Genomic DNA, 54,518 nt, shown 5'->3' on the forward strand with positions numbered 1-54,518 from the left:
TGCCCTAATTATCTGCGACATAGATAATTTTAAAAAAGTAAACGACACCTACGGACACAATGTGGGCGACATCGTCCTCGTACACGTCTCAAACGCTCTAAAAAGCGCCTTTAGGCAGGAGGATTTTCTATGTCGCTGGGGTGGAGAGGAGTTTTTAATCCTAATAAACAACACCACAAAAGACCAAGCCTATCGCATGGTCGAGCATGCTCGTAGCATAATCCATTCAAATAAAGTCAAACAAGACGAGCTAAGCCTAACGGTATCTATGACTTTTGGCATGGTATTTTGCGATGAAAGCGTCTCTCCAGACATGGATTTAATAGTAAAACAAGCCGATATTTTACTCTATGAGGGCAAGCAAAACGGCAAAAACTGCATAGTCATGGATGAATTTGGCAAAAGGCGAAACGCCTCTCGTCAAATGGGGGGGGGGGGAGCAAGCCCCTTACGAAAAAGAATCTTTAAAAAATGAGGCTTAGGCTAGGGATTTTGTCGCGCTCTTAAGCCTCGATAGCTTTAATCTTATAATAAATTTAAGGCGCACACCTCCATTTACTGTAGATTTTGTAGTGTATTATAAATTTATTCTATTTTATTGCCATAAATTTCGCATATTTTAGGAATTTTAAAGGGCAAGCTTTGTGCTAAACCGTTCGTATTATGCGACGGTGCTTACTTAAAGCACAGAAAGCATACAAGCCAAATAATAACTTAGTGGAGCAACTGACTGCTATGCGTACATAAAGCAAGGCATTGCCATAATTTAAAAACATTTGCTTTATTAAAAAGCTTTACTTTCTAAATTATTCAATGATACAAACTAGCCTAACTTAGGCAGAGCAAAACTAGACGCAAGCAAGTATATCGCTTACATTGTGGACTATAAAAAACCAGCGGTCTTACTAAGACGAAATTACAAAGCAATAGTGGCAATAAAAAACCTCTGACATTAATTAGTGGCATTAAGCTTGTGTTGTGGTTTAAGGTAAATGCTATTTTTTAAATTTACCATTGATGAAAACAAATCCTAGACACGTAAACATTTTTATAAACGCTTTTTGGCTTTCTAACTCTAAAATCCGAGCGGTTTTGTCTATAAAATCGGCTTAAATTTAATCGTCCTATTCGCCAAATTACAGGTATAAGAGTTTTATCCAATTTTAGAGTTTGCTGATAAAGATAACTCAAGTAGCTTTTGCGGATTTTATCCATAAGAAATCACGCCACTAAAAATTTTAATGACGCAAAACCAAAGCCTTAAATCTACGCCTTAAGCCTATACCAGCCATATCTATCCTCCTCTAGCCTGTCCTCATAAATGGGGATAAGATTTAAATCAAGGCTTAAATTTTTGCCATTTTTAAACTCACTACTTTGATAAATAAGCACCATATCCACGCCTAGCGCACCGCTACAAAGAAGCTCAAAAAGTCCCTGTGCACCCTCAAACATTATAAATTTTTCGCTAAACTCAAGCTCACTCTGCACACGCACATCGCGCCCCTTAACAAAAAAGCAAGGCGCACTAATGACACTGCTACCCCTTGAAAAAATAGCCACATTAGGCGCATTGCCTTTTACAAGCCTAGCATCAAGCCTAGGCATATCAGCCCTAATCGTACCACCGCCAACTGCAAGCAGCTCAAGTCTAGTACGAAGCGCATGCATGTGCATACGGCTTAAAGTGCTAGAAATAGCCCCACCGCTTACTACGCCGTTTATGCTAATGGCAAGCTTTGCAAATTTAAAGCCACTCCCAAGCTGCCAATGTTTAAAAGGCTCTAAAAGCTCCCTAGCCTCACTTTCGCAGGCATAGCTTATGCTAACTCCAGCAGCCTTTAGTATACTCGTTCCACCACTTGCTATATCATGTGTATCATTTGCTCCTATTACCACGCGCGCTAGCCCCAAAGCCGCTAAAAGCGACGCACAAGGCGGAGTACGTCCGGTATGACTACAAGGCTCAAGGCTTACATAAGCGCACCCTCCGCTAAGCCCTAGCCTGCCAGCACGAGATATAAGCGCAGGATAAAGAAGTGTAGGCAAAGAGAGTATAAAGTTATGACAAAGCACTAAAAAATCCGAACCCAAAAATGCGCTATCAGCAGCAATCTTGCATTTTGAATAAATTTCAAAAAGCCTCTTTAGTCCAGCTTTTTCCCTAAGCTCATCCTCGCCGTAAATATAAAGACTCTGACCAAGGCTAGGTAACTCATAGCTAGAATAGGCGCTTAAAATAGCCTCTATTAACTCATCTATCTGCTGGGGCTTAAATTTATCCACCTCAAGCAAAGCAGCAAAAACCTCAGCCAGCACCTCCCTAGCCACGCCACTACCGCCACTACCACGCGCTACTGCACTCCATAGCGCACTAAGCTCAGCGTGAGCGTAGCCTACCTTTTTATGAGCCTCGATGGCCAAAAGCCTGCCATTTGCGTCTAAAAGTGCACAGCCAACAGCTGGATTTGGGTAGGTTAGCCCCTGATACTGCCACGCTGTTTTAATAGCAAGGCGCATATAAAAATCATCATTCACACCTAATCCTTTAGCGGTTGCCAAACTTGCACAAAAAGCTCACTCAGCCACTTCGTGCGAGCCATGATATGCCCGCTACTCCATCTAGGAAGCTCTAAAATACTCTCATTTAAAAGCATAGGCTCCCTGTCTAGACGCATTATCGTGCGCTTTTGCAGCCAGCCTAGGTTGCTTATGGCGACGTTTAGCTCATCTTGCAAAAGCGTCATATTGCCTATTTGATAGATTAAAGCCTCAACTGCGCTTTCGTCCTTTATATTCCAGTGCGTACGATATGCTTGAGGTAGGATATGCTCTAGCGTATACTGCATCGCTAGACCTCGTCCACGCCATTTTTTATGCTCTTTTCTTAAATAAAGCTCAAGCCAGTAAAGCACATACCTAGCATAAAAATTATCTCTCATATTTTTTAAAGCTTCTAAGACTTCGGCTTTTTTAGGTACGCTTACAAACCTATCCTCAAAAAGCCGCTTTTTAAGCTCGCCTATGGCATTTTGACATCTATTTAGCTTTAAATTTTCAAAAATATTCCAAAAAAACAGCCCCAAATCCTCATTTCGCCCACACAGTAAACGAAATAGATAAAACCGCTCAATAAGCCCAGCACAAGAGCGAAAATCAGAGCGCGGAGTATGTCTAAAAAGCAAAAGCACAAGCGGAGTAAAAACCCTCTGATCGCTTCTGTGAGTTACGTTAAAAAGGCGCTTTGAAAAGCTATCAAATGTATAAAGCTTACTGTCATTTATATAAGCTAGCTTGTGATAATCCTGCGCTAAATTACAAAGCCTAGTGGTAAATTTCTTTAGCGCCTTTGTATCAAGTAAGCTTATGTGATTAGTATAAATTCCCTCAAGCTCCTCAAAGCGCATAAGCCTATAATCATAAAGCCCCTCAATCATAGCAAAAGCAGATAAAAATATCTCCGCACGTGTGCTACCACTTAGACTTTTTAGCCAAAATTTCTCATTTTCCTTAAACACAAGCGTATAATGCTGCTTTTTAAATTCTTTGCCAAAACGCTTTGGATTAAGACAGTAAAGCTTTTTAAAGACTGACTTTATCACGCCCATACCCCAGCCTAGTTTAGGCTTTTTAGCTGACTTTGCTCTGTTTGTTTTGGCTGGTTCTTGGCTAGATTTTTTAACATTTTTGCTAGCTGCAACAAAGCTAGCCTCATCATATCCGCTATCTATCGCACGTCCGCCAAAAAGCTCCTGCCAGTCATTTAGGATATTTTGATGATAAAGGGCTGCTTTTTGCCTTGGGGTTTGTTTTGCTTCGTTTTGCTCTTTGGGTTTGGTTACGGATGGCTTTATCTCGCTCTCTTTTATCTTTACTATCTGCGGCAGCACAGGCTTTTGCTCGCTTTTTGCTACTATGTCGGCCGGGTGAAGCTCTGGGGCTTTGTGAGCTAGCTCGCCCCAGTCTAAGAGGGTGTTGTTTTTATCAGTTTTTACTTTTTGGGTTTGGCTATCGTCATCTTGTTTTATTTGCCATATGTTTAAATTTATTAAAAATAGAGCAAACTCCTCTCTAGCTTCAGGCTCAATGCCTTTTATTATAGCTGCTTTAAATTCCTCAAAAGCCTCGATAAAATCGCCCTTTAAAGTAGGCGAAAAGCTAGAGACTATGGAGTTAAAGGCTCTGGCTTCACGCTTAAAAAACGGCACCAATCTAACGCCATTTGCCCCTACAAAATACTCCCTAAACTTCGCCCTAAATCCACGCTTTAAATCCGCCACACTAGCTGCTAAAAGCAGAGAAAAGCCAAATATCTCCCTCGTACCAGAGGCTATTTTATCGCCATTTATTTGCACGCATATGGCGTCATTTGTGCTAGAGTTGGCTCTAAAACTAGCGATAAATTTATCTGCCCACTCTCTAGCCCAGAGTGGATCTATCCTAGTCTCATCGCTAGCTCGCAGCCTATCAAACTCAAATATAAAATCAAACTGTCTAATCACCCACTCCTTTACGCAAGTCCGCTAATATGTCCGCTATCATCCACTCTCATATCAAGCGCAGCTGGGTGCTTTGAAAGCCCTGGCAAAAGCATCATCGCTCCACAAATTGCGACTATAAAGCCAGCCCCAGCACGGATTTGCAGATCTCTTACAAAAAGCTTAAAATCGTGCGGTCTGCCAAGCGCCTTTGCGTCATCGCTAAGCGAATACTGCGTCTTTGCAACGCACACTCTAAGCCCATCAAAACCGAGATTTTCGATACTTTCTAACGCCCTAAGGGCTTGCTCGCTATACTCCACATCGCTTGCACCATAAACCCTAGTGGCTATTTTTAAAATTTTATCACGCACGCTATCGTTTGCGTCATAGCAAGGCTTTAACTCGCTTGGACTTTCGCAAGCTTTTAAAACCTCTCTAGCAAGCTCCACTGCCCCAGCAGAGCCTTTTGTAAACGCCTCGCACACAGCAAACCTAGCGCCCAAATCCTCACAAAGATTTTTAATAAATTCTATCTCATCGTCTGTATCAGAGCTAAATTTATTCAAAGATACGACTGGGTTTAGCCCAAAAGCACGGATATTTTCTATATGGGCTATTAAATTTTCACTGCCTTTTTTAAGCGCTAAAAGCGGATCTTTTAGCACCTCATCATCACTTAGAGCGCTATTAAATTTAATCGAGCGAATTGTCGTTACCAGCACTACCGCATCTGGCTTTAGTCCGCCCTCTACGCATTTTATATCGATAAATTTCTCAAGCCCCAAATCAGAGCCAAACCCAGCCTCAGTGACAACATAATCAGCAAGCCCAAGTGCTGTGCGAGTGGCTATTAGGGAGTTGCAGCCGTGCGCAATATTAGCAAATGGTCCACCGTGAACTATGGCTGGGGTGCGCTCTAGGGACTGGATTAAATTTGGCTTAATCGCATCAAGCAACAAAATTACCGCCGCATCAGTACAGCCTATATCTCCCACGCTTACAGGTCTGCCTTCGTAGGTATAAGCCACGATAGCCCTACAAATGCGTGCTTTTAAATCAGCAACGCTATCGCAAAGGCAAAGTATCGCCATAATCTCGCTCGCTGCGGTAATGACAAAGCCAGCCTCTCTTTTTTGCCCTTTTGCACACTCTAGCCCTATACTGCGTAGCGCACGGTCATTCATGTCTATGGCGCGCTTCCAAAGGACGCGGTCTGGGTCGATATTTAGGGGGTTGCCGCTAAAAATGCTATTATCAACCATTGCCGCGATTAAATTATTCGCCGCTGCAATCGCTGCAAAATCACCAGTAAAGTGTAAATTTAAATCCACCATAGGCACAAGCTGAGCGCATCCGCCCCCTGCCGCTCCGCCTTTTATGCCAAACACTGGCCCAAGGCTTGGCTCACGCAGCGCTAAGCAGACACTTTTATCAAGCCTAGCTATGCCATCAGCTAGCCCCACTGAAGTAGTCGTCTTGCCCTCGCCATAAGGGGTTGGGCTGGTTGCGCTTACTAAGATTAGCTTTGAACCTTTTTTTGGGCTTAGAGGCTTTAGCTTTGCTTTAAATTTACCGTATGGTTCATACTCGCTAATACCTAGCTTTTGGGCTATTTTGGATATGTCTAAAATCTCTGCTTCGCTTGCTATTTCTATGTCGCTTTTCACTGCGTCCTCCCCATGCTTTAAAAAGCTTTATTTTATCTAAATATACTTTATAGCTTCATTATGCTGCCATATTATTTTTTTGCCAAATCCTAGGGTATTTGAGGTAAATTTAACCCAAAAAAGCTCAAGCTGCCAAAGCATAGGCGACATAGCCCTAGCGTAGGCAAATCGCTTAAAATAGCACTCATCACTGCTAGCTCGCCTTATGTGCGCTCTAAACTGCACGCCCTGTATACGTCCCACGACTAAGGTATCAAGCGCAATTGTCCCAGCCACGATGCCTTGATTTAGTGCCTGCTTTATATGTGTGCTATTTTCATCACTTGCTATATAAAGCATGCTATGTTCTGGACAAAAAGCGTAAAAGCAACTTGCCGCATAAGGCAGCCCATCATCATCAACGCAGCAAAATCCGAGTAAATGACGCGAGCTTATGAATTTTGAAATCTTATCAGGAAGCATTTAAAAGCACTCCAAAAAACTGCGTTAAAAAATTAAATTTTAAAAGCACAAAAATCGCCATAAACAGCCAAAAAAACGCTATAGAATACTCTATAATGCTAAATTTATCACACCCTAGCCTACCGCTAAACCCCAAAGCAAGCAAAGCGCCAAACACCCCTCCTATCGCACTAAAATAATGCACCGCAGCTGGCTTTACAAAAGCAGGCAATGCCCCACGTACAAAAAGCCAAAATATAAAAAATGATATGGTTGAAACTAAAAGTAGATAATACCCAATTACTGGGATATTTGGATAAATTCTATGCAGAATAAAACTAAGAAGTGTCGAAAATATCAGCGCAAAAACACGCACACCAAAACAGCACATAAATAAGCCTTTTTTGCAAATTTTACACCCTAGGGGCTAAAAAAAACGTAAAAACTGCCGATATAGTCCTGGCAATAAATTCTAAGGAGAGAATAAATGCAAACTTTTTCTAAGTGTAATACGCAAAATCTAGTATCACTACAAGCACAAAAGCATACTCTATCAAGCTACTATGGATATGGCTTTGAGTATGATAGGCTTAGCCTAAAAAGCGCAGACATTACTGAAGTAGAGCTAGGGCTGCTTAGGGTAGCAGTAAGCATAGATGAGTTTTTAAAAATAGCGCACCTAGACGCAAGCGAAAGCATGACAAAAGAGCTAGCTGTAAAGATAAAATCAATGCTACCAGTATCAAAATGTGCAGAACATCAAAAGATGATTTTTAGCAAGGTTTTGGCGCTTTTTGATAGACTAATAAGCCAAAATGGTATAAGCCCACTAGCACTAAAAGGGGCGAATATACTCTTTCGTAAGTTTATAAATTTGCAAAACCGATTTGCTTTTTGCGCATAAAAAGCAAATGTGATAAAAAAATCACGAAAAATAGCTGAGCAAAAAGTGCTACAAAAGGTATAAGACAAAGCAGATAAAACACCAAAGCACTCGTGATAAATGGCGTGTCTTTACTGTCGTTATACTGGGTGTTAAAATCCGTCTCATTTAAGCACGATGAGGCCACATCAATAAGCATAAGCTTGTAATAAAGATAAAAAAATGGGATATTAAAAGCTATCCAGCCAATAACTGGTACAAGCAAAAGTGGCAAACAAATAAGTAATAAAAGTATAAATTTAAAAGTACAAACCATGCTAAGCCAAATACTACGAGATGTGCTAATGCTGGGTTGTAGCGTGTAGCCATAATGGCGCGCATTTATCTCTTTTGCCACAACTGGAGTTAAAAAAGAGGTAACAAAAAGAGCCATAAGAATGCTAAAAATAGGCAGAGCGTAAGCTCCCAAAACTACAACAATAGAGCTTACTAGCCACTTTATAATCGCAAACTGCAACACCCACGCAAGCGCACCATCGCCATCGATACCACCCTCACTAAGCGTATCAAAAAACCCAAACACACTAACCCCACCAAATATCACAAGCAAGGCTATAAAAAGCCCACTAAAAAGCAGCGGAGCTGTGGCTAAAAATAGGAACTTCGGAGTTAAAAAATCCTTTAACGCCGCGCTAAAAATTCTATAAAATTTAACCGCACCCATAGCCTTTTAGCGCTCCTTGCGAGAGATAAAGGCTGCAAAAATAGCCCCTGAAATATTGTGCCAAATGCTAAAAATCGCCCCTGGAATCGCCGCTAGCGAATAAGAAGCAAAGTGAAGCTTTGCTAGGCTTATGGCTAGCCCTGAGTTTTGCATGCCTACTTCAATAGCGATAGTTCTAGCTATGCGAGAGCTAAAGCCAAAGGCGCGTGCGATGAAATAGCCAGACGCTAACCCGAGCCCGTTGTGAGCGATAACGGCTACAAATACAACTGCCGCGCTTGAGGCTATTTTACTAGCGTTTAGAGCAATTATTATGGCGATTAATGAGATTATGCCAACCATTGAGATTACAGGCAGGATAAACTCAATGCGCTTTACAAAAGATGGCGCTAGGGTATTTACAAGTACGCCTATGATTATGGGGGCTAGGGTAATTTCGGCTAGGCTTTTTAGCATTCCTATTGCGTCCACACGGATGCTCTCTCCTATGTAAAGAAGCGTCAAAAGTGGCATCATAACAACGCTAAGAAGCGTGGAAAGAAGCGTCATGCTAACGCTTAAACTTAAATCACCCTTAGCTAGATATGTCATCACGTTTGATGCAGTCCCGCCAGCTGTAGTCCCCACTAGCATCATGCCTATTGTAAGAGCATCATCTAGCCCAAGAAATAGCGAAATAATCCACGCAAGAAATGGCATAACGCTAAATTGAAGCACCGCTCCAAGGACTAGTGCGCCCTTTTTCTGCATAAAAAGCTCACAAAAATCCCTAGTACTAAGGCTAAGCCCCATGCTAAGCATAATGATTATTAAGGTATACTTAATAATAGGCGTAACAAATTGCGCTGGAGGGGTAAAGACACTGGGAAAATTATAAGCCCCAAGGGCAAAAGCTATGGCTAAGACTGGGAAAATAAGTGGTTTCACGCTTTATCCTTGATAAATTTAATCCGTAATTTTAGTATTTTTTGCTTAAATCTAAGCCAAAACGCCTACTCTATTCTCTCGCCGTGGCAGACTAGATCAAGCCCCTGGCGTTCTTCATCAGCGCCCACTCTAAGGCTCATAAAACGCGACATCACCCAAAGAATCGCCGCTGAGACCACTCCGCTATAAATAACGGTAATTAGCACGCTTTCTACCTGCACCCAAACTATATCGCCCACTATCTCGCCAGCTACTATAGGGCTTACAAAAATCCCAGTCAGCACAGCACCAGCTATCCCACCTACAGCATGAATTCCAAACGCATCAAGCGAGTCATCATAGCCTAGGCGGTATTTTAGCTTTGTTACCGCAAAGTAGCAAATAACGCTAGTAATCGCACCTATAAAAACTGCACTTTGAGGCTCTATAAAGCCAGCTACTGGGGTTATACCCACAAGTCCAGCCACCACACCTGACGCAAGCCCCAAGGCTGAGGGCTTTTGCCTGCTAAAAATTTCACACAAAAGCCACACAAGCGCACCCACACTCGCTGAAATCTGAGTCGTAGCGAGCGCTAAAGTAGCCCGTCCGCTAGCCTCTAGTGCAGAGCCTGCGTTAAAACCAAACCACCCCACCCAAAGCAGCGCACAGCCAACAAGCGTGAGCGTCAGGTTAAAAGGCGCCATCATATCCCTGCCGTAGCCTAGACGCTTGCCCACAAATAGCGCTGCCACAAGCCCAGCCATACCAGCATTTATGTGTATAACCGTACCGCCAGCATAATCAAGCACTCCATCCTCAGCCAGCCAGCCGCCCTCAGCCCAGAGCCAGTGAGCCGTAGGCACATAGACCAAAAGTGTCCAAAACCCAACAAACACAAGCGCAACGGAAAATTTAATCCTCTCTGCAAAAGATCCAGTGATAATAGCGCCTGTAATTATGCCAAATGCCATCTAAAAGAGCATAAAAACCGCCTCTAGGATAGTCTTAGCCCTGGATAAATACTAAGAGTAGCGTCTGCGCTAAAGACCCCAAGCCCTGATAAAAACAGCCTATCAAAGCCGCCTATAAAGCCATTTGCAAGCGTAAAAGCTAGACTATAGCCGCACACAAACCATATCACGCACACGAGGCAGCAAACAGCAAAGCTTTGCACCATTGTAAAGAGGATATTTTCTTTCTTACCATGCCAGCGTAAAAGAGCGCAAGCCCAGGGATAGTCATAAAAAGCACAAAAATAGCGCTAAACATCACCCACGCCGTATCTCCTGCACTTAAAAACGCAGGGCAGGATTATGGTTGGTTTAATGGACATTTTTGCTCCTTTGTCATGATTTTTACGCCAAAATAGCCAAAAATACGGCATTTAACATGGGTTGATTTATACTAGTTTGATTTGGTGCAGTTACCCAAAGGGCTTAAATTTAGCCTGCTTGAGATGGTTAATCAAGGCTTTAAAAATCCAAAACCTCGCTGAATTTTACTAACATTTGCCTTAGTATTTAAATTTAACTCAGCTACTCATAAATCGTAGCTACAAAGCATTTTAAAATTAAAGCCAGTCATAATAACAAAAACACCTAATCCAACTAAACCTAGCCCACCCATCACGCAACGTTGCTATGCCTAGATTGCCAAACAGACCAAAACGTAAAATTAAGCTTCATTGCTTAAGCAAATTTACCACCAAATAGCGATAGCTTCGGGCATAAATTTAAAGCCTAAAGTGCCTCCTCACCTCGCTCAACCGTACGTATACGCACAACCTCATCAAGCGGCGTGATAAATATCTTGCCGTCTCCGACCTCCCCTGTATACGCAGCACTTAAAATAGTGCGCACAACCTCATCAACAGCACCATCAGCCACGGCTATTTCTACCTTTATCTTTGGCACAAAATCGACCTCATACTCACTGCCACGATAATTTTCAGTATGTCCCTTTTGCCTACCAAAGCCCTTAACCTCGCTAACCGTAATACTCCGTACTCCAAGCTTCATGAGTGCCTCTCGCACGGCGTCTAGCTTAAATGGCTGAAAAATCGCGCTTATTAGCTTCATCTATTCTCCTTTTTCCTACCATTTGTTTGAAATAGTAGTAAATTCAAAATCGATTTTAACTAAATTTAAATTTATAATAAAATTAAACAAAAAGTAAAATTTAGCGTAATACTTCAATGATAAAAATTTAAAAAGCTTTTAAAAAAACGAGTAAATAATGAGATAACACTAAGACGAACCTAGAATAAAAACTGGGCTTTAAAAAAGCAAGCTAGCTTTTAATACCGCTATAAAGCCAAATATGGGGAGGGGATAAAGCTATCAAATTTATAAAATAAACACTGCAAAAAAGTCGGCATAGTCAGTCAAAACCCAACTAAACATCTCTAAAGCCAACCAACCAAAAATAGCTAACTTTAAATTGGCTCTGTTTTAAAAAGTATTTTTTAAAGCTTAATTTGGTTTTGGTAAACCAGTAGTGCGTATATGAGTGGCTTAGCAGGGCAACTGCTTGCTGTGCGTGGATAAAGCGAAAGCAAAGCTTCTTTAGAAAACGAGCGAAGCGAAGTTTCTAAGCTAGCGAAGCGGAACTGGATGTTGGCGAGTATATCGCAAAGCGATACGAGCCGCAAAAAGTAGTCGTCGTCCTAAGTCCTACGGACTTAAGGGCCCTTCACAGATTTTTGCGCTGAGTTTTTATGAAGTGCTAAAAATCGTGCCAACCTTGTATAACAAGGGCGGTAATGCCAAAAGCCACTAGCACGAATTAGGGGTGCTGTGCTTGCTTTAGTGTCTACTAAGGAGAAATACTTTTTTAAAACAGAGCTTTTAAATTTAATCACTACAAAACATAGCAAAATAGCACTATGAAAACAAAATTAACCCACAAAAGATAGAGTTAAAGCTAACCACCTAGGGGCAATCCGCCCCCAAGCGTGAGCCAGCAGGTGCTAGCAGTGGGGGCTTAGCCCCCATACATCAGGCTAGGTAGCCAGAGTGAGATCTCTGGGACGTAGGTGATTAGGATTAGTCCTATGCCTAGAGTTACCGCCCACGGCAGGGTGTAAAAGATTATCTTTTTAAGCTCGATGCCAGTTAGCCCGCTAGCGACGAATAAATTTAGCCCAACAGGCGGCGTAACCATACCTATTTCCATATTTACCATCATAATGATACCAAAGTGTATCGGATCTACGCCTAGGCTCGTAGCTATCGGCAGCAGCAGTGGCACCATTATCATTATCACACTGCTTGGCTCCATAAACTGCCCCATTATAAAAAGCAGGATATTTACGCAGATTAAAAAGCCGATTTTGCCGATGTCAAGGTCTAGTAAAAACGACGAAATCTGCTGCGGAATCTGCTCGCTCGTAAGCAAGTAGGCAAACACAACGGCGTTTGCGATGATGAAAAATATCATAGCCGTGGTAAGAGCTGAGTCAAGGCAGATAGCATAAAGGTCTCGCACTTTAATGTCCTTATAGACAAAAAGCGAGATAAATAGCGCATATATCGCACTAGCGGCTGCGGCTTCTGTTGGGGTAAATATGCCACCATAAATTCCGCCAATAACCACGACAATGATTAAGAGAGCCCAAAACGAGCGTAAAAATGTCCGCCCACGCTCGCCCCAGCTAGCTGGCGTGCTGGCTTTAAAGCCAAGGCGTCTAGCGCCCACGTAGGTCTGTAGCAGCATCATAGAGCCTAGCATTAGCCCTGGGATGACGCCCGCCATAAAGAGCTTGCCTATGCTAACCTCAGCCGTAACGCCATAAACAATCATCACAACTGAAGGCGGTATGAGTATGCCTAGGCTTCCTGCTGTCGTTATCGCACCCACGGCGTAGCTAGGCGGGTAGTTTGCCTGCTTAATAGCCGCAAACATAACAGAGCCAATCGCCACAACGGTCGCTGGCGAGCTGCCACTAACGGCTGCAAAGATAATGCACGCAAATATCGCACTCATAGGCAAGCCCCCTGGCAAATGCCCCACCATCGCACGTGCAAAATCAATTATACGAGCCGCCGAGCCGCCCTTGCTTAGCAAATTCCCAGCCAAAATAAACATAGGTATCGCCATTAGCGAGAAGTGATTAATCCCGTCAAAAATGATCTGCGGCACGCTAGTAACGTCAATGTCGGTAAAGAAAATGATAGTAAGCAGCGTGCTAGCGCCAAGGCTAACAGCCACAGGCACACCCACAAGCATAAGCACAAAAAGTGAGATAAATAAAAATGCTATCGTCATCGCTAATCCCTTTGCACCGCTTCGCTTACTAGCTCTTCGACTTCGGCCTTGCCTATGGTTTTGGCTGGAGTTTTGGCTACTTGGATTATCTTTTCGCCACTTCTATAAGCCGCTAAGAAAAAGGCGATAGGCAGCACGAGCATAGGCACCCACTGCGGCACACCCAAATCCACACTCATAAATTCAAGCTCGTGAAGCACGAGTAGATACTCAAAGCCATAATACGCCAAAAACAGTAAAAACGCAGTCGAAACCACGCTAGAAAAGATAAAGCAAGTCTTTGCGATTAGGGGGGTGAATTTTTCTATGAGTATGGTTACGCTTACGTGTATGCCGCGGTTAAACCCATACGCCGCACCGAAAAATGCCGACCAGATGAATAGGTAATTCGTCGCTTCGCCTGCCCAGCTAAAGCCGCTGTTAAAGCAGTAGCGTAGCACTACATTAATAAATGCAAGCAGAGTGCCTGCTGCGATACCGATAACGGCGATGTTTTTATTCACCGCCGCTATGCCTAAGTCTAAAATCTGAAAAAATTTAAACACTTACTTTGCGTCCTTTGTCTTTTTGATTAAATCCTCGCCAATCACACCATAAAACTCTGGGTAAATTCCGCTCATAACGTCCTCCCAAGCCTTGCGCTGTGCTTCATTTAGCTCATAAATTTTAAGCTTGCCAGTCTTGTCGGCGTAGTCTTTTAGGGCGGCAAGTATAGCACTGTTTTCCTTATCTGTTTCTTGTCTTTCTAGCTGGGTGGCTTCTTTTATCGCCTGTTTTACATTCTCTTTTAACTCATCTGGTAGCTTTTTCCAAAACTTATCGCTAATTATGACTAAATAGCCCAGATAGCCGTGGTTTGAAAGCGTTAGCGAGCTTTGCACTTCGTAGAATTTGGAGTTGTAAAAATTTGAAAGCGGATTTTCCGTCGCATCGACTACGCCTTGCTGAAGAGCCGAATACACTTCAGAAAATGGCAGTATCTGCGGATTGCCGCCGACTGCTTTGATTTGGGCTTCAAGCACCTTTGAGCTTTGAATGCGGTATTTATGTCCCTTTGCGTCCTCTGGGGTTATAATAGGTGTGGTACTAGAGCTAAAGTCCTTTAGCCCTGCGTCCCAGTAATCAAGCGCGACAAAGCCCTTTTTCTCAACAAGCCCTTTTAAAATCTCACCTGGCTCGCCATCTGCTACTGCTCTGACGTGAGCTAAATCACGAAAGATAAACGGCAGATCAAATAGCTGAAATTGCGGCACGATAGGGGTAAATTTAGCCAGACTTGGCGCTGCCATTTGCACGTTATTTAGCTTAAGTGCAGCAAAGACCCTATCATCGCCCATTAGTTGAGCCGATGGGAAAACCTGCACCTTTATGCGCCCATTGCTTAGCTCCTCAACTCTTTTTGCAAAAAAGTCCGCCGCCTTGCCTTTTGGCGTGCTAGACGCGACCACGTGGGGGAATTTGATATTATATACCTTATCAGCTGCAAATGCGCCAACTGCAAGCGCACAGCTTAAAATAGTAGCAAGTAGTTTCATTTTAACTCCTTTAAATTTATTTATTTTTTAACTCAAACAGCTTTTGTTGTAATAAAGCCTAAGATAATCACCAAAACTGCGCACCTTATCGCAGGATTTACGCTATCACAAGAGCCTAATAATCAGCTTTGCCCAAAGTAATCTGGGCTTAAAGCCCAGACTCATTTATAAGTAAAGCAATGACGCCAATAACCCCTAATAAAAAGCGCCTTTAACCATAATACGTTGTATGGCTTTGATTATTATAGAATAAAAATAGAAATTTTGACCTATTTTATGTTACACATAGTTACAAAAAATTTCATTTATGTGTAAATTTGAAACTAAACTCATCTAGTCTTAAAATTCTAAAGGACAATATCACTCTTATTAAGAATTAAGTTAAAAAAGGGTAGTATAATATTTAAAATTTAAATTTTTCTTAAAGGATAAAAAATGTTTAAACTACGTGAGCTTCCATTTGACGCTGCCGCAAACGCCGTCGTAAGCAAAGAGACCTGTGATTATCACCACGGCAAGCACCACGCCACATATGTAAATAACCTAAACAACCTAACTGCCGAGGGCGAGTGGGCTGGCAAGGGACTATACGATATGCTAGTGGGCGCAAAGGCTGGCGTGTATAACAACGCCGCTCAGGTGTATAACCACGACTTTTACTGGGACTGCATCGCTAAAAAAAGCGCAATGTCTGCCGAGCTTGAGGCTGCGCTAAAGGCTGAGTTTAAGGACTTTAAAGCTGAGTTTTTAGCCGCAGCTACTACGCTATTTGGCTCTGGCTGGGCGTGGCTAGTCTATAACCCAGCAAACGGCAAGCTAGAAATCGTGCAGACTTCAAACGCCGCCACACCAGTAACTGAGGACAAGGTGCCACTTCTTGTAACTGACGTGTGGGAGCACGCTTATTACGTTGATTATCGCAACGCACGCCCAAGCTATCTTGAAAAATTCTGGGACGGGATAAACTGGGAGTTTGTATCAGCTGCTTATGAGTGGGCGAAAAAAGAGGGGCTAGGCTCTGTTAAGTGGTACATCGACGAAGTCCATCCTGAAGCGAAGTAATTTTGCTTTTATCCAGCTAGCTAAGCCTAGCTGGATAGTTTTTAACACCTTATTTACATAATAAATTTACACACTCTTAACCCAAGAAAATCTCACTAGCATGCGCCTTTGCTAGCTTTAAATTCCAAAAGCCCCCTTAGCGGTACCATTATTTAGGATTTTGTCTGCGTATATGCACGCCCTATCAGCAGGACAGCGGGCTAAGCTAAAGTCTAATTAGCCCAGCCAAACCAGAAAACCACACATCAATGGCTAGCATGGGCGATTAAAATATAGTCAGCAAAAACGCAGTCGCAGTCGCTTAAAGCCCAGCCAAAGTAAAACTCAAGTAGGCCTATAGCTTGCGATACAGGCCATAAAGCCAGACTTTGCCTGCCAATACTCCACTAGATTTACGCCAAGCTTTGCAAAGCTCTAAAGCCCCCCCCCACAATCTCAGCAAAACCAAAAGCTACCGATGTCAAGCAAGACTGCAAAGCGGTTTAAATTTGCGATAACAAAAGCACAATCAAAGCCATTTTTGGGCTTAGAGTGCCCTGCGTACTATGATAAAAGCTCGTCTCTATACATCTGCCCCCACTGCTCAAGCACGTCTAAAACTGGCTTTAGACTCTCTCCAAGCGGCGTGAGCGAGTACTCCACCTTTGGCGGTATGACAGGGTAGGCTTTGCGGTTTATAAGCCACATTTGCTGCATAAATGACAGCTGTTGGCTTAGCATTTTTGATGATACGCCATTAAGTGAAGCAAAAAGATCTTTAAAGCGGAGAGTGCCATGAGAAAGACGCTCTAAAATCAGCACCACCCATTTATTTGACAATACACTAAGAGCTAGCTCTACATTGCAAGGCGGTAGGCTCTGTTTGTCTAAATTTTTCACTATTTGTCCTTTAAATTTAAAAATATAAATTTATAAAAGCGCTATTTTATCATAATTTTGACTTTTTCACTATCTACTTACTTTTTAGTAATTACTTTACAAAAGAAAGTAAAAAAGCTATAATTTCGCAAAACCAAATTTAAAAGGATAAAAATGAAAATAGCAGTACTAGCAGCAAATGGAAACGCTGGAAAGATGATAGTCAAAGAAGCGCTTGAAGCTGGACATAGCGTGAGCGCATTTGTAAGGAGAAAATTCGAAGGCGATGCGCGCGCAAACGTCGTAATAAAGGACAATTTAGAGCTTACGAGCGATGATTTGGTGGGCTTTGATGCAGTCATAGATGCCTACGGCGTGTGGGATAATGTAGATGAGTTCGTTCGTGAGGGCGAAGTGGTGCTAGAAGCAGTGCGAAAAAGTGGCGCGAGAGTCGTATTTGTCGGTGGTGCTGGCTCGTCTATGGTGGGAGATGAGTACCTGGTAGATACGGCTGATTTTCCAGCTGAGTATAGGCCTTTAGCCAGTGCGCACCTGCAAAGAGCAAAGGCCATCACAAAGGATACTGCGAGTAGATGGAGCCTATTTTTACCTGCTGCGGAGTTTGACCTAGAAGGTAGGCTCGGCGAGTATGAGATAGATGCTTCAGGCGCGCTTAAGCTAAACAGCAAGGGCGAGAGCTACATAAGCTACGCCACCTACGCAAAGGCGCTAATCAACGAGGTACTAAAGCCACACTACCTGCATAAAATAATAATGGCAACGCAAGAAAGCTAATGGTGCGACCTGCATAGAGGCGCAACGGCTGGGCTTTGCGCCTACTTTATGATTATTATTAAATGACATTTTTAAAATGTTATTAAAAGCTGTTTATTTGGGCTTTATACTTTTAAAACCGCATAAATTTAAAAGCTTTTGGAACATATTTAGGATAAAAACGGACATTTTGGGATTATAGGGATTTTTTATTTAAATTTTACTACGTTTAAAACGGCAGTAGTATTGCGCACAAATCCCTATTATATTGGTACTTTACTGCAATAACTATAATTTTTATCCACTCTCATTATAAATAGTCTAGACATAATTATTTCCTGCCCAGCTTTAAAATATTTAGACTTATAAAACTTGGCATAAATTTAAAAGCAAACGCCATAAAAACCGCTTTAGTGAAAAAATGTAAATAAACCATAGACCAAGTCTGACATCACTAATTTGCGCTAGTAGTCTAAGGTATTGCCGCTATTGCTATATAGCGTAGGTGTGTTTTAGCGCTTCGCAAAGCTCGGTATAAAATTTATTTTTGCGGATTGTATCATAGGCAATATGCTTGCCTATGCCCAGTTTTGCCAGGCTTTTATGGATTGAGTGAATTTGCGCCACAAGGTAAAGTAGAAAAGGAGCCTTTAGTAAAATATGACTTCTTTAAAACTGCGACTCTGCCTTGTTTTACGGCTATGCCGACTGCATACGTTTTGTTTTGATAGAAACTTTGCTTTTGCTTAATGGTGCAAAAAGGATAGTTGCCTTGCTAATCCCACTTTGTGGCTTACGTACATTTTTATGTAGCAAATAACTGAAAGAATATATCGACTACAGCATAAATAATGGGCGGCTGATCATATTAAAATTTTGCGTAATTGGCGAGCCTACATACATTTTGTAAAAATCCGCATAGCAAAAAGCCCACATTTGGCTTATCATAAAATAAAAATGAGATAGGCTAAGCCTAGATTATACAAGGCAAAAAAGCTAAAACAGAAGATAAATTTAAACCCCAAAGCCTAAAAACTACTCAAGCGACTTTGGTTCATCGTAGTAATAGCCCTGAAGCTCGTCTATACCCATGCTAGCGACAATATCTGAAACCTGCTCTGAATGGACAAACTCCGCTATGGTTTTTATATTTAGCTGCTTAGCAAAGCTTACCATAAGCCCAACCACACGGCGACTATCCTCGGACTGGTCTATATTTTTTATCATTGAACCATCAATCTTGACAAAGTCCGCTTTTAGGCGCATTAAGTACTCAAAATTTGAATACCCCGTACCAAAATCATCTACTGCAATGCTACAACCATAACTATGCATCTCATCGATAAACTCAACTACCTCTTTAAAGTTTTGTATTCCCTCATCCTCAACTATCTCAAGTGTCAAGCGCGATGCAATACCCTCGTACTCTTTAAATTTGCGACGCAAAAAATCCCTAATCTTACCAGAAACTATATCATCTATCGCAAGATTTACACTAAACTCATCGCTATTTTTAGAGAAAAATTGAAACGCCTTTTCGATGACGATTTCGGTTAGTTTATGATACTGCCCCGAGCGTTTAGCTAGATTTAAGAAGTGGTATGGAGAGACGATTTTGCCGTCCTCATCAATCATACGCATGAGACACTCGTACTTGGCCGGCTTTTTACTTTTATTATCTACAATGGCTTGACGATAGACGACTATCCTATCCTCCTCAATCGCCTTTTTTAAGCTGTGCGTGAGGCGGACATTGCCTATTAGTAGGTCTTTATTATCATCAAAAATCACAGTCGAAGCTCGGCTAAGCTTAGCATAGTCTTTTGCCATTTCAGAGGTGATAAAATAGCTTGGCTCACTAGAAATACCAAATACTAAATCCACATCAAATTTATTCTCATTTATCACGAGTGGATGTAGCCTAAAATGCTCTATAATCCTCTCACAAAACTCGCAAAGCTTATGAGGTGTATACTCCTTATCATGCGCTAATATGGCAAATTGATCGCTATTTAGCTTATAAAGCACAAGCCCAGTACCCATAAACATACGCTCTATAATCCGCCCTATCTGAACTATGACAGCATCACCCATATCAAAGCCGTAATACTCATTTATCTCCTTAAAGCGGCGTACATCAAAGCTTGCCATAGTGCAGCGCGTCTCGCTTTTTGATATGTCATCTATTAAAGATTGCCTATTTGGCAAGCCAGTGAGAGGATCTTGCAGATGGCTTTGGATACGGCGTTCTTGCTCGATTAGGTCTGTTATATCATGACGTATCGTGATATATTCCTCTATCTCACCATCTATACCTAATATCGGTATGATAAAGGCTTTTACATAAAAGGCTCTACCGTTTTTGTCTATATTTTTGATAGTGCCTTGCCAAACGCGCTTTTTAGTTATGGTCTGCCACATCTGCGAGAAAAAGTCATCAGGGACATCTGGGTGGCGTATGATACCATGAGAGCGCCCTATAAGCTCGTCTCTAGAGTAGCCACTAAGCTCGCAGAATTCATCATTAACGAATGTTATCACACCCCTTGCGTCGGTTTTGGTTACTATGGCTGATTCATCTATGGCATTTTTATACTGCTCGAGCAAAAATGTATTGATTTTTCTATTTTCTTCCTCTTTTTGACGCTCTTTTAGTATGACATTTATATCCTCTCCTAGACGCTGAAGCTCCTTAAAGTCAAGCTTGTCGCTAGGTATTAGACTATTTGTATGACTCGCTTTTTTAAATGATTTTTTTAAAAACGCAAATGCTCTATCAAGGCGTTTTTTGATATAAACACTAAAAAACAGAGCGATGAGCAAAACTGCTATAAAATATATAGCCGAGGTAATGCTTCTAAAAATAAATTGATCTTTTATTAAATTTTGCTCCGTGCTGATGGCTATATCGATACTGTCTAAATACGCACCCTTACCTATGACTATTCCAAATACCCCAAGATCTTTAACATAAGCTATCTTTTTGACTACACTACCATCATCTTTAACCCAGTCATATCTTAAAATACCACCATTGTCTTTTTTCATAGTTACTAGATTTTTTATCTTCCAAAAAGCTTCCTGAGCCTCCTTTGGATACTTGTTAAATGCAACAGTATCATCAAAGTCTATAAAATTTGAATAAAGGTACTTTTGCCTATTTTTATCAACAACAAATATATACCTACTTTGATCTCTTGATTGCTCTTTTACAAAATCCCTAAGCGATGATAAAAACTCATTTTCAAATTTTTCCATATCCAAAGAGTAGCCTATAATAATACCTAGCTCGCGCACCTCTATAAACGCCACTCTAATTTGCTTATTGGTCTCATCTTTTAAATTTAAAAAAGATATTTTACCGCTAGATAATCGACTAAGGTAGTCTTCGCTTAATAAAGGCAGATGCAAAAGCGGGTTTAATAAAGCATCACCAGTCATGTCGTAGATATGATATGAGCTTGAGTTTTTAAGCTTTAAAATTTGTTTTATTATGTCTTTGTGCATATTTTCTATATGCTCTTTGGCATTTAGATAGCGCACCGAAATTAAAAGCTGCTGACGGGCTTTTATGAGGGCTTCCTCTATTTCATGATTAAAACTATCATTTGAACTTTTGTATCTAGCTAGTATCGCAGCATAGGCTTCATTTATACCTGCACGTAAAATCGACTCCTCATTTTGTATATTTTGCCTCTCTATAAGACCGAGTCGCTCTTTAAAAGCAGTATAATCATAAAAGAAAATAAAAGTCTGGATAACAACAACAAAAACAAAAGACATAACCACAGATATATAAAATATAAGCTTGGTTAAAGAGATGTCAAATTTCTTTTGCATAACCCTGACCTATTTGATTTTGTCTAATTATATCATAAATCAACTAAAAAGTCCCAAATCCTCGCACTTTATAACAAAACTCTTACGCCCTAGCTCGCCATAACCGTGCTGTTTTATCAAAGATATATGCTCCTTTGTACCGTATCCTTTGTGTTTGGCATAATCATACTGAGGATAAATTTTATCATACAAAATCATCAATCTATCTCTAGTCACCTTAGCCAGTATGCTAGCAGCTGCGACTTGCTTTATCTTACCGTCGGCTTGTATGATAGTCCTTATTCCGCTTGCATAGTCTGCCTTGCCATCAAAGACCAAATCATAATCCCTAAAATAGCTTTTAAAAGCACTTAGTGCAAGCCTCATACATCTTGAAATTCCAAAGCTATCTATATCTTGATTTGAAAAATATATAATGAGATATTTTGAATGTGCTTTTATCTGATTTTCTAAAGCCTCTCTTTTTTTAGCAGAGAGTTTTTTGGAGTCGTCAATCCATTCTATATCATCTAGCAAAACGCAACCAGCCACCACCAAAGGTCCTGCTAAAGCACCTCTGCCAGCCTCATCGATGCCGCAAATATTTAGGTCTAACTCTTGCATTTTTGTATATTTTGTGCAGTTAAAAGGAGGTTAAACCGCCCCATTTTAGAGCGGTTTTTAAATTTATTCAGCTGATACTAGCTCTATTGTAGCCATTTGAGCAGCATCGCCACGGCGAAGACGGGTTTTTACTATTCTAGTATACCCACCATTTCTACCTACATATTTTGGAGCTACTTCGGTAACTAATCTATTTGTACTAGCTTTATCTTGAATGCTAGCAAATACCGCTCTATGAGCATTGCTATCGCCTTTTCTAGCCCTTGTGATAAGCTTTTCTACGTAGCTTCGTAGCTCTTTTGCTTTTGGCAAAGTAGTCTCTATCTTTTCGCTTTTTATAATCGCTATTGCTAGGTTTTTAAGCAACGCGGCACGATGAGATGAGGTTCTGCCTAGTTTTCTATATCCGTGTCCGTGTCTCATTTAATATCCTTCACTCATTTGTGTTTTTTAGATCAGCTATCTTTTTCTTTAGCTGTTCTTTGCTGTCTTTTAAAGCGTCGCCACCAACTGGATAGCCTATCTCTTCCATAACAGCTTTTATCTCATCAAGAGATTTTTTACCAAGATTTTTTAAATCTTTTAGCTCGTTTTCATCCATCAAGGCAAGCTCACCTATGAATTTAACTCCAGCCTTATCAAGACAGTTAAAGCTTCTTGCACTTAAATTTAAATCCTCAACGCTAGCTAGCAACTTTGAATGCTCATTTGACGAAGATGGAGATGGAGTATTTACATCTATATCAAGCACACCCTTAAATACAGACATCTGCTGATACATGGCCTCAAGACTATGTTTAAATGCTTCTATGGCACCCACTTGTCCGTCTGTTGTAATAGTAAAGACAATCTTTTCATAGTCTGGATTATCCTCAACTAGCACGTTTTGTATGTCGTATACCGCTTTTTTAACTGGCGTAAAGAAAGCATCAAGTGCTATATAATCGTTCTCTATATCATCTCTTAAGTCTTCGCTAGGAACATAACCTATACCTTTTTGAATTATGATGTTAAATTTTAATTCAGCATCTTCATTTATCGTGGCTAGGTAGGCACCTGGATTTACAACTTCAACTATATCGTTGTTTAAATCCTCTCCAGTTATCTCTTTAGGTCCCTTAAAACTATACTCAATAATCTCTTTATTTGAGTCATTTTTTAGCTTAAAGCGGATATTTTTTAAATTTATAATAAAAAGCGCAACATCCTCAAGCATACCGCGCATGCTATCAAATTCATGACTTACACCCTCTATCTTTACACCTGTTGGCGCATAGCCTAGTGTGCTAGTATAAAGTAGGCGACGAAGTGGATGAGCTAGCGTTACAGCATAGCCCGTTTCAAACGGGTAAGCTGTAATCTTAGCAACGGTTTCGCTTATTTTTTCAACCTCAATATCAGTCGGCATATAAGCTGATGTAGTAATCTTTCTCATCATTATACCTTCTATTATTTTGAGTAAAGCTCAACTATAAATCTTTCCTCGATAGGAATGATAACCTCTTCTCTTTCTGGATTTCTAGTAAAAATTCCGAATTTCTTATCTTTTTCGACATCAACCCAGCCAACTATGCCTGTTTGTGCAGTTAAATCAATAGCGCGAACTATTTGTGGGTTATTTTTAGATTTTTCAGCTACTTCTATCTTTTGTCCCGGAGCTACTCTATATGACGGTATATCAACACGCTTACCATCTACTAGAATGTGTCCGTGAGTAACTAGCTGACGAGCAAAACGGCGAGTTGTCGCAAAGCCCATTCTATAAACTACGTTATCAAGTCTTTGCTCTAAAAGCTGAATTAGCAAGGCACCAGTGTTGCCATCGCGACGAGCTGCCTCTTGGAAAAGACGGCGGAATTGCTTCTCGCTAACACCATACATAAATTTAGCTTTTTGCTTCTCTCGTAACTGAAGTCCGTATTCACTTATTTTTGCTCTTCTTTGTCCGTGCTGACCTGGCGCATATGGTCTTTTATCTAGCGCAGATTTTCCAGCAAGTCTTCTTTCGCCCTTAAGCGCAAGAGATACGCCAAGACGTCTTTCTAATTTTTCAACAGGTCCTGTATATCTAGCCATATTATTCTCCTAATTTCTCTATCATTCATTAGACGCGGCGGCGTTTTGGTGGGCGGCAGCCATTATGTGGTAATGGAGTAATATCTTTTAAAAATGTTACTCTTATGCCTTCAACTGCACCTACACTTTTTACAGCCGTTTCACGGCCACTGCCTGGACCTTGTACTTTAATGCCAACCTCTTTTATGCCATGCTCTTTTGCTTTATTTAGAGCATCTTCTACTGCTTGTTGAGCTGCATATGGAGTAGATTTTTTGCTACCCTTAAATCCAAGCCCACCAGCACTGCTCCAAGCTATCGCATTTCCCATTTCATCAGTAACGGTAATCATAGTGTTGTTAAATGTCGCACTAATATAAACGATACCTTTGGCTATATTTTTTTTAACAATTTTCTTCTTAGTTACTTTTCTTTTTGCCATTTTCTATCCTTTATTTACTAGCCGCACCGACAGTTTTACGCTTACCTTTTCTAGTTCTAGCGTTTGTCTTTGTTTTTTGTCCGCGTACTGGCAAGCCTTTTCTATGGCGCAAACCTCTGTAGCTACCCAAATCCATAAGAGCCTTAATATCCATAGCAACTTGCTTACGCAAATCACCCTCAACTACGTGATGCTCTTGAATTTCTTTACGGATAGCAGCTGCCTCATCTTCACTTAGCTCATTCACGCGCTTGTCGTATGAGATACCTACAGCGTCAAGGATTTGGCGTGACTTATACAGACCGATTCCGTAGATGTATGTTAAGCCATACTCTATTCTTTTTTTATTTGGTAAATCTACACCTGCAATACGTGCCATACTTTATCCTTGTCTTTGTTTATGTTTTGGATTTTCGCAAATAACGCGAACTATGCCACTACGCTTGACAATTTTGCATTTGTCACACATCTTCTTAACAGAAGGACGAACTTTCATTGCTGTCTCCTAAAAAAATATTCCACTTTTTAAGGGGCTGCATCAGGTTTGTGAAACTCAAACCAACTATTTTCAAAACAAGTGGTGGCTTTGAAAATAATTCTTCATACAGCTTGGTTGCAAAGGGCTGATTGTAGCTAAAACTAGCTTTAGTTTTACTTATAGCGGTAAGTTATACGACCCTTATCAAGGCTATAAGGCGTCAGCTCCACCTTCACTCTATCTCCTGGCATTATCTTTATGTAGTGCATTCGCATCTTGCCAGCTATATGACAGAGTATGACGTGTTTATTATCCAGCTCGACTTTAAAAGTCGCATTTGGAAGCGCTTCTACGACATTGCCATCTATTTCTATAACGTCGTCTTTTGCCATTTTTCTCCTTTCTTTAAGATTTAAATTTATGGTGGCTAGTTTTAACAAGCAACCATAAATTTAAACCGCCAGTGAAGCCGTTGTAACAAAACAAGGACTGTCTGAATGCGAAGTATCGCGTAGCTAGGCGAGGCGCAGGAACGAGTCGTAAGGGAGTTACCGTGTTTGGTAATGACCGCAGCGACTGCGAACTGCAACAAAGCATAGCAAAGCGAGACAAGCTGGCTTTTTTCGCAAGAAATACTAAGTAAGACTACGCCTTGCTAAGTATCTCTGCTTTACCATTAATAACTGCCACACAATGCTCATAATGGCTCGTGCGAAGTCCGTCTTTAGACGTTACTTTCCACCTATCAGTGCCTATTACCGGCGTGCTATCTCGCTGACATATCATAGGCTCTATGCAAAATACCATTCCATTTTTGATTTTTGGCCCAGATTTTGGATTATTACCTTCTAAATAATTAGGTACTTCCGGCTCTTCGTGCGGCTTTTTACCTATGCCATGTCCGCAAAATCCACGAAGTGGCACATATCCACGTGCGGTTATAAATTTCTCAAGCTCGTAGCTAAGCTCTTTAAAATGCATACCGTCTTTTATAATATCAACCGCAAAATATAAAGCATCCTTAGCGCAATCTATAAGCGCTTCATCAGCCTTACTAATCTGCCCCACTCCAAAAGTGCGCGCACTATCTCCGAAATAACCGTTTAAATTAGAGCCTATATCAACGCTTACTATGTCGCCTTCTTTTAAAGTTGTGCTATCTGGTATACCGTGGATTACAGTCTCATTAAGTGAAATGCAAGCTGTATTTGGAAAGCCATAAAGCCCTTTAAAAGCTGGCTTTGCACCTGCTTCAATGATCATTTTCTCACATATAGCGTCAATTTCAAGCAAGCTTATACCTGGCTTTATAATGCTAGCTACATAATCAAGCGTACGGGCGACTATCTGATTTGCCGCCCTAATCTTATCTATCTCGGCTGGTTTTCTAATAGATATCGCCATTATAGTCCCACCGCATTTAAAGTCTGGTATTTATTCATATAAATTTGAGCCTCAATTCGTCTCATAGTATCAAGAGCGACTGAAACAACGATAAGCACACTAGTGCCCCCAAAATAAAATGGTACACCCATAAATTTAACAAGCACCCAAGGAAGTGTAGATATAAGCCCTAAATATATAGAACCACTTAGCGTCAAGCGTCCTGCTACTTCATTTAGATAATTTGCCGTACTCTCTCCTGGGCGTACACCTGGAATAAAGCCCCCTTGACGTTTTAAATTTTCACTAATATCTTTTGTGTTAAACGTAATTGACGCATAAAAGTATGCAAAAAATATCACTAGTAAAAATGTTAAAAAGTTAAACAAATAGCTATTTGGATTTAAAAAATCATGAATAGCCTGAATGTAAGGATTTGTGCTAGCTTGCAAAATCGTACTAGGGAACATAAGTATCGCGCTAGCAAATATAGGCGGAATTACACCGCTTAAGTTTAACTTAATCGGAATATAGTTCATGATACGTTTATTTTGATTTTGCATTAGGGTGTTACGAGAGTAGGAGATAGGTATGCGCCTTTCGCCCATTTCTACGAATATAATAGAGCCTATTGTGGCAAGTATTACAACAAGTATACCAACAACGACTAAGAAATTCATCTCGCCTGTGTTTACAAGGTCTATTGTGCCACCTATTGCGTGTGGGATGCCGCTTACAATACCAGCAAAAATGATAAGGCTAATGCCGTTGCCGATACCGCGCTGAGTTATCTGCTCGCCTATCCACATTAAAAGCATAGTACCAGTAAGCATAGAAAATGCTGCAATAGCGATAAATAAATTTAAATCTATCATTATAGCCTGCTCGCCGCTTCTGCCAGTTAAGCTTTGAAGCCCGATGGATACACCTATGGATTGTATTATCGTGATTAAAATAGTAGCATATCTTATAATTTGCATATATTTTTGCATACCGTCACGCTCTTTTTTCATCTTGCCTAAATTTGGGAAAGTTGCAGCTAGTAATTCCATAATAATAGATGCTGTAATGTAGGGCATAATGCCTAAAGAGATGATAGAAAGTCGCTCGGCGGCGTTTCCGCTAAACATATTAAACAAACCCAAAGCATTATTTGAATTTGAGTTAAAAAATTCACGAATAACATCAACATTAACGCCAGGAACTGGCACATATGCCAGTATCCTGTATGCGAATAAAAATGCCAACGTGATAAAAATCTTGTTAGCTAATTCTTTATTCATTATTTTGATCCGCTGACGGTTACTTTTTCGTCTTTAATCTTATTTAAAAGCTCTTTTGCACTTGCGCCGATTAGCTTTATGCGGCTAACGCTTTTTGAAATTTTATGTACGCTTGCAATACTTTCAAGCGTGATTTCGCTTAGCTCTTTAACCGCTACAATTCTCTCGACATTTATTACGTAAGGTTTTTCAATTTTTGAGCTAAAGCCAACTTTTGGCAAACGTCTTTGAAGTGGTTGTTGTCCGCCCTCAAAGCCACGCTTTTCATTGTAGCCTTTTCTAGCTCGCTGACCTTTGTTTCCTTTGCCAGCTGTCTTACCGTTGCCGCTGCCTTGTCCACGACCTATTCTTTTTGTATTTCTAGTCGAGCCAGCAGCTGGTGTTAGTTTTTCTAATGCCATGTTCTATCCTTAGCCTTTTAACATGCTTAGCGCTTTGATTGTTGCGCGTACCACGTTGGCTGAGTTGTTTGAGCCAAGTGATTTTGTAAGTATGTCTTTAATACCTGCAAGCTCGATGATAGGACGAGCACCGCCACCTGCGATAACGCCTGTACCTTCGCTAGCTGGGCGAAGTAAGATACGGCTAGCGTTATATTTAACTTCGATGTCGTGAGGTATAGTTGAGCCTTTTAGTTTAACGTCAATGATATTTTTAAACGCATCATCAACCGCTTTACGGATAGCATCTGGAACTTCCTTTGCTTTTCCATAACCAAAGCCTACTTGTCCATTTCTGTTGCCAACTACCACAAGGGCTGTAAAACGAAATCTTCTACCACCCTTTACGACCTTAGTAACCCTGCCGATATCGACGATTACTTCTTCAAATTCTTCTCTATTGTATTTTTGCATCGATTTTCCTTTGGGTTATAGTTTTATACCGTTTTCTCTTAAAGCCTCAGCAAATGCCGCAACTACGCCGTGATACAAATAACCATTTCTATCAAAAACAGCCTCTGTTACACCCTTACTTGAAAGCTTACTAGCTAGGTCTTTAGCCAAAGCTTTTGCACCCTCTTTATTTGCTTTAAGTCCTAGTTTACGTCCATCTGAAGCAACTAGCGTAGTGCCAGCTACGTCATTTATGGCTTGCGCATAAACGGTTCTATTTGATTTGAAAATCGAAATTCTTAAGCATTCAGCTGTACCTGAAATTTTCGCTCTAATTCTCTTTTTTCTCTTTACTCTAAGAGCAAGTTTTCTTTTTAATACTTTTGCTGTCATATTTTATCCCTTACTTCTTAGATGTCTTACCAGCTTTGCGAACTATGCGCTCTTCAACATACTTAACACCTTTACCTTTATATGGCTCAGGCGGTCTAAATCCACGAATTTGAGCTGCTACTTGTCCAACTGTCTGCTTATCAGCGCCTTTAATGGTGATGATATTTTTCTCAACGCTTACTTCAACACCCTCAGGTAATTCATAGTTTACAAGATGAGAAAAGCCCAAAGCTAGCTCTAAAATTTTACCCTTTGCAGCTGCTTTATAACCAACGCCATTTATCTCAAGCTGGCGAGTAAATCCCTCTGTTAGCCCTATTACTATATTATTTGCTAAGGCGCGATATGTGCCCCAGTATGCTCTGCTTTGTCTATCGTCACCCTTGGCTGAGAATATCAAAGTGCCGTCTTTTATCTCTACCCCAACAAAACCTCGAGTGTCTAGCTCTTTTACGCTGTTGCCTTTTTTAAATTTGATGACGTTTGCGTCTAGGCTTACATCAAGTCCTGCTGGTATAGTTATTGGTTGTTTTCCTATACGTGACATTTTTTTCCTTTTACTTGTCTAGGGTATTTCTACTTTTACGAATGGATACCACAATGCCGTAAAAATAAAATCAAAGCCTTGCGGCCGTCTGTATTACCAGACGGTGCAAAGCACCTCGCCACCAACGCCAGCTTTATGAGCTTCGATACCGCTCATAACGCCCTTGCTAGTGCTAACGATTACTGTACCATAACCATTTTTAAAGCGTTTTATATCGTCTTTGCCTTGGTAAACGCGACGTCCTGGCTTGCTAACGCGCTTTAGCTCGTTAATCACGCTTTTGCCGTTCTCATCGTACTTAAGTACAACATTGATGAATTTTTTATTACCCTCTTCAACTACGTTGTAGCTTTCAATATAACCTTTAGCAGCTAATATAGCCAAAGTCGCCTCAACAACCTTTGAATGAAGTAGCTGAGTGGTCTCTAGCTTTCTAAGAGCGGCATTTCTAATACGTGTTAGCCCGTCTGAAATTAAGTCATTTAACACTGCTTACTCCTTACCAGCTTGCTTTTTTTAGACCTGGGATTAGCCCTTCGTTTGCCATTTTTCTTAGGCACACGCGACAAATTCCAAAGTCTTGATATACAGAGTGTGGACGTCCACAAATCTGGCAGCGAGTATAACCTCGCACTTTAAATTTTGGCTTTCTAGCAGCCTTTGCTATCATAGATTTTTTAGCCATATTACTTTCCTTTTGCAAATGGCAAGCCGTAAAGCTCAAGTAGCTTTGCTGCCTCTTTATCAGTTTTAGCTGTTGTAGCGATAGTTATATTCATGCCATGAGTGCGTAAAATTTTATCATACTCAACTTCTGGAAACATTAACTGCTCGCTTAGACCAAAGTTATAATTTCCTCTACCATCAAAGCCGCTTTTTGGCAAACCACGGAAATCTTTAACACGTGGTAATGCTATGCTTATTAGCTTATCCAAAAAGGCTAGCATGTTGTCTTTTCTTAAAGTTACTTTAATACCAACAGGAAAGCCCTCACGCACCTTAAAGCCAGCGACTGATTTTTTAGCGTCAGTTATGACTGCTTTTTGTCCAGCTATTAAAGATATGGTATCAGCCATATTTTGCAATACTTTCTGATCCTTTGCGCTATCGCCCGCACCTACACTAATTACGATTTTTTCAATCGCAGGTATAAGCATAGGATTTTTAATGTCAAATTCTTTAACAAGAGCCGGCTTTACTACATCGTTATAATGCGCTTTTAGTCTACTCATAACTCTTAGCCCTCAACTTTCGCAACATTTGAAATATCAATAGGCATCTCTTTGTTTACAAAGCCACCATTTGGTGTCTTTTCGCTTGGTTTTACGGCTTTTTTGGCCACCTTGCAACCCTCAACTATCACTTGGTGAGTCTTAGGAAGCACTGCTAAAACCTTGCCAGTTTTGCCTTTGTCATCTCCGGCGATGATTTTTACCTCATCGCCTTTTTTAATTTTAAATTTAATATTTGCCATTATAGAACCTCCGGCGCAAGAGATACGATTTTCATAAAGCCACCATATCTTACTTCACGACCAACTGGCCCAAAGATACGAGTGCCTATCGGCTCGCGCTTATTATCTAGGATAACAGCTGCATTTTCGTCAAAGCGGATTAGTGAGCCGTTTTCTCTTTGCACCTCTTTTTTGGTGCGCACTACGACTGCTTTTACGACTTGACCTTTTTTGATTTTGCCATTTGGCAAAGCCTTCTTAACTGAGCAGACAATCACATCGCCAACTGTAGCGTAACGTCTTTTAGAACCGCCCAGTACTTTTATACACATAAGCTCTTTTGCACCACTATTGTCTGCAACAGCAAGCCTTGTAAAACTTTGTATCATTACTCAACTCCCTTTGCAACTACTGCTTTTAAGCGGAAAGACTTGCGAGCTGATAGTGGGCGGCACTCGATGGCTACTACCACATCGCCTGCTCTAGTCTCATTTTTCTCATCGTGAACTAAATACTTTTTAAAGCGTTTTACAAATTTATGGTATCTTGGGTGCATTACTCTGCGCTCAACCAAAATAGTAGCTGTTTTATCGCCAGCTTTTTGTAAAACAACGCCTTGAATTTCTCTTTTTAAAGCCATTATCCTACCCTCACTTTGCAGCATTAATTGCAGTATTTATCTGCGCTATTTCTTTACGAACTACGCGGATTTCGTTAGGGTTGCTTAACTGCATAGTTTTTAGCTTTTGTCTTAGTGTAAATAAAAGCACCTTTTTTTCTGTTAGCATAGCGTTTAGCTCAGTAACGCTTTTATCTTTTAACTCAGTATATTTCATTTTCACTCTCTCGCGTTACAAATTTAGTCTTAAACGGCAGTTTGTGCATAGCTAGAGTTAGAGCTTCTTTTGCAAGCTGCTCGCTAACGCCTGCCATTTCGTATATTATCCTGCCTGGTTTAATGTTCATTACCCACTCTTCTACACCAGCCTTACCCTTACCCATACGAGTTTGAAGTGGCTTTTTAGTAAGTGGCTTATCAGGGAATACCCTAATCCAAATTTTAGCTTGACGCTTAACGTGGCGGGTTAGAGCTTGACGAGCAGCCTCGATTTGGCGAGAGTTGATTCTGCCAGCCTCTACTGCCTTAATAGCAAACTCACCAGTAGCAAGGGCGTTTCCACGAGTAGCATAACCTCTGTTTCGCCCCTTCATCTGCTTACGATATTTTGTTCTTTTTGGCATCAACATTGTTATTTACCTCTTCTTGCTCTACGAGTTTTTTTAGGAGCGTCGTCCTCGTTTTTCTCAGGCTGGACACCTTTTTGTAGGACTTCACCTTTAAAAATCCACACTTTTATGCCTATGTTTCCATAAGTAGTGTGCGCTTCTGCAAAGCCGTAATCAATCTTTGCCCTTAGAGTGTGTAGTGGCACGCGGCCCTCCAAATACCACTCTGTCCTAGCCATTTCAGCGCCACCTAATCTACCTGCAACTGATATTTTTATACCCTTTGCGCCAGATTTTTGAGCTGCTTGAATGACCTTTTTCATCGCACGGCGGAAGGCTACACGACGCTCTAGCTGCATAGCTACGTTTTCAGCGGCTAGCTGGGCTGAAGCCTGAGCTTTACGCTCTTCTTTGATATTTACGTTAACTTCTTTGCCGATTAGCTTTTGAAGGTCATTTTTTAGAACTTCTACATCTTGACCTTTTTTGCCAATGATGATACCAGGACGTGCGGCTACGATAGTTACTCTTAACTTCTTAGCAGTACGCTCAATTAGTATCTGACTCACTCCTGCATAGTAAAGTTTTTTCTTTAGATATGCACGGATTTTATAATCTTCACCTATATTTTCAGGAAGGTTAGCCTTAGCTGGAAACCATCTTGACTCCCAGTTTCTGTTTATACCTAGTCTTAGACCTATCGGATTAACTTTCTGTCCCATCGTTACGCTTCCTTACTTTGAGGTTTAGATACTTCTACTAAGATATGAGATGTAGGCTTTCGGATACGGCTAGCGCTTCCTCTTGCTCTAGGTCTAAATCTCTTTAGCACAGGACCAGCATCAACACGGCAGCTAGTTACTACCACTTCTTCAGGCTCAAAGCCACCATTTGCCACAGCTGAACTAATGGCATTAGCTATAAATTTAGCACCCTTATTTGGCATAAAAGATAGACTTGCTAGCGCAAACTCAGCGTTTAGCCCCTGTACTTCCCTAGCTATTAGTCTTGCCTTTGTAGGTGAAAGTCTAACGAATTTAGTTATTGATCTACTCATCGCCTACCCTTATTTACCTATCTTCTTTTGCACTGAGCCCTTGTGACCCTTAAATGTTCGGGTCGGAGCAAACTCGCCCAGTTTGTAGCCGATGTGATTTTCAGTTACATATACTGGTATAAAACTCTTTCCATTATGTACGTTAAACGTAAGTCCTATCATCTCTGGGATAATAGTGCTGCGGCGCGACCAAGTCTTGATAGGCTTGTTATCATTAGCGGCTTTTGCAGCTACGACTTTTTTCATTACGTGATCGTCGACGAAAGGACCTTTTTTGAGTGATCTAGCCATCGTTATTTTCCTTTCCTTCTAGAAATTATTAGCCTATCGCTTGCCTTCTTGCGGCGAGTCTTAGCACCCTTAGTCGGTTTACCCCAAGGAGTAACTGGATGACGACCAGAGTTTTTCTTGCCCTCACCACCACCGTGTGGGTGATCTACTGGGTTCATAGCTGAACCACGAGTTTGTGGGCGGATACCTCGATAGCGATTACGTCCTGCCTTACCTATTGTTACGTTAGCCCAGTCTTCGTTACCAACAACGCCAACAGTAGCCATACACTCAGCTAGAACCTGTCTCATCTCGCCACTTGGCATTCTTAGGATTACGTATTTTTCCTCTTTACCCATTAGTTGAGCATATCCGCCAGCACTTCTAGCGATTTGTGCGCCTTTACCTGGTTTTAGCTCGATGTTATGCACTATTGTGCCCACTGGTATGTGGCGTAGTTTCATAGCGTTACCTGGTTTAATATCCACAAAGTTTTCGCTAGCTATAACTACATCACCTACGTTTAGACCACTAGGACGGATGATATAGCGCTTCTCACCGTCTTTGTAGGCAATTAGTGCTATACGGCAGTTTCTGTTTGGATCGTACTCGATAGCTTCTACTTTGCCTTCGATTTCAAATTTACGGCGCTTAAAGTCGATGATACGATATAGCTTTTTAGCACCTGCTTGCTTATGGCGGCTTGTTATGCGACCGTTGTTATTTCTACCGCCAGTTGCTGGTAGTTTTACTAGCAAGCTTCTTACGCTAGCTTTAGCTGTGATATCCTCAGAGCTAAGACCAGTCATATACCGGCGGCTAGGAGTATATGGTTTGTATGATTTTATCGCCATTTTATGCCTCCATATTCTCTAAAGTTACGCCATCAGGTAGTTTGACGTAGAATTTTTTAATGTCATTTCGTACGCCTACTTTGCCTCTAAAGCGCTTTACTTTTCCATCAAGGCGAAGTGAGTTTACCTTTACTGGTGTAACACCAAAGTATTTTCTTAAAACCTCTTTTAGCCCGCTTTTTGTTACCTTTGGCGAAGTTTGAATAACCACAACACCATTTTCTTGAAGGCCTAAAGTTTTTTCTGTGTAAACAATCGTTTTTATATCAGTTATATCTGCCATTTTAGCCCTCTTTTGTTAAATTCGATAACGCTTGTTTTTCTATTATAACCGCACCAAATACCGAAACAAGATAAGCGTTTACTTCACTTGCGTCAACCACATAGCAGTTAGCTAGGTTTCTAAAAGCAAGCAAAGTCTTATCGTCTAGCAAGTCTTTGACTATTAGCGCGTCTCTTAAGCCTAGCTTTTTAATCACGCTAGCTGCATCTTTTGTCTTGCCGCTTTCGATTGCTAAGCTATCTACTGCATATAGCTTTCCAGCCTCTGCTTTTTGAGCTAGAGCGCACTCAAGAGCTAAACGCTTCTGCTTTTTGTTAACTTTTTGGAAGTAGTTTTTATTGTTTGTAGGACCAAAAGCTACAGCACCGCCAACCCAAACGTTTGTTCTAGTTGAGCCAGCTCTCGCGCCACCTCTGCCCTTTTGACGCCAAGGCTTCTTACCACCACCGCTTACAAAAGCACGGCTTTTAGTATGAGCTGTATTTGCTCTTATGCCTGCTAGATAAGCTTTTACATAAAGATAAAGGTTGTGTGGGTTTGCCTCAGAGTAGCTAGCTGGTAGCTCAAGCTCGCTAGCTTTTTCAAATTTATCGTTTAATACACAAACTTTACTCATTTTACTATCCTTACTCTACCCATTGCGCCGTTGTGTCCTGGCACGCAACCTTTTACGACTAAGATGCCGTTTTCACTGTCAAAGCTAATTAGCTCATTTTTTACGGTTACTTTTTCATTTCCCATATGTCCTGCCATTTTCATACCTGGCTGGACGCGACCTGGCCACTCGCAGTTACCGATTGAGCCGTGTCTTCTGTGAAAGCGTGAGCCGTGTGATTTAGGACCGCCGCCAAATCCGTGTCTTTTTACAACACCCTGAAAGCCTCGTCCTTTTGAGTTAAAGCTCACTTTTAGAGTTTTAGCTTCGTTTAGTGGGGTAGTGTCTATGTCGCCAGCTTCTGTGTTTGCCACAGTAAGTGTCGCAAATTTATTAAACTCGCCACTTAGATTGTATTTTTTTTGCTGTCCTGCAATCGCTTTGTTATTTGCTTTTGTGTGAGCGAAAGCTACGATAGCGCGCTTGTTTTCGTCTATTTCGCAGACTTTTGTGTCAACAAGCTTTAGTAGTGTAACAGGAACACTATTAGCAGATACGGTTCTGCTCATGCCTATTTTTTCTACGATATATTCCATCTTTATTTCCTTTGGCTCGCTTATTTCATCGCACGAACTTCGACATTAACTTCTGGAGCTAAGTCAAGTTTGGTTAGGCTGTCTACTGTCTCTGGAGTAGCTGAAACAATATCAAGCATACGAGCGTGTATTTTCATCTCAAACTGCTCACGTGAATCTTTGTTTATGTGTGGAGATTTTAAGACTGTGTAGCGTTTGATTTTTGTAGGCATAGGCACTGGACCGCGCACATCAGCACCCGTTCGTTTGACAGCTTCTACAATTGCTGCAACTGTTCTGTCTAAGACTCGGTGGTCATAAGCTTTAAGCTTAAGCCTGATTCTTTCCATTGTTTTTCCTTTAAAAAAGAACTTGTCGCAAACCCGCGACCCCTTTTGCATAGTTAAACTTGCATAGGATTTAAAAAAATCGTACAAGCAAGGCACACAGCCTTTTCGCAAAGAGATAGGGATTTTACTAAAATGGGAGTTAAAAGTCAATATTTTAGGGGATTTTTGGAGAATTTATTAAATTTCTGTCCTTTTAATAAGGACAAAAACTGCCTAATTTTTAAAGTTTAAATTATTTTTTATAATAACAAGAGTACATAATTTACATATGCGTTAATTAATTATCGCCATATAAAACCCCTGAAATAAAATCCCCAAAAACAAATACAAAAAAACCAATAAAAAGCTATATCCACCCTCTTTCTCCAACACACAATCAACTTCACTCTCGCGAGCTTGCTCCAAACAATCAACAAAATGACTACAAACTGAAAATTTTGCATACACCCACAACCAAATCGACCACACAGAATAAGCAAAACAAATCAAGCTAGCAGCCACTATATTATTTGTCCCATTAACAACAATAGCACCCACAACACTACTAAACAACAAAGTAAAATAACCAATTCCAATACGACATCTAAATACATAAAAAAGAAAACCAAAGAAAAACGCTCCCCAACTCCATGTGGCACGGTAAGCAAACTCACCATCTTGATAAAATTTCTCGCAAGCTCTGGCATAAGACCCAACCGCATAGTCTGTTTGTAAGAAAATTTTCAGCTTTTCCCTTAAAAGCTCTGGATTTTCCAGCACTTGCTTTGTATGTTCTTTCATGTTTACTCCCTTAAATTTAATCCCAAATCGCTAGCAATTTTACAAAAAAAACGCTTGTCAAGGGCTTTGGTTAGCTGGGTTTTATTTTATGCTAAAATATCCTTTTAAAAAGGATAAAAAATGAAAGAGTTAGAATTTTTTTATCAAAACAGACCAAAGCTGGCTAAATTTCTAAGCAGAAAGCAAGCCATCACAGAGCCATTTTGCCAGCTTTACGGAGCTAGCGGGAGTGGTAAAAGCACGCTTATGATCGAGCATTTATCGCATTTTAAAGATGATGAGAGCCTTTATTTTAGCCTAAAAGACCTGCGGCTTGACACGCAAAAGACGCTGCTTGACCTGCCAGATTTTTTAAAGCAAAATCCACAGATAAAAGCCCTTTACGTCGATGATATAAGCAGCGATGATGAGCTTAATGCCCTAGCTTGGCTAAGAAACGACGCCCTAAAAAGCGTGGTGCTTGGCACGCAGGCTAGGCTTAGCGTAGTGCAGGGCTTTAGCGAGCTGCGGCTTGGATACTTAGACTATGAGGAGTTTTTGGCGTTTTACTCTAAAAATATCGACGAGAGCTTTAGCCAGTTTTTGGAGCGTGGAGGCGGCATGGAGGCAGCATTTTTAAGCCCATTTGAGCTAGCCAGTAAGGCTCAAAGCAGGCTAAGGGCAAACCTAGACGCCATAGATATAAAAATCCTAGTCCAGTGTGCGAAAAATTGTGCTAGCACGCTTAGCGTTTTGGCTATTTATAGTGAGCTAAAGCAGGAGCTTAGGCTTTCAAAAGATAGGCTCTATGCTAGCTTTTTAGCCCTGCAAAATCGCGGCTACATCGCCACTTTAGCCAAGCTAGATGAGCCAAATGCGAGCAAGAAAATCTTTTTTAACGACTTTTCTCTGCGTGATAGGCTAGTGGCTAAAAAGGACTTTCTAGCCAGCTTTAAAAATATGATTTTTTGCGAACTTGCAAAGCTAAATGATGAAATTTATTACACGAAAGACTTTGATTTTGTCCTTTTAAAAAGGAAAACTGCCATACTTTGCATGCCATTCACCCAGCCTGAAATCATCTTTTTAAAATTTAAAAAACTTCATAAAATTTTAAAATCCCTTGGGCTAAACAGGCTGCAAATCATCAGCGTAGCTCACGCAGGGACACAAAGTAATGAAGGGATAAAATGCGAGATAGTGCCGTTTAGCCAGTGGGCGTTGGGGCTTTAGACATTCTTTTGGCTTGAGGAAGTAATAATGACACAATAAAAAAATTTAAACCCACGCCATAATGAATTTACGGATTGTCAAAATTTAAATTTATTTATAATAATATTTTATGATTTACAGAATTGAACCAGTAAATCATAAAATATTTTAAGTAATCCGAAAAAATAATTTATGTCATAAAGAGCAAAATATACTGAGGGGCTAACTCTATAAATAATTATGAAAAAACAATGGAACATAAAACATGAAATATTATATGTCAAATTGTATATTAAATCACATTTTTAAACATAGATAACAATATATTTTCTATCGAACCTGATAATCCTAGTCTACAAAAATGAGCAAAATCATCTACTCTAATATATCCTTAATCAAAAGCTGTGGCGTCACAAGCCCACGGAATGAATTTTTTGACACCGAAAAGACTATATCGATACTCTCTCCAACTTTTGCTCTGCGCGTGAAATTAAAAAACAGAGCCTCAAGCGTCTTGTCTCCGTGCTGGAGAATTAGTTTTTGATGATTATTTTCACGTCCGATTAGCTTTTCGTTTTTGACAAATGCACCTCGGATTGTGAAAAATGGACGCGGATTTTTCTGTCCGTACGGCTCAAAATACTCCAAAAGCTCCAAAAGCTCAAAATCAATCTCATTTGGATCCAGCTCGCCAAGTAGCCCCTCATTCGCACACTTTATATCGCACAGAAAATCCCTGCAAGCGTTTGTGATTTGCTCTTTAAACAGCGGCAAATTCTCTGGATCTATGACTAATCCGGCCGCACCCTTATGTCCGCCATAGCTACAAAGCAGCTCATCACAACGGCTAATGAGCGCCAAAATATCAAGCTTTCCAACGCTTCTAGCACTACCCTTTGCTCGTCCCTCACCTATACTAAAAACCACCGCTGGACGCTTAAAATGCTTGCTTAGACGGCTTGCGACTATGCCGATGACGCCCTCATGCCACTGCTCGCCCCAAGTAACGATAATCTCATCATCGCAGGTTGCGTACTTTAGCGAGCTTTCAAAAAGCGCACGCTCCTCCTCTTTTCGGCTGTTGTTAAACTCCACTATCCTCTCAAGACAATCATAAGCCTCGGTTATATTTTTTGCTCGTAAAAAGCGATAACTCAGACTCGCATCATCCATTCGCCCAGTGGAATTTATAAGTGGCGCTATAAGAAAGCTTATATCATCGCACTCAAATCGTTCCTTACCATAGTAATCTTTTATTGCCTTAAAAGCAGCTCTGCGAGATGAATTTATCGCCTTTAACCCACACTTAACAAGCAGACGATTCATGTCACGAAGCTCCATCATATCAGCCACTATAGCCACGCACAAAAGCTCCAAAAACTGCCCCATATCATAGCGTAAGCCACACACGTCCTTTATCGCACCCACTAGGTACCAAGCCACCTGCGCACCACAAATTTCAATATTTGGAAAATCACAATCAGCCTGCTTTGGATTTACGATAGCAAATGCCTCAGGCAGCACGGCTGGGGGCATGTGGTGGTCTGTAATGATTAAATCTATGCCGCGCTTTTGACATATCGCAGATGCCTCGATTGCTGAGATGCCATTGTCGACTGTAATTATAAGCGAAGTACGTTCATCTATCTCATCAAGCATCTCAGCGCTTAATCCGTAGCCGTCTTTAAAGCGATTTGGTATGCGTACGCTGTAATTACTCACCCCCAGTGCGTCAAAAAACTCACTCACTATTACGCTACTTACCACGCCGTCTACGTCATAATCCCCGACAACGAGCATGCACTCATCACGCTCTATCGCCTCTTTTATACGAAACGCGGCCTTGTAGATGTCCTTTAGCGCAGTGGGCGTGGGTATGTCGCATAGCTTTTTATGTAGGTCTTTGGCAAATCTGCTCTCAAGCTGCGCTTTAATATCTGCTTTTTTTAACATTGCTTGTTATCAAGGCACGCACTGATAAAGCCCAGTATCGCTGGATTTGGCTTAGTTAGGCGTGAGGTAAACTCAGGGTGAAACTGCACGCCAAGGAAAAATGGGTGCTTTGCTATCTCAACTGCCTCTATTAGCCCATTGCTCTCGCCACTTACACTCATGCCAGCCGCCTCGAAGCTAGCGCGATAGTCTGGGTTTGCCTCATATCGATGGCGGTGGCGTTCTTTTATGGTTTTGGCATTTTCGTAGGTCTTAGCAAGTAGGCTATTTGGCTTTACATCGCACTCATATCCGCCAAGGCGCATAGTCCCACCAAGCGGGCTTTGGTGCGTGCGTAGCTGCTTTGCGCCGCTTGCGTCTATAAAGCTGTCGATTAGATAGATGATAGGATTTGCACAGTCTTTGTTAAATTCCACCGAATTTGCATCCTCTAGCCCTAGGACGTTGCGCGCAAACTCAATAAGCGCTAGTTGCATCCCCAGACAAATTCCAAGATATGGGATATTATTTTCTCTAGCGTAGCGGATAGCCTCTATTTTGCCACTCACTCCACGCTCACCAAAGCCACCAGCAACGAGTACCCCATCTACATCACGAAGCAGCTCATCGACATTGCTAGCGTCTATTTTCTCACTGTCGCACCATTTTAAATTTATCCTGCTATCCAGCGTCGCACCAGCGTGGATAATGCTCTCTGTTAGGCTTTTATAGCTCTCTTTTAAATCCACGTATTTACCCACAAAGGCTATCGTCGTCTCCTTTGTCGGAGAGATTATGCGCTTTACTAGACTATCCCACTGCGCCATATCGGGCTTAAGCTCGCCAAGGTCGAGTATATCGGCAATAGGTGTGAGTATATCCTGACGCAAAAACGAAAGTGGAATTTGATATATGCTAGCAGCGTCAAGGCTTTCAATCACGCAGTTTCGCTCCACTCCACAACTAGCTGCGATTTTGTCTTTTAAATCGCGGCTTAGCGGCATTTCGCTGCGACAAATTATCATATCTGGGCTTATGCCGATACGGCGTAGCTCGCCCACGCTGTGCTGGGTTGGCTTAGTTTTTAGCTCCCCTGCGACTTTGATGTAAGGCACGAGCGTTAAATGCACGGTCATGGCGCGCTTTTTACCTACCTCTGCCCTAAGCGCTCGTATAGCCTCAAGAAATGGCAGCCCCTCGATGTCGCCCACCGTTCCGCCGATTTCGACTATGAGTATGTCCTTGCCCTCGCCTGCTTTTTTAATACGGCGGACAATTTCGCCCACGATGTGAGGGATAACTTGTATCGTTTTGCCTAGGTAGTCGCCCCGCCTTTCTCGCTCGATTACCGAGCTATAAACTCGCCCTGTGGTGAAGTTATTATCCTGGCTTAGGCTCTCGTCTAAAAATCGCTCGTAGTGTCCTAGGTCTAGGTCGGTCTCGGCTCCGTCATCGGTTACGAAGACTTCGCCGTGTTCTAGCGGGCTCATCGTGCCAGGGTCGACGTTGATATATGGGTCAGCTTTTAGTATGCTTACCTTTAGCCCAGAGTGTTTAAGCAAAGTGGCGATACTAGCTGCGGCTATGCCTTTGCCAAGCGAGCTAAGCACCCCACCTGTAACGAAAATATACTTTGTCTGCATTAGTTTTTCCTTAAATTTATTTTTATTAAGGCGATTATAGCCTTTTTGAGATTAATAGCACTTTAGGCAAAGAGCTTTTGCTTTATGTTTTAAATTAAAAAAGATTTTGATATTTAATCTTATTTTAAATAAAATTTTACTAATATTTCAAGTACATTATATTTTTATTTAAAGGATATTTGTGATGAAAAAAATATTAGCAGCTTCTTTGGTTTTTGCATTATTGACACCCACGGTTACACTTGCAGACAACTATGTAAACAAACAAGAAAGAGCTTTACCAGCTGTATTATGGGGACTTGGTGCAACCTTTACTGGTATAGCCAATGCACCAGATATAGGCGGTTCAACATTTTCATCTAAATTTGATTATTATTCGCAATGGTTTTTTAGAGATTTAATAGGAAGCTGGTGGGACAGAAATTTTTAATGATTGAAGTCATGGAAATTGTATTTAGATTTATCATTGGCGCTTTGTGGATTTTGTCTGATTTTTTCTTTTTGGGATTTAGGGGCTTTAAACAGCTAGAAAGCGTTAAATTTAAAAGACTAGCTTTTTACATTTTCTTTTTTGGGGTGCTTTTTGGATTTTTATACCCACCGCTTGCTATTATCCTTTTTCCAGCTAGCCTAGTCTGCCTTTGCTACTTGCTTTTTCATATGGTAAAAATCAAGCTAAAAGGAGGCTTATGACATATTTAAATTTTTTAAACGAATGCGCCAAAGATACGCAAAAAGAGCAAATGATTTAATCGTTTATTATAATAACCACAAGGCATTATCAAAACAAAGGCTAGCCACTTAGGCTAGCACAGTTTAAACGCCCTATTTTGCCTGCCTAGCAAGCTCTATTAGCTCCTTGCCGATAACTGGCTCAAACTGCTCATAAACCACCGCCATAGCCTCCTGCCACTGCTTTCGCTGCTGCTCGTTTAGCTCATAAATTTCAAGCTTTTTAGAGCTTGCGGCGTACTCTTTTAGCTCATTTAGCATACGCTCATTATCCACATCAGTCTGCGCCCTCTCATACTCCGTCGCCTCGTCCATCGCCTGCGTAAAAGCGCGCTTTAGCTCATCAGGCAAGCCACGCCAAAACTTCGCACTCACTATCACAAGCGAGCCTAAATATCCGTGCTGAGTTAGGCTTAAGCGGTTTTGGACTTCGTAAAATTTGGAGTTGTAAAAATTTGATAGTGGGTTTTCCGTAGCGTCCACTACGCCTTGCGAAAGTGCTGAGTAAACTTCAGAAAACGGCAGTATCTGTGGGCTTGCGCCCATAGCCTTAATCTGCGCTTCAAGCACCTTTGAGCTTTGTATGCGAAACTTATGTCCCACTGCGTCCTTTGGCGTTATGATAGGCACGTCATTTGAGCTAAAATCCTTAAGCCCCGCATCCCAGTACCTAAACGGCACAAAGCCCTTTTTGGCTATCATAGCCTTTAGCTGCTTGCCAGCCTCTCCGTCAGTCGCTGCACGCACGTGAGAGAGATCTCGAAACAAAAACGGCAGATCAAAAAGCGCAAACTCAGGCACTATGGGGCTAAATTTCGCAAGGCTTGGCACAGCTATTTGGACGTTATTTAGCTTTAGCGCGACAAAGACCTTATCGTCATTATAAAGCTGGGCTGAGTGATACACCTGCACCTTTATCCTCCCACCACTTAGCTCGTTTACACGCTTTGCAAAATACTCTGCCGCCTTGCCTTTTGGCGTACTTGCGGCGGTTACTTGGCTAAATTTCACCACATACTCTTTTGCTTGTAAATTTATTAGCAAAAGAGCAAAAATCATAAAAATATATCTCATAAAAATCTCCTTTTACAGCTTTTAGAATATACAAAAATGGTGCTTTTTGTATAAATTTAACACCTAAAATGGCAAGAAATAGACAAAAAGTGTGTAAAAATGAAATATTATTTATTTACAAAACTACTTTAAAGCAAATATATATTAAACTAAGCAAAATAAATTTTAAAGGAGAGAGCTATGAGACTTGGGATTTTGGGTGCTGGAAATGTCGGCGATAGCGTGGCTTACGTGGCACTTTCGCAGGGGCTAGCTAGGCAGATTTTAATAAATGACATAAACCAAACTAGAGCCAAAAGCGTAGTGGCTGATGTAAATGACGCTAGGGGCTTTGTGGTGGGCTTTAGCGAGTGCGTACTGGCTAGTTTAGAGGAGCTAGCCACCTGCGATATCATAGTCATAAGCACAGGCAAAATCGTAGCCAACGCCGACCGCCTAGCCGAGCTTGAATACAACAAAGCTCAAATGCTAGCTACCGTGCCTGCTATTATGAAAGCTGGCTTTAACGGTAAATTTATAGTCATCTCAAACCCCTGCGACATCATAAGCTACCTAGTCTTTAAGCTCTCAGGCTTGCCGTATCAAAGCGTCATCGGCACTGGCACTGGACTAGATAGCGCTAGGCTTAGTCTGTGCCTAGCCGATAAGCTAAACCTAGCGACTAAAAGCGTAAACGCAGTCGTGCTAGGCGAGCATGGAGATAGCCAGTTTGCGGCATTTTCTCAAAGCTTTATAGGGCAGCAAAGGCTAGATGAATATCTAGCCCAAAGCGGAGCGAAGCTCGATTTAGACGCCATAGAGGACGAAGCTAGGCAAAGAGGGCATGAGATCTGCGCTGGCAAAGGCTGCACCCAGTACGGCATAGCAAACACCGCAAACCGCCTAATCCGCGCCCTAAAAGACGATAGCGACGAGATTTTCTGCGTTAGCACATTAATGCAGGGCGAGTATGGCCTAGAGGGGCTTTACGTCTCCACGCCTTGCAAAATCGGCGCGGACGGCGTTAAAGAGAAAATAGCGCTAAGTCTAAACGAAGCCGAGCGCAAAAAGCTAGCGCACTCAGCGCAGATAATAAAAGCCAAAATAGCCCAGCTAGGGCTTTAAGGCACTTATAGGCGCATAAAAGTGGGGCAAGACACAATCTCCTAGAAGCAAACCGCTGCCCTACCCTAGACATTATTGCACTACTTTAAGCGCAAAATCTAGCTTTAATGGGCTGGCTTTTACGCCCTATTCTGCCCTTTTTTCAAGTCCTTTTACCATGCGACAGCACTTCTTATTAAGCAAATCCTAAAAAAGGGGGCTTATACAATAACCGTAAATCGTAATTTTATTAGCTTTAAATTTAACTATAAAAGGATAAAAATGAAAAAGTTAGTTTTATTTTCTGTTTTGGCTAGTTTTGCTTTGGCTGAAAATTCGCTTTCACCGAGAGTAGTGGAAGCTCTAACTCCTGCTGTTACTGGAGATTATAAAAAACTTTCGAATTATCTAACAAGCTCTGTAATGATACAAAGGCTTCAAAAGATGATAGAGCTTTGGGTTGTGGGTTTGTAGCAAAATTTTATCAAAATGGACAAGGAGTAGAGCAAAATGAAGCAAAAAAGTATCAATTTCACAAAAAAGCTTGCGATATAGCCCCGAATAATGCAATTGACTGCTTTAATGCTGGTGTCGCTTATGACTATGGAAAATATGGCTTTAAACAAAATAAAAAAGAAGCGACTAGGTATTATAAACTAGCTTGTGAGAATAAAAAAGAGATAAATTATGAAGCTTGCTATAATTTGGGAAATTTTTACTATAACAGCGAAGGAGTTAAGCAAGACATATCAAAAGCAAAATATCTATACAGCTTAGCTTGTAATTATGTAGAAGCGGCTTGTTATAATCTAATAAAATAAGGAAATCTATGGCACGCTAGAGCATATATGCAATCGGCGTGCAAACTCGGGGTTTCTCAGGCTTGCAATTAATATTAATTCAAGTGTTTGGGATTATCAAATCTCAAGCACCTAAATTAAACAAAAATTAAACTTAAATTTTAATCTACATTTTTATGCTTATAAAACCAAACCTTAAGAGTAAATTTTATAAAATCCCAAAATGTTTACTAAAATTTTCAAATTTTACCTTGACGGCTTTAGAACGATGAGTCTGGGGCGGCGGCTGTGGGCGATAATCATCATAAAACTAGCCGTAATTTTGGGCGTTTTAAAGCTCTTTATCTACGACGAAAGTCTAAATACAAAATTCAAAACCGACGCACAAAAGGGCGATTTTGTGCTTGAGAGTTTAACAAAGGATAGATGATGGCAGAACTTGCTAGCGTGGATCTGTCGCGACTTCAGTTTGCGATTACGGCACTTTATCACTTTCTTTTCGTTCCGCTGACGCTGGGGCTTAGCTTTATCGTGGCGATTATGGAGAGCATTTATGTCAAAACTGGCTCCGAGCAGTGGCTAAGGATCACCCATTTTTGGCTTAAGCTTTTTGGGATAAATTTCGCTATCGGCGTGGCGACTGGGATTATTATGGAGTTTGAGTTTGGCACGAACTGGGCGAATTACAGCTGGTTTGTGGGCGATATTTTCGGCGCTCCGCTTGCCATTGAGGGGCTGCTTGCCTTTTTCCTTGAAGCGACGTTTTTTGCGGTGATGTTTTTTGGCTGGGGCAAGGTGAGCAAGGGCTTTCACCTGCTTTCAAGCTGGCTTGTGGCGATTGGCTCAAATTTAAGCGCGATGTGGATACTAATCGCAAACGGCTGGATGCAGTATCCTGTGGGTATGAGCTTTAACCCAGAGACTGCAAGAATGGAGATGGATAGCTTTTTAGAAGTGGCACTAAATCCAGTTGGCATTGTTAAATTCCTACACACTATTACAAGCGGCTATGTTATCGCCGCACTTTTTGTCCTTGGCATTTCTGCCTGGTATCTGCTTAAAAAGCAACACTTTGAAATGGCGAAAAAATCAATGGTCGTCGCAGCTAGCTTTGGGATAATCTCAAGCGGATTTTTGCTGCTTAGCGGGGATGAGAGTGCCTATTTAGTCGCAAAGCATCAGCCTATGAAGTTAGCGGCTATGGAGGGGCTATATAGGGGCGAGGAGAGGCAGGGGCTAGTCGCCTTTGGCGTGCTAAATCCTGATAAAAAACCAGGCGATGATGAGCCTGTGTTTTTGGCAAATATCGAAGTGCCTTATATGCTAAGCCTGCTAGCAAAACGCAACATAAATGAATTTGTCCCAGGCATTGATCAGCTTGTATTTGGCGATAAGCAGCGTGGGATAATGAGCGTGGGGGAGAAAATGCTCCTAGGCGCCCAAGCCCTAGACGCTTTAAGGGAGTTTAAAAAGGCCAAAAGCGAAGGCGATACGCAGGCGATGAGCGAGGCTAAAAGCGAGCTAGAGACAAACTGGCGCTACATCGGCTACGGCTATCTGAAAAACCCAGCCAAAGCCGTCCCGCCAGTGGCTACTACGTTTTACGCTTTTCATATAATGGTCGCTCTTGGGTCGCTTTTTGTGGGGCTATTTTTTGTCGTGCTTTATCTTGCGATGGCAAACCGCATTGAGAAATTTAAAAATATCCTGCGAGCCTGCGTCGCCTGTATTCCGCTAGGATATGTCGCAGCAGAAGCTGGCTGGGTCGTGGCAGAAGTGGGTCGCCAGCCCTGGGCGGTGCAGGATCTCCTACCTGTAGGCGTAGCAGCGACAAACCTAGCTAGCACGAGCGTGGGTGTGTCGATAGCTCTTTTTATCCTGCTTTTTACCACGCTTTTAATAGCCGAAGTACGCATAATGCTAAGTGCGATAAAAAAGGGGTTTTAGATGGATTTGCAAATTTATTGGTGGTGCGTACTAAGCCTGCTTGGCGGACTTTTTGTCTTTATGCTCTTTGTGGGTGGGGGTCAGAGCCTGCTTTTTTGTGTGGGGTGGGACGAGACGGCAAAGGATCTAATCATCAACGCCCTTGGGCGAAAGTGGGAGCTTAGCTTTACTACGCTTGTGATGTTTGGCGGGGCGGCGTTTGCGGCGTTTCCGCTGTTTTATGCGAGCTATTTTGGTGGGGCTTACTGGCTGTGGCTTGCTATACTTTTTTGCTTTATCGTGCAGGCTGTAAGCTACGAATACCGCAAGAAAAAGAGCAACTTTTTGGGTCAGCGCACATACGAAGCCTTTCTTGTCATTAACGGCACTCTTGGGACGTTTTTAATAGGCGTAACTCTTTCAGCGCTCTTTGGCGGAGCGGAGTTTAGCCTGAGTGAGATGAGATTTGTAAGCTGGGATAGTCCGTGGCGTGGGCTTGAGCTTTTAGCCAGTCCTAGCTACTGGCTTTTGGGGCTTGCGCTCATTTTCCTTTCACGCCTTGGTGGGGCTATGTATTTTATAAACCGCATAGATGAGCCAAATTTGGTAGCAAAATGCGCTAGCATAATCCGCAAAGAAGCAGCCCTGTTTTTGCTATTTTTCCTGGGCTTTATGGGGGTATTTTTTAGCGCAAATGGCTACTATTTAGACGCCACGAGTGGTGAAATTTTAAGCCGTCCGTATGCCTTGGCTTTAAGCTTAATAAGCCTGCCAGTCCTTGGGGTGTGCTTTGTGCTGGGCGTGGTGGGCGTGCTAGCTAGCGTGTGGCTGGGGGCTAGGGCTAGCAAAGTGGCGATATGGGCGTATGGCGTGGGCTGCGTGCTCGTTGGCTTTGCTTTATTAGCGGCGGCTGGGCTTGGTGGGGCGGCGTTTTTTGCATCCACATCTCACCCTGCTAGCTCGCTACATATCTACAACGCAAGCTCGAGCCCCTACACCCTAGGCGTGATGGCGTGGGTGAGCCTATTAGTGCCATTTGTGCTTGCTTACATCGCCTACGTCTGGCGTGCGCTTGAGCGCGAGCAGGTAAGCAAGGCCGAGCTAGAAAGCAGCGAGCATAAATACTAAGGAGCGAGAATGACCGAGAGTTTGATATTTTTAGGGCTTTGGATAGCGGCGCTGTATCTGGGATATAAATTTACCCACATAAATATCAACCAACTAGAAAAATACCCTGACGTTTACTTCAAAGACGAGTAAAAATCAAAATGGAGCGGTTTATCGCTCCAAAATTTATTCATAAATTTAAAACTGGCACACTTTTTGCTTATACTCTCACAAAAATGCAAAAAGGATAAACTATGATGCGCTCACTCTGGTCTGGCGTCAGCGGACTACAAGCTCACCAAATCGCAATGGACGTAGAGGGTAATAACATCTCAAACGTCAACACCGTAGGTTATAAATACAACCGTGCGAACTTCGCTGATATGCTAAGCCAAACCCCACGCGTCGCCACAGCCCCACAAGGCGCTCTAGGCGGACAAAACGGCATGCAAATAGGTCTTGGCACAGGCATAAACTCAACCACTCGCATTTTCAGCCAAGGCACTCTGCAAAGTACCGATAAAAACACCGATATGGCGATACAGGGTAATGGATTTTTCATCGTTAGTCCAGACGGCGGCAAGACTAGGCTATACACTAGAAACGGCGACTTTTTGCGTGATAAGGTCGGAAACTTCGTAAATAACAGTGGCTACATCGTCCAAGGCTGGAGCAGGGACGATGAGACTGGCGAGATAGATAGCACCGCGCCAATTCGTGATATCGTGATAAAAGAAGGCTTAACGATGCCAGCGCGTGCGACGACATTTTTAAAAGTCAAAGGCAACCTAGACAGCGGTAATGACATCGGCAATCAATCTAGCCCAGTGTACGCGCTAGATCAGTTTCACCTAGCATATGATGAAAACGGCAACGACCGCGTCTATCAGGTAGATCCAGTAACTGGCGCAGTAATAACAGCACCCATACCAGGCACACAACCACCACAAAATGCTCCAGTCTACGAACCAGGCGAGGAGCATGTAGAAAATGACGTCAATCAAAATAAATTCTACACCAACGCCAAAAATCAGCAAGTCATAACAGACCGTGGCGTAAACATGGGCGTGATATTTGACGAGCAGGGTAATGGTGTGAGTCTACGTGACGGACAAGGTCTATGGATAAGCTACGCAAATGCCGAAACAAAGCCCATGACTATAGGCTCAGCTGATCCAAACACCATGGGGCAATTACAACAAGCCAGTACTCTAGATATAAACCTAAACGGCACTCGTATACGCTCAGTTGCTGGCGAGGTAACGCACATATCTGACGTCGCACGCCTAATAAATGAAAAACAGAGCGAAACAGGCGTACAAGCCGTAGTAAGCGCAGGTAATCAACTCACACTAATAAATTATAATAACTCAAACACCACAGCAAAGACTAAAAACATACACCTCCAAGTAAACACAAACGGTACTCAGGGGCTAAACCCAGCTGGCTCAAATAGCGTGCAGGGCATCACAGGGCAAAACATCATCACAGCCTATCAATACACCTACTCATCATCGCCAATAGCCACGACATATCAGTATGATGATAGCATAGCGCGCCGCTTTACGACGACTGAGGATTTGCGCGCTGCTATGATGGAGGACGCTCAAAAATGGACAAACTATAATCACGAAACATATACCGATACAAATGCCTTTGTGGCTTCGCAGGCAGCTTCAGCGGCTGGTACGACTGAAGCGACTAAAAATTTAAACGACGGAGTGGTCTTTACCGTTACAAAAGACGGACGCTACCAGCTAGAAAATCCAAAAAGCGGCACCGATGATAGAACTATAAATTTAAGCATCACAGGGCTTACAAAAGAGGGTGACGGCGCAAACCAAGCAATTAGCGAAAACCAGCGCCTAAAAAATATGCTAAGTCCGCTCTCTGGCTCGCTAAGCCCAGGGCAAGCTATCCGCACAAGTGGCAAGATGATGATGGCTAGCCACGGTAGCACAGTAGAGATTTATGACTCACTAGGCTCAAAACACGAGATAAGCCTGCAATGGAGAAAGGTCGGAATGACAACAGACGGCGGCACCGAGTGGAGCCTACTAATCCAAGTGCCTGAGCCTGCGGAGATAAACTTTAGCGGCGTGGGACCAAAAAACGCAGTAACTGGCTCAATGAGATTTAATGCGGACGGCTCGCTAGCTAGCTTTTATCCAGCTGGGATTACATTTACAGCTAATAACGGCTCTTTGCCAGGGCAAAACATCCAGCTTGATTTTGGCATGGGGACGGATTTTAACGGTATGACGAGCTTTGATAAAGACTCCACAACCCAAAGCACGAGCCAAGACGGCTATGACGGCGGTATATTAAAAGATCTAAAAGTCGACGAAAATGGCGTGATAATAGGCGCATTTAGTAACGGCAACAGCTACGGTCTAGCGCAGGTAGCGATGGCTACGTTTACAAATAATGAGGGGCTTGAAGCGCAGGGTGATAATGTCTTTAAAGAGACAGCAAACAGCGGTCAAGCAGTAATCGGCACAGCTGGTACAGGGGATCGTGGCAAGATAGCCGCAGCTAAGCTAGAAGCCTCTAACGTCGATTTAAGCCGCTCGCTAACTGAGCTAATCGTAATCCAAAGGGGCTTTCAAGCCAACTCTAAAACGATAACTACAAGCGATGAAATGCTAAACACCCTACTACAGCTTAAAAATTAAGGCATTAAAGTGGTAAAAGAGCGCATAGAAATAATATCTAAAAGGCTAGAAATAATAAAAGTAAAATTTCTAGCCTACTGCGCTAGTGCTGGCTGGATTTGGAATTATGTAGCCAAAGAAGATGATTTAAAGACATTTTTTGGTATTATTAACGTCGCACTGATTTTTATATTTTTGGTTGGAATTTGTGGCAGTGCTTTAAAATTTTTGGCTCTTGATAAATGAGCTAAAAGAGCTGAATTTGGAAATAAAAGGGAAAGAAAATGGGGACAATCGGTAGCGCAATAGCTTCATCGGCTGTAATTTTGGGCTTTTTAACTGGTTTTTTATACTTTAAATACATCAAAAAAATGGATATTAAATTTATGGATTTATTATAGTTTTATCTCTCAAATTTAAAAGCTATCAACTAGCCCTAAAAAAGCTAGAAAACGAGCTAAACAAAGGAGAATAAAATGAAAGAGCCAACAATAGGAAGCGCTATCGCATCTGGCATAGTGATTTTTTCTAAAATTTAAGGAGAGATTTTATCTGCTTTTAAGCCATTATAAATGATAATACAAATCAAAAATCTTAAGGAGAAAGTATGAAAAAAATCTTTATTTCACTTGCACTTTTAGCAGCTGGTACGCTAAGCGCGGCTACACTTGATGCGGCTAATGCTAGCGTTAAATTTGAAGGATACAAGCTAGCGAATAAAACAGCTGTGCCTGGCACTTTTAAGGACGTGGAGTTTAGCTTTCCGACGACTGATGGCAGTATAGAGAGCATTTTAAAGGGTGCTAGCGCAAAGATTGATTTTAACAAAATCGACACAAAACTTCCCGTAAGAAACCAAAATATCATAAATAAGCTGGTTAAATTTATGAAAACTCCGCAGATCGTGGCTACATTTGAAAACGTAAAAGGCGATGATAAAGCAGGAGAAATCGACGCTAAAATAAGCCTAAATGGCGAGACTAAACCAGTCGCACTAAAATATAGCGTAGAAAATGGCGTACTAAAGGCTAGTGGCGTGATAAACCAGCTTGATTTTATGCCTGAAGCTTTTGATAAATTTAAAACCGACAAAGTAATCCAAGGACTTCACGGCAAACTAACCCACCCAGAAGTTACCATCATCTTTGAAGCGCCAGTAAAATAGCGCCTCCTAATAATCAAAGCTGCGCACTTAAGATAAAGTTGCGTGGCTGTTTAAATAGCGTTATAAATTTATATGATTTTTGTTTTAGCTATTTTTTGCTAAACTCACGCAAAAAATCAAAGGAAATACTATGCAAGTCTCACTCCTAACCCACACCCCGCTAAACGTCTGCTCTCACGCCATTCGCACCTGCTGGCAGAGCTTTGAGCGTGGCGATAATGGCGGCGAAAAAGACATAGAGCTAATCGATAGAGTGGGGAATAAATTTAAACACGCCTCCACGCTTGAGCACCTGCACTATAGCTTTTACATTCAAGGTATCAGCCGCGCTTGCTTGCAAGAACTCGCCCGCCACCGAATGGCAAGCCTAAGCGTCAAATCCACGCGCTACACGCTAAAAGAGCTAAAAAATGAGCCAAGCTTTTATGGCGATGATGGCGATGCCAACCTAGCCCGAGCCGCCCAGTATATCGTCCTAACAGGCAACGAGCTAGTTGATGCTATGAGTGTGGCTGCACTTGAAAACCTACGTAGCGTGCTGGCAAACACCACAACGAGCCTTGATATAGTCAAATACTGCCTGCCAGAGTGCTACCGCACGGAGCTAACGTGGAGCATAAACGCAAGGGCGTTGCAAAACTTTTTAAGCCTTAGAAGCTCAAAGTCAGCCCTGTGGGAGATTAGGGATCTTGCCCACTCCATTTATGAGGCTCTGCCAGAGGAGCATAAGTTTATCTTCGCCCAGTGTCTGAGTGAAAACGGCTAAAAATCTTTTATAAGATGGTGCTGTTTTTAATTATAAATTTAAGCCCAATGCCACTAATTTGTGTTCGTAGCATTTAGCGTTACCATTCCTGCCTTCTCAGCACGATTTTTAGCGCTTGATATAGCAGTAGACGTTTTTGTGCCGCAAATACCTTCCTGCGCCGCAAATGAATAAATTACACAAAGCCTAAAAGAGAGCCGCTCTTGCGTGGCTTAGGCTTGCCTTTTAATTTTTTCGTTTTCTATGCACACGCCAAAAAGCGAGCAAGTAAATAAATTTATCTTAGCCCACTGGATCTGGGCGGCGGCTTAGAATATACTTTGCCACGTTTCTGCGAAGTGAGTAAAAAGGCAGCTTTTTAACGTCAAATTTAACCACCTTTGCTTTTCTGCTTCTCTCGGTAGTTATGTTTGAAATACTTTCATCATTTGAGCTAAAAATAGGATAATAAAAAATTCTAGCATTTTCAAAACACAAAGGTTCATAAAAATCGCTAATACAAGGCGCATTTTCATACTGCTTTAAAAGCACTTTTGCACTATCTTTGCTCACCACATAAGCCACTGCACCAGAAAGCTGCCTAAAGCTAAATTTATCAAGCTCAAAAACTCTCACGCACCCAAACTGGCGATATTTTCCAAACACTCTAGAGTGGATATTTTTAATCTTAAAGCAGTGAAGAAGCGAATTTTTAGGCAAAATGCTAGCAATCTCAAAGGCTCTTTTTATGTCATCATCATAGCCAGTTACGTCATCTTCAAAGATAAGCCCAAGCTCATTATCGCTAGCTAAAAACTGCTCCAAAGCCTTTTTGTGAGAGAGCGCACAGCCCATTTCAGAGGGGCTTAAAAACTGCTTATACGCATCAAACGCCCTGTAAGCAAGCTCATAATACTCATCTAAACCAAGCTCCCTGCCATTTACCGCCTGCACTAGATTAAAGCTATCAAAACTCGCAAACTGCTGCCTTAAAAGCTCTCGCCTTCTGCTATCCTTTTCTAAGGATATGAGGTATACCCCCCCCTTCATTTTTTGCATAATATCTCCTTTAAATTTAAACTCTAATCGTATTTGCGTGTGCTAAGGCCACGGCGATGGCGTCGGTTATGTCAAGTGGCTTAATCTCCTTGCTAATACCTAAAATCCGCTTTACCATAAAGGCCACCTGCTCCTTTGCCGCCTTGCCGTTGCCAGTTACGGCCTTTTTTACCTGAAGCGGGGTATATTCGGCAAAATCGCCGTGAAGCTGCAAAATTTTTAGGCTCAGAGCCCCACGAAACTGCGCTAGCTTTAGCACGCTTTGGGGATTGTAAGCGTAAAATATATCCTCCACCGCCACCGCATCAAAGCTATGATGTGAAAAGATTAGATCAATCCCCTCGCAAAGCTCAGTTATCTGATACTGAAGCGTGCTTGGCTTTATTTTGATTAGTCCAGCCTCGACTAGAGCCGTTTTTTTGGGGGTTTTCTCGAGTATCGCATAGCCGCAATTTCTCGAACCAGGGTCTATGCCTAGGATTTTCATTTACGCCTTTTCACATTTT

Annotated in this window: 69 protein-coding genes (1 of these 69 only partly in view); 18 read left to right on the forward strand and 51 right to left on the reverse strand. The window is 41.7% G+C overall.

The window, feature by feature from the left end; translation table 11 throughout:
• Positions 1 to 475, forward strand: partial view of a GGDEF domain-containing protein gene (locus tag LBC_RS08620; RefSeq protein ID WP_221254025.1) — the 3' end only. 668 nt of this gene lie to the left of the window's left edge; 475 of the gene's 1,143 nt are visible here — the last part of the coding sequence; its start codon lies beyond the left edge, outside the window; its stop codon occupies positions 473 to 475.
• A 791-nt stretch (positions 476 to 1,266) separates the two neighbouring features.
• On the opposite strand, the gene ribD is transcribed toward LBC_RS08620, so the two are convergent.
• The 5 genes from ribD to LBC_RS08645 are packed head-to-tail and all read right to left on the reverse strand — an operon-like array spanning position 1,267 to position 6,980.
• The gene (gene ribD, locus LBC_RS08625; protein ID WP_221254026.1) at positions 1,267 to 2,538 is read right to left on the reverse strand and encodes a bifunctional diaminohydroxyphosphoribosylaminopyrimidine deaminase/5-amino-6-(5-phosphoribosylamino)uracil reductase RibD; all 1,272 of its coding nucleotides are present in this window, start codon (positions 2,536 to 2,538) and stop codon (positions 1,267 to 1,269) included.
• A gap of 2 nt (positions 2,539 to 2,540) precedes the next feature.
• Positions 2,541 to 4,502, reverse strand: a complete 1,962-nt coding sequence (locus tag LBC_RS08630; RefSeq protein WP_221254027.1) for an HNH endonuclease family protein — start codon at positions 4,500 to 4,502, stop codon at positions 2,541 to 2,543.
• Between the two features lie 8 nt (positions 4,503 to 4,510).
• Entirely contained in the window at positions 4,511 to 6,148 is a 1,638-nt protein-coding gene (locus tag LBC_RS08635) for a formate--tetrahydrofolate ligase (protein ID WP_221254028.1), read from the reverse strand.
• A 36-nt stretch (positions 6,149 to 6,184) separates the two neighbouring features.
• The gene (locus tag LBC_RS08640; RefSeq protein ID WP_221254029.1) at positions 6,185 to 6,610 is read right to left on the reverse strand and encodes a hypothetical protein; all 426 of its coding nucleotides are present in this window, start codon (positions 6,608 to 6,610) and stop codon (positions 6,185 to 6,187) included.
• Positions 6,600 to 6,980 (reverse strand): L-arabinose ABC transporter, encoded by a 381-nt coding sequence (locus tag LBC_RS08645; RefSeq protein WP_221254030.1) that lies wholly within the window; start codon positions 6,978 to 6,980, stop codon positions 6,600 to 6,602. Before LBC_RS08645 ends, LBC_RS08640 begins: the two co-directional genes overlap by 11 nt.
• Before the next feature lie 96 nt (positions 6,981 to 7,076).
• Between LBC_RS08645 and LBC_RS08650 the strand changes: the two genes are divergently transcribed.
• Complete coding sequence (locus LBC_RS08650) at positions 7,077 to 7,493, forward strand: hypothetical protein (RefSeq protein WP_221254031.1); 417 nt, start codon at positions 7,077 to 7,079, stop codon at positions 7,491 to 7,493.
• Here LBC_RS08650 and LBC_RS08655 read toward each other — a convergent pair.
• From LBC_RS08655 to LBC_RS08690, 8 genes are all read right to left on the reverse strand, one after another.
• On the reverse strand, positions 7,456 to 8,196 hold the full coding sequence (locus LBC_RS08655; protein ID WP_221254032.1) for an EI24 domain-containing protein: 741 nt from the start codon (positions 8,194 to 8,196) through the stop codon (positions 7,456 to 7,458). The two genes, LBC_RS08650 and LBC_RS08655, sit on opposite strands and share 38 nt — an antisense overlap.
• A gap of 6 nt (positions 8,197 to 8,202) precedes the next feature.
• Positions 8,203 to 9,123 (reverse strand): bile acid:sodium symporter family protein, encoded by a 921-nt coding sequence (locus tag LBC_RS08660; protein ID WP_221254033.1) that lies wholly within the window; start codon positions 9,121 to 9,123, stop codon positions 8,203 to 8,205.
• Positions 9,124 to 9,188: 65 nt separating this feature from the next.
• Positions 9,189 to 10,076, reverse strand: coding sequence for an ammonium transporter (locus LBC_RS08665; protein ID WP_221254034.1), 888 nt, complete (start codon positions 10,074 to 10,076; stop codon positions 9,189 to 9,191).
• 23 nt (positions 10,077 to 10,099) lie between these two features.
• A complete protein-coding gene (locus tag LBC_RS08670) occupies positions 10,100 to 10,294 on the reverse strand; it encodes a hypothetical protein (RefSeq protein ID WP_260173478.1) in 195 nt (64 codons plus the stop codon).
• Positions 10,295 to 10,844: 550 nt separating this feature from the next.
• Complete coding sequence (locus tag LBC_RS08675) at positions 10,845 to 11,183, reverse strand: P-II family nitrogen regulator (RefSeq protein ID WP_221254036.1); 339 nt, start codon at positions 11,181 to 11,183, stop codon at positions 10,845 to 10,847.
• A 904-nt stretch (positions 11,184 to 12,087) separates the two neighbouring features.
• The gene (locus tag LBC_RS08680; protein WP_221254037.1) at positions 12,088 to 13,371 is read right to left on the reverse strand and encodes a TRAP transporter large permease; all 1,284 of its coding nucleotides are present in this window, start codon (positions 13,369 to 13,371) and stop codon (positions 12,088 to 12,090) included.
• Between the two features lie 2 nt (positions 13,372 to 13,373).
• Positions 13,374 to 13,916, reverse strand: a complete 543-nt coding sequence (locus LBC_RS08685; protein ID WP_221254038.1) for a TRAP transporter small permease — start codon at positions 13,914 to 13,916, stop codon at positions 13,374 to 13,376.
• Entirely contained in the window at positions 13,917 to 14,906 is a 990-nt protein-coding gene (locus LBC_RS08690; protein ID WP_221254039.1) for a DctP family TRAP transporter solute-binding subunit, read from the reverse strand.
• A 435-nt stretch (positions 14,907 to 15,341) separates the two neighbouring features.
• On the opposite strand from LBC_RS08690, the gene LBC_RS08695 reads away from it, so the two are divergent.
• Positions 15,342 to 15,968, forward strand: coding sequence for a superoxide dismutase (locus LBC_RS08695; RefSeq protein ID WP_221254040.1), 627 nt, complete (start codon positions 15,342 to 15,344; stop codon positions 15,966 to 15,968).
• A 543-nt stretch (positions 15,969 to 16,511) separates the two neighbouring features.
• On the opposite strand, the gene LBC_RS08700 is transcribed toward LBC_RS08695, so the two are convergent.
• Positions 16,512 to 16,847 (reverse strand): helix-turn-helix domain-containing protein, encoded by a 336-nt coding sequence (locus LBC_RS08700; RefSeq protein WP_221254041.1) that lies wholly within the window; start codon positions 16,845 to 16,847, stop codon positions 16,512 to 16,514.
• A gap of 153 nt (positions 16,848 to 17,000) precedes the next feature.
• Here LBC_RS08700 and LBC_RS08705 point away from each other — a divergent pair, with 153 nt between their 5' ends.
• The gene (locus LBC_RS08705; RefSeq protein ID WP_221254042.1) at positions 17,001 to 17,621 is read left to right on the forward strand and encodes an NAD(P)-dependent oxidoreductase; all 621 of its coding nucleotides are present in this window, start codon (positions 17,001 to 17,003) and stop codon (positions 17,619 to 17,621) included.
• Positions 17,622 to 18,635: 1,014 nt separating this feature from the next.
• On the opposite strand, the gene LBC_RS08710 is transcribed toward LBC_RS08705, so the two are convergent.
• The 32 genes from LBC_RS08710 to LBC_RS08865 all read right to left on the reverse strand — a co-directional run bounded on the left by LBC_RS08710 (position 18,636) and on the right by LBC_RS08865 (position 36,901).
• Positions 18,636 to 21,440: an EAL domain-containing protein gene (locus tag LBC_RS08710; protein ID WP_221254043.1), complete on the reverse strand. Its 2,805-nt coding sequence runs from the start codon at positions 21,438 to 21,440 to the stop codon at positions 18,636 to 18,638.
• 39 nt (positions 21,441 to 21,479) lie between these two features.
• Positions 21,480 to 22,043, reverse strand: coding sequence for a ribonuclease HII (locus tag LBC_RS08715; RefSeq protein ID WP_221254044.1), 564 nt, complete (start codon positions 22,041 to 22,043; stop codon positions 21,480 to 21,482).
• A gap of 63 nt (positions 22,044 to 22,106) precedes the next feature.
• Positions 22,107 to 22,466 (reverse strand): 50S ribosomal protein L17, encoded by a 360-nt coding sequence (gene rplQ / locus LBC_RS08720; RefSeq protein ID WP_221254045.1) that lies wholly within the window; start codon positions 22,464 to 22,466, stop codon positions 22,107 to 22,109.
• Positions 22,467 to 22,476: 10 nt separating this feature from the next.
• Positions 22,477 to 23,478, reverse strand: a complete 1,002-nt coding sequence (locus LBC_RS08725) for a DNA-directed RNA polymerase subunit alpha (protein WP_221254046.1) — start codon at positions 23,476 to 23,478, stop codon at positions 22,477 to 22,479.
• Between the two features lie 14 nt (positions 23,479 to 23,492).
• Entirely contained in the window at positions 23,493 to 24,119 is a 627-nt protein-coding gene (gene rpsD / locus LBC_RS08730) for a 30S ribosomal protein S4 (protein WP_221254047.1), read from the reverse strand.
• Between the two features lie 28 nt (positions 24,120 to 24,147).
• Positions 24,148 to 24,540, reverse strand: coding sequence for a 30S ribosomal protein S11 (gene rpsK / locus LBC_RS08735; protein WP_221254048.1), 393 nt, complete (start codon positions 24,538 to 24,540; stop codon positions 24,148 to 24,150).
• 10 nt (positions 24,541 to 24,550) lie between these two features.
• Positions 24,551 to 24,919, reverse strand: coding sequence for a 30S ribosomal protein S13 (gene rpsM, locus LBC_RS08740; RefSeq protein ID WP_221254049.1), 369 nt, complete (start codon positions 24,917 to 24,919; stop codon positions 24,551 to 24,553).
• Positions 24,920 to 24,922: 3 nt separating this feature from the next.
• Entirely contained in the window at positions 24,923 to 25,036 is a 114-nt protein-coding gene (rpmJ, locus tag LBC_RS08745) for a 50S ribosomal protein L36 (RefSeq protein WP_169938237.1), read from the reverse strand.
• Between the two features lie 155 nt (positions 25,037 to 25,191).
• Complete coding sequence (infA, locus tag LBC_RS08750; protein WP_009649712.1) at positions 25,192 to 25,410, reverse strand: translation initiation factor IF-1; 219 nt, start codon at positions 25,408 to 25,410, stop codon at positions 25,192 to 25,194.
• A 253-nt stretch (positions 25,411 to 25,663) separates the two neighbouring features.
• Positions 25,664 to 26,422 (reverse strand): type I methionyl aminopeptidase, encoded by a 759-nt coding sequence (map, locus tag LBC_RS08755; protein WP_221254050.1) that lies wholly within the window; start codon positions 26,420 to 26,422, stop codon positions 25,664 to 25,666.
• Positions 26,422 to 27,684, reverse strand: a complete 1,263-nt coding sequence (gene secY / locus LBC_RS08760) for a preprotein translocase subunit SecY (RefSeq protein ID WP_221254051.1) — start codon at positions 27,682 to 27,684, stop codon at positions 26,422 to 26,424. Before secY ends, map begins: the two co-directional genes overlap by 1 nt.
• Positions 27,684 to 28,085: a 50S ribosomal protein L15 gene (gene rplO / locus LBC_RS08765; RefSeq protein ID WP_221254052.1), complete on the reverse strand. Its 402-nt coding sequence runs from the start codon at positions 28,083 to 28,085 to the stop codon at positions 27,684 to 27,686. Before rplO ends, secY begins: the two co-directional genes overlap by 1 nt.
• Positions 28,086 to 28,094: 9 nt before the next feature.
• The gene (rpsE, locus tag LBC_RS08770) at positions 28,095 to 28,538 is read right to left on the reverse strand and encodes a 30S ribosomal protein S5 (protein ID WP_221254053.1); all 444 of its coding nucleotides are present in this window, start codon (positions 28,536 to 28,538) and stop codon (positions 28,095 to 28,097) included.
• Positions 28,539 to 28,553: 15 nt separating this feature from the next.
• Positions 28,554 to 28,910 carry a 50S ribosomal protein L18 gene (gene rplR / locus LBC_RS08775; protein WP_221254054.1) on the reverse strand — a complete coding sequence of 119 codons (357 nt, stop codon included), beginning with the start codon at positions 28,908 to 28,910 and terminating at the stop codon, positions 28,554 to 28,556.
• Between the two features lie 10 nt (positions 28,911 to 28,920).
• Positions 28,921 to 29,457 (reverse strand): 50S ribosomal protein L6, encoded by a 537-nt coding sequence (gene rplF, locus LBC_RS08780; protein ID WP_221254055.1) that lies wholly within the window; start codon positions 29,455 to 29,457, stop codon positions 28,921 to 28,923.
• Between the two features lie 93 nt (positions 29,458 to 29,550).
• Positions 29,551 to 29,946: a 30S ribosomal protein S8 gene (rpsH, locus tag LBC_RS08785; RefSeq protein ID WP_221254056.1), complete on the reverse strand. Its 396-nt coding sequence runs from the start codon at positions 29,944 to 29,946 to the stop codon at positions 29,551 to 29,553.
• 10 nt (positions 29,947 to 29,956) lie between these two features.
• Positions 29,957 to 30,142, reverse strand: a complete 186-nt coding sequence (locus LBC_RS08790) for a type Z 30S ribosomal protein S14 (protein ID WP_221254057.1) — start codon at positions 30,140 to 30,142, stop codon at positions 29,957 to 29,959.
• A gap of 1 nt (position 30,143) precedes the next feature.
• Complete coding sequence (gene rplE / locus LBC_RS08795; protein ID WP_221254058.1) at positions 30,144 to 30,689, reverse strand: 50S ribosomal protein L5; 546 nt, start codon at positions 30,687 to 30,689, stop codon at positions 30,144 to 30,146.
• Between the two features lie 5 nt (positions 30,690 to 30,694).
• Positions 30,695 to 30,931: a 50S ribosomal protein L24 gene (gene rplX, locus LBC_RS08800; protein WP_221254059.1), complete on the reverse strand. Its 237-nt coding sequence runs from the start codon at positions 30,929 to 30,931 to the stop codon at positions 30,695 to 30,697.
• Entirely contained in the window at positions 30,931 to 31,299 is a 369-nt protein-coding gene (rplN, locus tag LBC_RS08805; RefSeq protein ID WP_221254060.1) for a 50S ribosomal protein L14, read from the reverse strand. The genes rplX and rplN overlap by 1 nt, the downstream gene beginning before the upstream one ends.
• Positions 31,299 to 31,550: a 30S ribosomal protein S17 gene (gene rpsQ, locus LBC_RS08810; RefSeq protein WP_221254061.1), complete on the reverse strand. Its 252-nt coding sequence runs from the start codon at positions 31,548 to 31,550 to the stop codon at positions 31,299 to 31,301. The genes rplN and rpsQ overlap by 1 nt, the downstream gene beginning before the upstream one ends.
• A 10-nt stretch (positions 31,551 to 31,560) precedes the next feature.
• Positions 31,561 to 31,746: a 50S ribosomal protein L29 gene (gene rpmC / locus LBC_RS08815; RefSeq protein WP_221254062.1), complete on the reverse strand. Its 186-nt coding sequence runs from the start codon at positions 31,744 to 31,746 to the stop codon at positions 31,561 to 31,563.
• Positions 31,733 to 32,158 carry a 50S ribosomal protein L16 gene (gene rplP / locus LBC_RS08820; RefSeq protein ID WP_221254063.1) on the reverse strand — a complete coding sequence of 142 codons (426 nt, stop codon included), beginning with the start codon at positions 32,156 to 32,158 and terminating at the stop codon, positions 31,733 to 31,735. Before rplP ends, rpmC begins: the two co-directional genes overlap by 14 nt.
• 2 nt (positions 32,159 to 32,160) lie before the next feature.
• Positions 32,161 to 32,859: a 30S ribosomal protein S3 gene (rpsC, locus tag LBC_RS08825; RefSeq protein WP_221254064.1), complete on the reverse strand. Its 699-nt coding sequence runs from the start codon at positions 32,857 to 32,859 to the stop codon at positions 32,161 to 32,163.
• Positions 32,860 to 32,861: 2 nt separating this feature from the next.
• The gene (gene rplV / locus LBC_RS08830; protein ID WP_221254065.1) at positions 32,862 to 33,194 is read right to left on the reverse strand and encodes a 50S ribosomal protein L22; all 333 of its coding nucleotides are present in this window, start codon (positions 33,192 to 33,194) and stop codon (positions 32,862 to 32,864) included.
• 9 nt (positions 33,195 to 33,203) lie between these two features.
• Positions 33,204 to 33,485: a 30S ribosomal protein S19 gene (gene rpsS / locus LBC_RS08835; RefSeq protein WP_221254066.1), complete on the reverse strand. Its 282-nt coding sequence runs from the start codon at positions 33,483 to 33,485 to the stop codon at positions 33,204 to 33,206.
• A 2-nt stretch (positions 33,486 to 33,487) separates the two neighbouring features.
• Positions 33,488 to 34,318, reverse strand: a complete 831-nt coding sequence (gene rplB / locus LBC_RS08840) for a 50S ribosomal protein L2 (RefSeq protein ID WP_221254067.1) — start codon at positions 34,316 to 34,318, stop codon at positions 33,488 to 33,490.
• A gap of 1 nt (position 34,319) precedes the next feature.
• The gene (locus LBC_RS08845) at positions 34,320 to 34,601 is read right to left on the reverse strand and encodes a 50S ribosomal protein L23 (RefSeq protein ID WP_221254068.1); all 282 of its coding nucleotides are present in this window, start codon (positions 34,599 to 34,601) and stop codon (positions 34,320 to 34,322) included.
• Between the two features lies 1 nt (position 34,602).
• A complete protein-coding gene (gene rplD, locus LBC_RS08850) occupies positions 34,603 to 35,217 on the reverse strand; it encodes a 50S ribosomal protein L4 (protein WP_221254069.1) in 615 nt (204 codons plus the stop codon).
• A complete protein-coding gene (gene rplC / locus LBC_RS08855; protein WP_221254070.1) occupies positions 35,214 to 35,792 on the reverse strand; it encodes a 50S ribosomal protein L3 in 579 nt (192 codons plus the stop codon). The genes rplD and rplC overlap by 4 nt, the downstream gene beginning before the upstream one ends.
• A gap of 20 nt (positions 35,793 to 35,812) precedes the next feature.
• Positions 35,813 to 36,121, reverse strand: coding sequence for a 30S ribosomal protein S10 (rpsJ, locus tag LBC_RS08860; RefSeq protein WP_221254071.1), 309 nt, complete (start codon positions 36,119 to 36,121; stop codon positions 35,813 to 35,815).
• 273 nt (positions 36,122 to 36,394) lie between these two features.
• Positions 36,395 to 36,901, reverse strand: coding sequence for a hypothetical protein (locus tag LBC_RS08865; protein WP_221254072.1), 507 nt, complete (start codon positions 36,899 to 36,901; stop codon positions 36,395 to 36,397).
• A 120-nt stretch (positions 36,902 to 37,021) separates the two neighbouring features.
• Between LBC_RS08865 and LBC_RS08870 the strand changes: the two genes are divergently transcribed.
• Entirely contained in the window at positions 37,022 to 38,113 is a 1,092-nt protein-coding gene (locus LBC_RS08870) for an ATP-binding protein (RefSeq protein ID WP_221254073.1), read from the forward strand.
• A 354-nt stretch (positions 38,114 to 38,467) separates the two neighbouring features.
• Here the strand turns inward: LBC_RS08870 and recJ are convergent, their stop codons facing one another.
• Both recJ and LBC_RS08880 read right to left on the reverse strand, forming a co-directional pair.
• Positions 38,468 to 40,045, reverse strand: coding sequence for a single-stranded-DNA-specific exonuclease RecJ (recJ, locus tag LBC_RS08875; protein WP_221254074.1), 1,578 nt, complete (start codon positions 40,043 to 40,045; stop codon positions 38,468 to 38,470).
• Positions 40,039 to 41,667 carry a CTP synthase gene (locus tag LBC_RS08880; protein ID WP_221254075.1) on the reverse strand — a complete coding sequence of 543 codons (1,629 nt, stop codon included), beginning with the start codon at positions 41,665 to 41,667 and terminating at the stop codon, positions 40,039 to 40,041. The genes recJ and LBC_RS08880 overlap by 7 nt, the downstream gene beginning before the upstream one ends.
• A 184-nt stretch (positions 41,668 to 41,851) precedes the next feature.
• On the opposite strand from LBC_RS08880, the gene LBC_RS08885 reads away from it, so the two are divergent.
• Positions 41,852 to 42,097, forward strand: a complete 246-nt coding sequence (locus tag LBC_RS08885; protein WP_221254076.1) for a hypothetical protein — start codon at positions 41,852 to 41,854, stop codon at positions 42,095 to 42,097.
• Entirely contained in the window at positions 42,079 to 42,360 is a 282-nt protein-coding gene (locus LBC_RS08890) for a hypothetical protein (protein WP_221254077.1), read from the forward strand. The genes LBC_RS08885 and LBC_RS08890 overlap by 19 nt, the downstream gene beginning before the upstream one ends.
• A gap of 132 nt (positions 42,361 to 42,492) precedes the next feature.
• Here the strand turns inward: LBC_RS08890 and LBC_RS08895 are convergent, their stop codons facing one another.
• The gene (locus LBC_RS08895; protein ID WP_221254078.1) at positions 42,493 to 43,473 is read right to left on the reverse strand and encodes a DctP family TRAP transporter solute-binding subunit; all 981 of its coding nucleotides are present in this window, start codon (positions 43,471 to 43,473) and stop codon (positions 42,493 to 42,495) included.
• A gap of 180 nt (positions 43,474 to 43,653) precedes the next feature.
• Here LBC_RS08895 and LBC_RS08900 point away from each other — a divergent pair, with 180 nt between their 5' ends.
• The 11 genes from LBC_RS08900 to thyX all read left to right on the forward strand — a co-directional run bounded on the left by LBC_RS08900 (position 43,654) and on the right by thyX (position 52,974).
• Positions 43,654 to 44,577, forward strand: a complete 924-nt coding sequence (locus LBC_RS08900) for a lactate/malate family dehydrogenase (protein WP_221254079.1) — start codon at positions 43,654 to 43,656, stop codon at positions 44,575 to 44,577.
• A gap of 261 nt (positions 44,578 to 44,838) precedes the next feature.
• On the forward strand, positions 44,839 to 45,030 hold the full coding sequence (locus LBC_RS08905; RefSeq protein ID WP_221254080.1) for a hypothetical protein: 192 nt from the start codon (positions 44,839 to 44,841) through the stop codon (positions 45,028 to 45,030).
• Positions 45,012 to 45,377 carry a tetratricopeptide repeat protein gene (locus tag LBC_RS08910; RefSeq protein WP_221254081.1) on the forward strand — a complete coding sequence of 122 codons (366 nt, stop codon included), beginning with the start codon at positions 45,012 to 45,014 and terminating at the stop codon, positions 45,375 to 45,377. Before LBC_RS08905 ends, LBC_RS08910 begins: the two co-directional genes overlap by 19 nt.
• Before the next feature lie 202 nt (positions 45,378 to 45,579).
• A complete protein-coding gene (locus LBC_RS08915; RefSeq protein ID WP_221254082.1) occupies positions 45,580 to 45,786 on the forward strand; it encodes a DUF4492 domain-containing protein in 207 nt (68 codons plus the stop codon).
• The gene (locus tag LBC_RS08920) at positions 45,786 to 47,303 is read left to right on the forward strand and encodes a cytochrome ubiquinol oxidase subunit I (protein ID WP_221254083.1); all 1,518 of its coding nucleotides are present in this window, start codon (positions 45,786 to 45,788) and stop codon (positions 47,301 to 47,303) included. The genes LBC_RS08915 and LBC_RS08920 overlap by 1 nt, the downstream gene beginning before the upstream one ends.
• Entirely contained in the window at positions 47,304 to 48,410 is a 1,107-nt protein-coding gene (locus LBC_RS08925) for a cytochrome d ubiquinol oxidase subunit II (protein ID WP_221254084.1), read from the forward strand.
• A 9-nt stretch (positions 48,411 to 48,419) separates the two neighbouring features.
• Positions 48,420 to 48,542: a hypothetical protein gene (locus tag LBC_RS09090; protein ID WP_260173409.1), complete on the forward strand. Its 123-nt coding sequence runs from the start codon at positions 48,420 to 48,422 to the stop codon at positions 48,540 to 48,542.
• A 101-nt stretch (positions 48,543 to 48,643) separates the two neighbouring features.
• Positions 48,644 to 51,064: a flagellar hook protein FlgE gene (gene flgE, locus LBC_RS08930; RefSeq protein ID WP_221254085.1), complete on the forward strand. Its 2,421-nt coding sequence runs from the start codon at positions 48,644 to 48,646 to the stop codon at positions 51,062 to 51,064.
• Positions 51,065 to 51,073: 9 nt separating this feature from the next.
• Positions 51,074 to 51,289, forward strand: a complete 216-nt coding sequence (locus LBC_RS08935) for a hypothetical protein (protein ID WP_221254086.1) — start codon at positions 51,074 to 51,076, stop codon at positions 51,287 to 51,289.
• Positions 51,290 to 51,650: 361 nt separating this feature from the next.
• Positions 51,651 to 52,208 (forward strand): YceI family protein, encoded by a 558-nt coding sequence (locus LBC_RS08940; RefSeq protein ID WP_221254087.1) that lies wholly within the window; start codon positions 51,651 to 51,653, stop codon positions 52,206 to 52,208.
• A 130-nt stretch (positions 52,209 to 52,338) separates the two neighbouring features.
• On the forward strand, positions 52,339 to 52,974 hold the full coding sequence (gene thyX / locus LBC_RS08945) for an FAD-dependent thymidylate synthase (protein ID WP_221254088.1): 636 nt from the start codon (positions 52,339 to 52,341) through the stop codon (positions 52,972 to 52,974).
• A 282-nt stretch (positions 52,975 to 53,256) separates the two neighbouring features.
• Here the strand turns inward: thyX and LBC_RS08950 are convergent, their stop codons facing one another.
• Positions 53,257 to 54,012 carry a glycosyltransferase family 25 protein gene (locus tag LBC_RS08950; RefSeq protein WP_221254089.1) on the reverse strand — a complete coding sequence of 252 codons (756 nt, stop codon included), beginning with the start codon at positions 54,010 to 54,012 and terminating at the stop codon, positions 53,257 to 53,259.
• Between the two features lie 16 nt (positions 54,013 to 54,028).
• Positions 54,029 to 54,499 carry a crossover junction endodeoxyribonuclease RuvC gene (ruvC, locus tag LBC_RS08955; RefSeq protein ID WP_221254090.1) on the reverse strand — a complete coding sequence of 157 codons (471 nt, stop codon included), beginning with the start codon at positions 54,497 to 54,499 and terminating at the stop codon, positions 54,029 to 54,031.
• Positions 54,500 to 54,518: the final 19 nt, after the last annotated feature.

Origin of the sequence: Campylobacter sp. 19-13652, from assembly GCF_019702925.1 — a bacterium.
Lineage (GTDB): Bacteria > Campylobacterota > Campylobacteria > Campylobacterales > Campylobacteraceae > Campylobacter_A.

Bases quoted from the DNA above. Each gene is read 5' to 3' on its own strand.
- LBC_RS08640 (WP_221254029.1), bottom strand. From the start codon at position 6,610: ATGCTTCCTGATAAGATTTCAAAATTCATAAGCTCGCGTCATTTACTC.
- LBC_RS08645 (WP_221254030.1), bottom strand. From the start codon at position 6,980: ATGTGCTGTTTTGGTGTGCGTGTTTTTGCGCTGATATTTTCGACACTT.
- LBC_RS08650 (WP_221254031.1), top strand. From the start codon at position 7,077: ATGCAAACTTTTTCTAAGTGTAATACGCAAAATCTAGTATCACTACAA.
- LBC_RS08655 (WP_221254032.1), bottom strand. From the start codon at position 8,196: ATGGGTGCGGTTAAATTTTATAGAATTTTTAGCGCGGCGTTAAAGGAT.
- LBC_RS08665 (WP_221254034.1), bottom strand. From the start codon at position 10,076: ATGGCATTTGGCATAATTACAGGCGCTATTATCACTGGATCTTTTGCA.
- LBC_RS08675 (WP_221254036.1), bottom strand. From the start codon at position 11,183: ATGAAGCTAATAAGCGCGATTTTTCAGCCATTTAAGCTAGACGCCGTG.
- LBC_RS08680 (WP_221254037.1), bottom strand. From the start codon at position 13,371: ATGACGATAGCATTTTTATTTATCTCACTTTTTGTGCTTATGCTTGTG.
- LBC_RS08690 (WP_221254039.1), bottom strand. From the start codon at position 14,906: ATGAAACTACTTGCTACTATTTTAAGCTGTGCGCTTGCAGTTGGCGCA.
- LBC_RS08695 (WP_221254040.1), top strand. From the start codon at position 15,342: ATGTTTAAACTACGTGAGCTTCCATTTGACGCTGCCGCAAACGCCGTC.
- LBC_RS08705 (WP_221254042.1), top strand. From the start codon at position 17,001: ATGAAAATAGCAGTACTAGCAGCAAATGGAAACGCTGGAAAGATGATA.
- LBC_RS08710 (WP_221254043.1), bottom strand. From the start codon at position 21,440: ATGCAAAAGAAATTTGACATCTCTTTAACCAAGCTTATATTTTATATA.
- LBC_RS08715 (WP_221254044.1), bottom strand. From the start codon at position 22,043: ATGCAAGAGTTAGACCTAAATATTTGCGGCATCGATGAGGCTGGCAGA.
- rplQ (WP_221254045.1), bottom strand. From the start codon at position 22,466: ATGAGACACGGACACGGATATAGAAAACTAGGCAGAACCTCATCTCAT.
- LBC_RS08725 (WP_221254046.1), bottom strand. From the start codon at position 23,478: ATGAGAAAGATTACTACATCAGCTTATATGCCGACTGATATTGAGGTT.
- rpsD (WP_221254047.1), bottom strand. From the start codon at position 24,119: ATGGCTAGATATACAGGACCTGTTGAAAAATTAGAAAGACGTCTTGGC.
- rpsK (WP_221254048.1), bottom strand. From the start codon at position 24,540: ATGGCAAAAAGAAAAGTAACTAAGAAGAAAATTGTTAAAAAAAATATA.
- rpsM (WP_221254049.1), bottom strand. From the start codon at position 24,919: ATGGCACGTATTGCAGGTGTAGATTTACCAAATAAAAAAAGAATAGAG.
- rpmJ (WP_169938237.1), bottom strand. From the start codon at position 25,036: ATGAAAGTTCGTCCTTCTGTTAAGAAGATGTGTGACAAATGCAAAATT.
- infA (WP_009649712.1), bottom strand. From the start codon at position 25,410: ATGGCAAAAGACGACGTTATAGAAATAGATGGCAATGTCGTAGAAGCG.
- map (WP_221254050.1), bottom strand. From the start codon at position 26,422: ATGGCGATATCTATTAGAAAACCAGCCGAGATAGATAAGATTAGGGCG.
- secY (WP_221254051.1), bottom strand. From the start codon at position 27,684: ATGAATAAAGAATTAGCTAACAAGATTTTTATCACGTTGGCATTTTTA.
- rplO (WP_221254052.1), bottom strand. From the start codon at position 28,085: ATGGCATTAGAAAAACTAACACCAGCTGCTGGCTCGACTAGAAATACA.
- rpsE (WP_221254053.1), bottom strand. From the start codon at position 28,538: ATGCAAAAATACAATAGAGAAGAATTTGAAGAAGTAATCGTCGATATC.
- rplR (WP_221254054.1), bottom strand. From the start codon at position 28,910: ATGACAGCAAAAGTATTAAAAAGAAAACTTGCTCTTAGAGTAAAGAGA.
- rplF (WP_221254055.1), bottom strand. From the start codon at position 29,457: ATGTCACGTATAGGAAAACAACCAATAACTATACCAGCAGGACTTGAT.
- LBC_RS08790 (WP_221254057.1), bottom strand. From the start codon at position 30,142: ATGGCTAAAAAATCTATGATAGCAAAGGCTGCTAGAAAGCCAAAATTT.
- rplE (WP_221254058.1), bottom strand. From the start codon at position 30,689: ATGAGTAGACTAAAAGCGCATTATAACGATGTAGTAAAGCCGGCTCTT.
- rplX (WP_221254059.1), bottom strand. From the start codon at position 30,931: ATGGCAAATATTAAATTTAAAATTAAAAAAGGCGATGAGGTAAAAATC.
- rplN (WP_221254060.1), bottom strand. From the start codon at position 31,299: ATGATACAAAGTTTTACAAGGCTTGCTGTTGCAGACAATAGTGGTGCA.
- rpsQ (WP_221254061.1), bottom strand. From the start codon at position 31,550: ATGGCTTTAAAAAGAGAAATTCAAGGCGTTGTTTTACAAAAAGCTGGC.
- rpmC (WP_221254062.1), bottom strand. From the start codon at position 31,746: ATGAAATATACTGAGTTAAAAGATAAAAGCGTTACTGAGCTAAACGCT.
- rplP (WP_221254063.1), bottom strand. From the start codon at position 32,158: ATGTTGATGCCAAAAAGAACAAAATATCGTAAGCAGATGAAGGGGCGA.
- rpsC (WP_221254064.1), bottom strand. From the start codon at position 32,859: ATGGGACAGAAAGTTAATCCGATAGGTCTAAGACTAGGTATAAACAGA.
- rplV (WP_221254065.1), bottom strand. From the start codon at position 33,194: ATGAGTAGATCAATAACTAAATTCGTTAGACTTTCACCTACAAAGGCA.
- rpsS (WP_221254066.1), bottom strand. From the start codon at position 33,485: ATGGCTAGATCACTCAAAAAAGGTCCTTTCGTCGACGATCACGTAATG.
- rplB (WP_221254067.1), bottom strand. From the start codon at position 34,318: ATGGCGATAAAATCATACAAACCATATACTCCTAGCCGCCGGTATATG.
- LBC_RS08845 (WP_221254068.1), bottom strand. From the start codon at position 34,601: ATGGCAGATATAACTGATATAAAAACGATTGTTTACACAGAAAAAACT.
- rplD (WP_221254069.1), bottom strand. From the start codon at position 35,217: ATGAGTAAAGTTTGTGTATTAAACGATAAATTTGAAAAAGCTAGCGAG.
- rplC (WP_221254070.1), bottom strand. From the start codon at position 35,792: ATGGAATATATCGTAGAAAAAATAGGCATGAGCAGAACCGTATCTGCT.
- rpsJ (WP_221254071.1), bottom strand. From the start codon at position 36,121: ATGGAAAGAATCAGGCTTAAGCTTAAAGCTTATGACCACCGAGTCTTA.
- LBC_RS08865 (WP_221254072.1), bottom strand. From the start codon at position 36,901: ATGAAAGAACATACAAAGCAAGTGCTGGAAAATCCAGAGCTTTTAAGG.
- LBC_RS08870 (WP_221254073.1), top strand. From the start codon at position 37,022: ATGAAAGAGTTAGAATTTTTTTATCAAAACAGACCAAAGCTGGCTAAA.
- recJ (WP_221254074.1), bottom strand. From the start codon at position 40,045: ATGTTAAAAAAAGCAGATATTAAAGCGCAGCTTGAGAGCAGATTTGCC.
- LBC_RS08880 (WP_221254075.1), bottom strand. From the start codon at position 41,667: ATGCAGACAAAGTATATTTTCGTTACAGGTGGGGTGCTTAGCTCGCTT.
- LBC_RS08885 (WP_221254076.1), top strand. From the start codon at position 41,852: ATGAAAAAAATATTAGCAGCTTCTTTGGTTTTTGCATTATTGACACCC.
- LBC_RS08895 (WP_221254078.1), bottom strand. From the start codon at position 43,473: ATGAGATATATTTTTATGATTTTTGCTCTTTTGCTAATAAATTTACAA.
- LBC_RS08900 (WP_221254079.1), top strand. From the start codon at position 43,654: ATGAGACTTGGGATTTTGGGTGCTGGAAATGTCGGCGATAGCGTGGCT.
- LBC_RS08905 (WP_221254080.1), top strand. From the start codon at position 44,839: ATGAAAAAGTTAGTTTTATTTTCTGTTTTGGCTAGTTTTGCTTTGGCT.
- LBC_RS08915 (WP_221254082.1), top strand. From the start codon at position 45,580: ATGTTTACTAAAATTTTCAAATTTTACCTTGACGGCTTTAGAACGATG.
- LBC_RS08920 (WP_221254083.1), top strand. From the start codon at position 45,786: ATGGCAGAACTTGCTAGCGTGGATCTGTCGCGACTTCAGTTTGCGATT.
- LBC_RS08925 (WP_221254084.1), top strand. From the start codon at position 47,304: ATGGATTTGCAAATTTATTGGTGGTGCGTACTAAGCCTGCTTGGCGGA.
- LBC_RS09090 (WP_260173409.1), top strand. From the start codon at position 48,420: ATGACCGAGAGTTTGATATTTTTAGGGCTTTGGATAGCGGCGCTGTAT.
- flgE (WP_221254085.1), top strand. From the start codon at position 48,644: ATGATGCGCTCACTCTGGTCTGGCGTCAGCGGACTACAAGCTCACCAA.
- LBC_RS08940 (WP_221254087.1), top strand. From the start codon at position 51,651: ATGAAAAAAATCTTTATTTCACTTGCACTTTTAGCAGCTGGTACGCTA.
- thyX (WP_221254088.1), top strand. From the start codon at position 52,339: ATGCAAGTCTCACTCCTAACCCACACCCCGCTAAACGTCTGCTCTCAC.
- LBC_RS08950 (WP_221254089.1), bottom strand. From the start codon at position 54,012: ATGCAAAAAATGAAGGGGGGGGTATACCTCATATCCTTAGAAAAGGAT.
- ruvC (WP_221254090.1), bottom strand. From the start codon at position 54,499: ATGAAAATCCTAGGCATAGACCCTGGTTCGAGAAATTGCGGCTATGCG.